We start from the raw sequence: 56,486 nt of genomic DNA, 5'->3' as shown, positions 1-56,486 counted from the left end.
CGAGGGCAATGGCCGGGCGCAGCGGATTTTGTTCGAACAGATCATCGTCAACGCGGGGTTTTCAGTGAACTGGTGGCTGGTGAAACACGCGGCATGGATACCGGCGAATATCGATGCGGTGGCGTGTGATTATCGGGGGTTGGTGGCGATTTTTGAGCGGTGTGTCAGCAGGCCTGCAGGGCAGTGATCGTTCCTCACGCTCTGCGTGGAAATGATCTTGATCAACGGCGAGGCGATGGACCAGAAAAAACACGGCGTCCTTGAGTTTTTCGCGAGCAATCTCGCTCCTACAAGCACTGCCAAGCCACAAATGCCGGAAACCGTTGTAGGAAACCTCCAAACACCGCGACATCCCCTTCCCAAACTGCTCCAAACACCCGCTTGACCCTCTACAGAAGTTACCCGTAGCTGAATGAAAATAGCGCGGTCTCAACTTTCTCGGCAGAAACCTGTGAACATCGAAAGGGCTCAACACATCGGCCACTATGGCGTCATCTTCACAGTGAATCGCTTCACTGTTGTGCCTGACAATCGGCATGCTTTGGCCAATCTATGCCTGCTTGAAGCAAAAACGGTGGCGCGGTCAACACTCTCAATGCATGTCTACTCGGACGAGTCTTAGTGACATGGCCCTTTATCTTCAATCCGCTTCCTTTCTCATTATCTATTTGGTGCTGCACTACCAAATCACAGACCCAATGCTCAGAAAGCACTTCGCAGTCACATTTCTTACAACAGGCCTTATTTTGACGGTCCTACTACCCTATGTAGCGGTGATCCTCAGAATGCCCCTCCTACCTGTCTTTGTATTCTTGATAGGCTTGGCGCTCTTCATCACTCGAAACAAATACCGCCTCCAACGCAACCAGCCCCTTCATCCACTCCTGCGTGCCCCCACCATGAACCTCGCCCCCAACTTCCCCGAAGACCCCGTGATGCAGCAACTCCTGCAACTGCTGCACGAAGAAATCGGCCTGCCGAAACACAAGACCATCCGCCTGCAAACTTCACTCAATTTCGACCTGGGCTGTGACGGCAGTGAAGCCAAGCAACTCATGGAAGCGCTGGAGCAGGAGTTCGCCCTCGACCTCGGCGACTACGACACTTATCGTTACTTCAACCCACCGGTCTTTGACGTGTTCCTCAAGCGTCGGGGCAAGGGGCATGGCGACAAGGTGCCGCTGACCATCGGCATGCTCTACCTGGCCATCAAGACCCACAGCTGGGACACCCAGACACTGGAAAACCTGAGCTGAACGAAGATCAGCTCCAGGCACACCGCAACTCAAAGGTGGAGGGGCAATGATTCTGCCTATCGTCGACTAACCCTTCGCGCACAAAAAAGCCGCCCACTAGGGGCGGCTTTTTAACAGCGACCGAGTCTTACAACTTCGGACCCGCAGCCTTGATCGCATCACTCACTTCAAACTTCTTGAAGTTCTCGATGAACAGACCAGCCAGCGCCTTCGCTGCTTCATCGTAAGCCGCCTTGTCTGCCCAGGTGTTACGTGGGTTCAACAGGCCGGTCTCAACGCCCGGTACGGCCAATGGCACGTCGAGGTTGATGGTGTCGAGGTGTTCGGTTTCAGCACCGATCAGAGCGCCGCTCTGGATCGCTGCGATCACGCCGCGCGTGGTCGGGATGTTGAAGCGCTTACCAACGCCGTAGCCGCCGCCGGTCCAGCCGGTGTTGACCAGGTAGACCTTGGAGCCGAAGCCGCGGATGCGCTTGATCAGCAGCTCTGCGTATTCGCCGGCCGGGCGTGGGAAGAAGGGTGCGCCGAAGCAGGTGGAGAAGGTCGACTTGATGCCGCTGCCGGAACCCATTTCGGTCGAGCCCACCAGTGCGGTGTAGCCGGACAGGAAGTGGTAGGCCGCTTGTTCTTCGCTGAGGATGGACACGGGCGGCAGTACGCCGGTCAGGTCGCAGGTCAGGAAGATCACCGCGTTTGGCTCGCCGCCCAGGTTCTTCTCGGAACGCTTGGCAACGTGCTCCAGCGGGTAGGCGGCGCGGCTGTTCTGGGTCAGGCTGACATCGGCGTAGTCGGCGTGCTTGGCCTCGTCGATGACGACGTTTTCCAGCACGGCGCCGTGCTTGATGGCTTTCCAGATAACCGGCTCGTTCTTCTCGGACAGGTCGATGCACTTGGCATAGCAACCGCCTTCGATGTTGAACACCACGCCTTCGCCCCAGCCGTGTTCGTCGTCACCGATCAGGTAACGGCTTTCGTCGGCGGACAGGGTAGTCTTGCCGGTGCCCGACAGACCGAAGAACAGGGTCACGTCGCCTGCTTCGCCAATGTTGGCGGCGCAGTGCATCGGGAGTACGTCGGAAGCCGGCAGCAGGTAGTTCTGCACCGAGAACATGGCTTTCTTCATTTCACCGGCGTAGCGCATGCCGGCGATCAGCACTTTTTTCTGGGCGAAGTTGAGGATCACGCAACCATCGGAGTTGGTGCCGTCACGCTCTGGCACGCACTCGAAGTTGGCCACGTTGAGCACTTGCCACTCGTCACGACCGGCCGGGTTGTACTGGGCCGGGTTGATGAACAGGCAACGACCGAACAGGTTCTGCCAGGCAGTCTGGGTGGTCATTTTCACGGCCAGGTAGTGGTCTTCGGCAGCCCCTACGTGAACGTGGGAAACGAAATGCTCTTGCGCGTTGTTGAACGCCTCGACGCGGGCCCACAGGGCATCGAACTTGTCGGCCGGGAACTTGCGGTTGATCGGGCCCCAGGCGATGGAATCCTGGGTGGAAGGCTCTTCAACGATGAAACGGTCGACTGGCGAACGGCCGGTACGGTGACCGGTTTCCACGACCAGCGCGCCGGTATCGGCAAGCACGCCTTCACCGCGCTGCAGGGCTTCTTTGACCAGATCGTCAACACTCAGATCGGTGTATACGGCGTTATTGGCTTGCGTCATGAGGTTCCCCGTCGGCCTGTGGCCGAGTGCTCCAAACGTTTTGTAGTAGAAAGTTGCGCACTACTACCGCGAAAAAAGTGGGCCGGATTATGCCAGAAAAGCCCAAAAAGAGTAGGGCCCTCCCGTCAGAACGCCTCTAATCCGGCATTTGACAGGTGATTTACCTGTGCTTAAACGTTTTAGTGGCGGGTGTCGGAAGGCGTGTCGATGCCTGCGCCCGCGAACAATTGCGCTACATCGGCAGCGTCGAACAGGTAGCGCTCGTTGCAGAACTGGCAGTCGATCTCGATATTGCCACCGTGTTCCACCACCAGGTTCTGCGCATCTTCCAGGCCCAGGCTGACCAGGGCGTTGCCCGAACGCTCGCGGGAGCAGCTGCAGTGGAAGTGCAGCGTCTGCGCGTCGAACAGGCGCACGGGGTCTTCGTGGTACAGGCGGTGCAGGATGGTTTCGTTGTCCAGACCCAGCAGTTCTTCGGCTTTCAGGGTATCGGCCAAGGCAATGCAGTGCCGCCAGCTTTCAGCGCGATCTTCGTCGTCCTTGATACGGTCGGCCGGCAGTTGTTGCAGCAACATGCCACGGGCGCGCTTGCCGTCGGCGTTAAGCCAGAACTTGGTGCCCACTTGCTGGGACATCACGAAATAGTTGGTGAAGCATTCCGACAGCGTCTTGCCGTCGAGGTCGACGATGCCCTGGTAACGCTGGCCTGAGGTCGGGTCGACGGTGAGCGCCAGGACGCCGTTGGGCATCAGCTCGGCGAGGCTGGCGTCCGGGGCAATCTGGTCGGCTTCATAACGGGCCAGGCCTCGGATTTCGCGCTCGCTGGAGCATTCGATCATCAACAGCGGAATCGGCCCTTCGGAACGGGCTTGCAGGATCAGCAAACCGTCGAACTTCATGGTGCCCACCAGCAACGCAGCAGCGGCCATCAGCTCACCGAGCAGTTGTGCGACCGGCTCCGGATAGGGGTGCTTGGCGAGGACTTCGGCGTAGCTGCGCCCCAACGAAACCATTTCGCCGCGGGCGTCGCTCTCGTCGAAGATGAAGCGTTGGGTGAAGTCGGTATCCGGTAGATCAGTCATAGGTCTGGGTATCTGAATTGATGACAAATTGGTTACAAGGTTTATAAAATTAAACGCTTTAGCACCATCTTGGTGCGGCTTTCTCCTGGAAACAGAGAGCTTATTTAGAGCGAAGAGGGACAGTTTATGAACAATCCGGGTTTGTTCCAAGCCAAGTGGAACCTCCGGCGATGGGCTCTGTGCAATCTACTCGCTATCGGGCTGCTGTGTTTTTGGCTATGGCCCACGGGGCAGATGCTCTGTGTGATTTTCGACGAGTGGCTGTTTCACCTTCTCAACGACCCGCTGGCGAGCAACGCGACATGGCTGCACGTGTGGGCCGTGGCCAGTCTGCGGCCGTTTGATGCGGTGGTCGGGGTGATCCTGCTGATGCTGCTGATTCGCGGCGACTGGGTGTTCAAAGCCGCGCAGGTACGCCAGGCCCTGTTAGGTTTTGTCGGTATTTTGTTGCTCTTGCTGTTTATCCGCATGCTGTTTTCCAAACTCGCGGCGCAGATGGGCTGGCAACACAGCAGCCCGTCGATGGTCATCGCCGGGGCGATCCAGATGAGCGACTATTTCCCGGGGCTGGAGAAGACCTGGGAGCTGAAGGACCGCTCAAGCCAAAGCTTTCCGGGGGATCACGCCTCGGTGTTGCTGATCTGGGCAATGTTCATGAGCGTGTTCGCCAAGCGCATCGGCCAGGTGCTGGTGATCTGGGGCCTGGCGCTGTTGTTCATGATGCCGCGGCTGGTAGCGGGCGCGCATTGGGGGCAGGACGATTACATCGGCGGGGTGCTGCTGGCACTGTTGGCGTTGGGCTGGGGTTGTTACACGCCGTTTGCAGCGAAGGTGTCGGCCGCGTTGTTACACGTGACGACGCCGATCTTCAGGTTACTTGGCAAGCTGCCAGTGATCAGTGGATTGAGCGTCGTGCGCACCTCCCCTTAACGCTGCAAGCCCCCTCCCGCATTTGAATGGGCCGCTGCGCAATCAGTCATCATTGCCACTGCCGCGAAACTTGAACAGGTCGCGGCGCTGCTTCTTGCTCGGCTTGCCATCGGTGGTCATCCCCGTGGCGCCCGCCTTGCGCAGGGCCGCCGCATTTTCGCGCCTGGCAATGCTGGCTTCGGTTTCGGTGTACAGCGCCTGCGCTTCGGGGGCGCCACGGCGCACAATGGAAAGTGCCTGAACCACCACGGTCTTTTCGTCAAAACCTATCCGAATCTGCAGCTCATCACCGACACGTGGCTCTTTGCCCGGTTTACAGCGCTCGCCTCGGTGATGCACCTTGCCGCTCTCAATCGCGGCCTTGGCCAAGGCACGTGTCTTGAAGAAACGCGCTGCCCAAAGCCACTTGTCCAGACGGACCTTTTCTTCCTCTTCCTGCTTTTGAGCCACTTGAATTCCTCGCTCTGACAAATGTCGCAACTGTAACGTTGAAACCCTTCGACGCATAAACCTCAAGGCTCACCTAAGATACGCCAGGTAGCACCCTGTTTTCGCGAGGATACGCCGTGACCGACTTTCCCACTTCACTCACCTCGCCTGAACAGCGTTGCGCAGGCTGCCAGCAAAGCGAACCCCTGGGTTTCGAGTTTGCTTTCGCCTACCAGCCTATCGTAGACCTTCGGGACCATTCGTTTTTTGCCCACGAAGCCTTGGTGCGCGGTACACAGGGCGAAGGGGCGATGTCGGTACTGGAGAAGGTCAATGACAGCAACCGCTACCGCTTCGACCAGCGCTGCCGCACCCAGGCGATCGCCGGTGCTGCGGCCCTTGGGATGCAAACCCACCTTTCCATCAACTTCATGCCCAACGCCGTGTACCGTCCGGAGTTGTGCATCCGCAGCACCCTAGAGGCAGCTCGCGCGCACAACTTCCCGCTGAACCAACTGATTTTCGAAACACTGGAAAGCGAGCATGTAGATAACTATCGCCATTTGACGAATATTCTGCGTGAATACCGCGAGTTCGGCTTCAAGACCGCCATCGACGACTTCGGCGCGGGCTATTCGGGGCTGAATCTGCTGGCCGATTTCCAACCTGACTTGATCAAACTCGACATGGCGCTGATCCGCGATGTCGACCAGGATCGTGTCCGCCAGGTGATCGTCCAGGGGATTGTCACAATCTGTGAGCAGTTGAACGTTACTGTCATCGCCGAAGGCATCGAAAGTGCCGGCGAGCGCGACTTTCTGTCTGACTGCGGAATATTTCTGATGCAAGGCTACTGGTTCGCCAGGCCTGCATTCAAAGCCCTGGCCGAGGTTTCTCCTCAGGCGTGGGCGAATTGACCGGTTACCCATATTGAAGACATTTGACCATTTGACCGTTGTAGGTCTGCGTGAGTGGGTGGCACTTCCCGACTTGGGAGTGGCAGGCCTGCGTGCCAAGATCGACACCGGTGCCAGCACCTCCAGCCTGCATGCCACCGACATCGAGCCTTTTGAGCGCGACGGTGAGAAGTGGGTGCGCTTTACCGCGCACCTGGGCAGCGTTGTGCAACTGCGTCACCGCCGCTGCGAAGCGCCCCTGGTGACCATGAAAACCATCAAGAGCTCCAATGGCCATGCGCAGGTGCGCTACGTGATCAGCACCACCCTGGCACTGGGTGATCGGGTATGGCGGGTGGAGTTCACCCTGGCCTGCCGCAAAGCCATGCGTTACCGCCTGTTGCTGGGTTCCAAGGCGCTGATTGACGGCCACCTGGTGGTCAATCCCGGCGTCAAGTACGTTCAAGACAAGCCGGTGTTCCCGGTCTCTACTATTTCTGCCCCAGGTGCTGCATGAAGATTGCTGTGCTGTCGCGAAACCCGCGTCTGTATTCCACCCGCCGCCTGGTCGAGGCCGGCACCGAACGTGGCCACGAAATGGTGGTGATCGACACGCTGCGTGCCTATATGAACATTGCCAGCCACAAGCCGCAGATCCATTACCGCGGTAAACCTCTGGAGGGGTTTGATGCGGTGATCCCGCGGATTGGCGCCTCGGTGACGTTCTATGGCTGCGCCGTGTTGCGCCAGTTCGAAATGATGGGGGTCTTCCCCCTCAATGAATCCGTGGCCATTGCACGCTCGCGGGACAAATTACGCTCGTTGCAACTGCTCTCGCGGCGGGGCATCGGCCTGCCGGTCACCGGCTTTGCCCACTCCCCCGACGACATCCCCGACCTGATCGAAATGGTCAACGGCGCGCCGCTGGTGATCAAGGTGCTGGAAGGCACCCAGGGCATCGGTGTGGTGCTGTGTGAAACCGCGACTGCAGCGGAATCCGTGATCGAGGCATTCATGGGCCTCAAGCAGAACATCATGGTCCAGGAGTACATCAAGGAAGCCGGCGGTGCGGATATTCGCTGCTTCGTGGTGGGCGACAAGGTGATCGCAGCCATGAAGCGCCAGGCCAAGCCCGGAGAGTTCCGCTCCAACCTGCACCGTGGCGGCAGCGCCAGCCTGATCAAGATCACCCCGGAAGAACGCATGACCGCGCTGCGGGCGGCCAAGGTCATGGGGTTGGCAGTGGCGGGTGTGGATATCCTGCGCTCCAACCATGGGCCACTGGTGATGGAGGTGAACTCGTCGCCGGGCCTGGAAGGGATAGAGACCACCACTGGGAAGGATGTGGCGGGGATCATCATCCAACATCTGGAGAAGAATGGTGGACCGAATATGACCAGGACCAAGGGCAAGGGTTAGAGACGGGAGCTGTCAGCTTCAAGCTATAAGCTGCAAGAAAGGGCAAAAGCTGTGCGCCTTTCTCTTGCGGCTTCAAGCTTGAAACTTGCAGCTGTTTCTAGACCGCATCCCTTGGCAGCATAAGCCCAAGCGGCAAGCGTACCCGCGCCTCAAGGCCACCGCCGTCGCGGTTACGCAACTCGACATTGCCGCCGTGCATCGACGCAATCCGCCGCACGATCGCCAGCCCCAAGCCGGTCCCCTTGCCACCCCGGGCACGGTCGCCACGGGTGAAGGGGTTGAAGATACCCTCCAGCTCGTCCGGATCGATGCCCGCCCCCCGGTCCATCACACTCAGCACCACGTACGGCGCAGCACTGTCGCCAGACACATACGCAGCCACTTCAACATCCGAACCGGCGTGGTGCAAAGCGTTGCCGATCAGGTTGTTCAGCAGGCGCTTCATCGACACCCGACGCAACGCAAACGGCTGGATCGGCTCAAGGCGCATGCGCACTTGCTCGCCATTCTGGTTGTAGGGCGCGACAACCTCACGCACCAGGTCCGTGAGATCGACTTCCTCCACCACCTCGTCACGACCATCGCGAATAAACGCCAGGAACTGGTCGAGAATCGCGTCCATGTCTTCGATGTCGCGAACCATGTCGTCGGTGAGGTCGCTATGGTTGCCCATCAGCTCCAGGGACAGGCGCAATCGCGTCAAGGGCGTGCGCAAGTCATGGGACACCCCCGCCAGCATCAGCTCGCGCTCGCGCCCGGCCTGTTCGACATCCTCCGCCATCTGGTTGAAGGCGCCATACACCTCGGTCATTTCACTGGGCGTATCGCTGACCGGCAGGCGCACGCTGCGCCCCTGGCCCAATTGGCGGGCGGCAAACACCAGGCGTTTAAGCGGTTGGTTGAGCTGGCGAACGAAAATCCACGCCGACGCGGTGGAAAGCAAGCCGATGGCCAGGAACCAGCCCAACACGTTCCAGATCTTCTGCCCCCGCAAAGGGTGCGGATACAGCGGAACCTTGATCCAGGCATCGCCAAGGCTCGGCGCCCTTACCCACAGCGCAGGTGAAACATGCATGCGCAAGCGCACCTCGGTGTCCTCGCCCAGTTCGGCCTGCATCTGGCGCTGGTAGATCTCGCTGTAGGGCCAATGCTGCTCACCCTCGGGTACACCAGCCCCGTCAACGCGGGTCAACGTCGAGGCCTTGGCGACCTTTTCGCGGTTCTCAGGGTCTACGGCCCAGTAACCACGCAGCGTCAGGGCGACACCGTGGCTGTACTGCCGGTCCACCAGCACGTCTTCGTTCATCAGCAGATAAACCAGTGTCAGCGCCTTGGAAAACAGCACGACGATCAGCACCAGCCAAAGGGTGCGGGAGAAGAAACTTTGCGGGAACCACAGAGGGGTTTTCATAGAAGACAGCTGGACACCTTGCTGGAACGAGCGGCGCTCGCAGAATTGCAGACGCCGGGCATCCCGTCGACCCTCATGGAGTCAAGCGCCAGGATGCCCGCCCTGCAAATCATCGGTCACTTGGTTGCGGTGCCATCCGGCACAAACACATAGCCCACACCCCATACCGTCTGGATATACCGAGGTTTGGACGGGTCCGGCTCGATCATCCGGCGCAGACGGGAAATCTGCACGTCGATGGAGCGCTCCAGGGCGTCCCATTCGCGACCGCGTGCCAGGTTCATCAGTTTGTCGCGGGTCAGCGGCTGACGCGCGTTCATCACCAGGGCCTTGAGCACGGCGAATTCACCGGTGGTGAGCATGTGCACTTCGTCGCCACGCTTGAGCTCGCGGGTTGCCAGCGACAGTTCGTAGTCGCCAAAGGTAACGCTTTCGTCTTCGCTGCCCGGCGCGCCCGGTACCGGCGGTGCCTGACGACGCAACACGGCTTTGACCCGCGCCATCAACTCGTCGGGGTTGAAGGGTTTGGCCAGGTAGTCATCAGCGCCCAGCTCGAGGCCCTTGATGCGGCTCAGCTCATCGCCCTTGGCGGTCAGCATGATGATTGGAATCTGGTTGTTCGCGCCACGCAGGCGCTTGCAGGCGGTGAGGCCGTCTTCGCCGGGCAGCATCAGGTCGAGTACGACCAGGTTGAATACCTCACGCCCCAGGAGACGGTCCATCTGCTCGGTGTTCGGCACCGCGCGGGCACGGTAGCCCTTGGAGTTGAAGAAACGCTCCAGCAGGCTGCTAAGCCCCGGATCATCATCAACGATGAGAATTTTTTCGCCTTCAGCAGTTTGTGCAGTGCTGCTCATTGGATGCTCCTCTTATCTCGGCGCGCATTATGGCGTAGCTGCCGTTATACGCACCGTGTGCATTGTTAGCAGATTTTTCCTCTACTGCCAGCGAACCCTCGCCTTCCAACCACTGGCGCAGTACCCCCCAAGGGCAGAACGCTGGTTATAATGCGGCGCCTTCGTGCAGGGCAACGTCAGATCGTTGCCGTTTACTGCCGGGCTTTTTTTCCCCGCTTGTCGTGATTTTTTCGATTTCGAGGGTCAATAGGCTGCCTCTTGACCCAGGTAGCGGCGCCGGTCGGGCCGCTCAACCAGCCGCGCAAGGCCTTGTTTTCCGGGCCTGCGGGCTGCTTTTCAGAATTTCAGGTGGTTTTATGGACAGCATCAACAGCCGCATCGCCGAAGAACTCGGCGTACGCCCACAACAGGTCGAAGCGGCCGTCGCTCTACTGGATGAAGGCTCCACGGTGCCCTTCATCGCCCGTTACCGGAAAGAAGTGACCGGCAGCCTCGACGACATCCAGCTGCGGCACCTTGAAGAACGCCTGCGCTACCTGCGAGAACTCGACGAACGGCGTATCAGCATCCTCGCCAGCATCGAGGAACAGGGCAAGCTGACGCCTCAGCTTGAACGCGACATCAAGCTCGCCGACACCAAGACCCGCCTCGAAGACCTTTACCTGCCGTACAAACAGAAGCGCCGCACCAAGGGCCAGATTGCCCTGGAAGCCGGCCTGGGCGAACTGGCCGACGGCCTGTTCAACGACCCGTCGCTGACCCCGGAGACCGAAGCCGCGCGCTTCATCAACACCGAAAAAGGCGTTGCCGACGTCAAGGCCGCCCTCGAAGGCGCCAAGTACATCCTGATGGAGCGCTTCGCCGAAGACGCCAACCTGCTGGAAAAACTGCGCAACTACCTGAAACAGGAAGCCACCCTCAGCGCCCGCGTCATCGCCGGCAAAGAGGAAGAAGGGGCCAAGTTCCGCGACTACTTCGAACACGACGAACCGCTGAAAAGCATGCCGTCCCACCGTGCGCTGGCGATTTTCCGTGGCCGCAACGAAGGCATTCTCAGCTCTGCGCTGAAAGTCGGCGACGAACTGCCGGGCACCATGCACCCGTGTGAAGGCATGATCGGCCAACAATTCGGCATCCAGAATCAGAATCGTCCTGCGGACAAGTGGCTCGGTGAAGTCGTGCGCTGGACCTGGAAGGTCAAGCTCTACACCCACCTGGAAACCGACCTGCTCGGCGAATTGCGCGACGGCGCCGAAACCGAGGCGATCAACGTATTCGCCCACAACCTGCACGACCTGCTGCTGGCCGCCCCGGCCGGCCCGCGCGCCACCCTGGGCCTCGACCCGGGCCTGCGTACCGGCTGCAAGGTCGCCGTGGTCGATGCCACCGGCAAGCTGCTGGACCACGCCACCGTGTACCCACACGTTCCGCACAACAAGTGGGACCAGACCCTCGCCATCCTGGCCGCCCTGTGCGCCAAGCATGCGGTGGACCTGATCGCCATCGGCAACGGCACTGCCAGCCGTGAAACCGACAAGCTGGCCGCCGAACTGATCAAGAAGTACCCAGCCATGAAGATGACCAAGGTGATGGTCTCCGAAGCCGGTGCTTCGGTGTACTCGGCGTCGGAACTGGCCTCCAAGGAATTCCCGGACCTCGACGTGTCGATCCGTGGCGCGGTGTCCATTGCCCGTCGCCTGCAGGATCCGCTGGCAGAGCTGGTGAAAATCGATCCTAAATCCATCGGTGTCGGCCAGTACCAGCACGACGTGTCACAGCTGAAACTGGCACGCGGCCTGGATGCGGTGGTGGAAGACTGCGTAAACGCGGTGGGCGTGGACGTGAACACCGCCTCCGTGGCGCTGCTGGCGCGTATCTCCGGCCTCAATGCCACCCTGGCGCAGAACATCGTCACTCACCGCGACGAAAACGGTGCGTTCAAAACCCGCGCCGCGCTGAAAAAAGTCGCCCGCCTGGGTGAAAAAACCTTCGAGCAAGCCGCCGGCTTCCTGCGCGTGATGAACGGCGACAACCCGCTGGATTCGTCAGCCGTTCACCCGGAAGCCTATCCGTTGGTGCAACGTATCGCCGCCGAGACCGACCGCGATATCCGCTCGCTGATCGGCGACGCCGCATTCCTCAAGCGCCTGGATCCAAAGAAGTACACTGACGAAACCTTCGGCGTTCCGACGATCACCGACATCCTGCAAGAGCTGGAAAAACCTGGCCGCGACCCGCGTCCCGAGTTCAAGACCGCCGAGTTCCAGGACGGCGTCGAAGACCTCAAGGACCTGCAACTGGGCATGATCCTCGAAGGCGTGGTCACCAACGTGACCAACTTCGGCGCGTTTGTGGACATCGGCGTGCATCAGGACGGTTTGGTACACATTTCCGCGCTTTCGGAGAAGTTCATCAAGGATCCGCGCGAAGCGGTGAAAGCCGGTGATGTGGTCAAGGTCAAGGTCATGGAAGTCGACATCCCGCGCAAACGCGTTGGCCTGTCGATGCGCATGGGCGACACCCCCGGCGAAAAAATCGACGGCGCCCGTGGTGCACGTCCTGGCTCGGCACCGCGCCAGTCGCAGAACCGCTCTGAAAACAGTCAACCGCGCAAGGAAACCGCCACCGCAGCGCCAAGCAACAACGCCATGGCCTCGCTGTTCGCCAACGCCAAGCAGTTGAAGAAACGCTGATGGAAATCCCCGCCGGTTTGACCCAGAGCGCGTTCAGCGAACTGATCGGCTGCCGCCTGCAACGCCTCGAAGAAGGCGTTGCCGAGGTGGCCCTGACCCTGGAGCCGCACCTGCGCAACCGCGCGGGCAAGCTCCATGGCGGGGCGATTTTCAGTCTGGTGGACATCACCATGGGGCTGGCCTGCTCCAGCGCCCATGGGTTTGACCAGCAGAGCGCGACCATCGAATGCAAGATCAACTACATCCGCGCCGTGGAAGACGGCGATGTGCTGTGCACCAGCCGCGTGATTCACGCCGGCCGGCGCACGCTGGTGGTCGAGGCCGATGTGTATCAGGACGAAAGACTTGTCGCAAAAGCACAGGGCACGTTCGCTGTCCTATAGCTCCCCGCCCCCGATTTGAGTTAATTTCGGCGCTGCGATAACAGCGTCGGAATTTTCTTGCTGCGCTATAGCCCAATTCATGGAGTGAAGTAGGCTTTTTTAACGCGGGTCAAATCGACTCAAAACCAGGCGATCACGCCAGTTTTAACTTCACCCTTGTAGACCGTCCTGCCCACCCCCATATTGGGGCGACTGACGCGTGAAGGAATCCAACTTGAGCGAACTTCTCAACCGCCGCCTGGCCCTGCTCGGCAAGCGCGAACACCTCTCCCTGCTAGAGCAGTGCTTGCACGGCATCGAGCGTGAATGCCTACGTGTCACCGGTGAGGGTCGCCTGGCGCAAACGCCGCACCCCGAAGCCCTGGGCGCCGCGTTGACCCATGAACAGATCACCACCGACTACTCGGAATCGCTGCTGGAGTTCATCACTCCGGCCCTGCCCAACCCGGCCGATACCTTGAGCAGCCTGGACAAGATCCATCGTTTTGCCTACACCAAGCTCGGCAGCGAATACCTGTGGAGCCCCTCGATGCCGTGCCCGTTGCCGGCCGAGGAAGACATTCCGATTGCCTACTACGGCACCTCCAATATCGGACAGCTCAAGTACGTGTACCGCAAGGGCCTGGCCCTGCGTTACGGCAAGACCATGCAGTGCATCGCGGGCATCCACTACAACTTTTCCCTGCCGGAACAGCTGTGGCCGCTGCTCAAGGAGACTGAAGGCTTCGTCGGCACCGACCGCGACTATCAGTCCACGGCCTATATCGCGCTGATCCGCAACTTCCGCCGCTACAGCTGGCTGCTGATGTACCTGTTCGGCGCATCGCCGGCCCTGGACGCGGGTTTCCTGAGGGGTCGCTCGCACCAATTGGAAGTGCTCGACGCCGACACCCTGTACCTGCCGTACGCCACCAGCCTGCGCATGAGCGACCTGGGTTACCAGAGCAACGCCCAGGCCGGCCTGACGCCGTGCTACAACGACCTGGCCAGCTACACCGACAGCCTGCGCGAAGCGGTGGCAACGCCCTATGCGCCCTATGTCGAAGTCGGCACCCACAAGGACGGTGAGTGGGTACAGCTCAACACCAACATCCTGCAGATCGAAAACGAGTACTACTCCAACATCCGCCCCAAGCGCGTGACCTACACCGGCGAGCGGCCGATCCAGGCGCTGATGGCCCGTGGCATCCAATACATCGAAGTGCGCTGCCTGGACATCAACCCGTTCCTGCCGATGGGCATCGACCTGCCGGAGTCGCGTTTCCTCGACGCCTTCCTGCTGTACTGCGCGCTGAACGACAGCCCGCTGTTCGCCGACAACGAGTGCGGCAACGCCACGTCCAACTTCCTCAGCGTGGTCAAGGAAGGCCGGCGCCCGGGCCTGCAATTGCAGCGCAAGGGCCAGGCCGTGGACATGAAGGAATGGGCCACCGAGCTGCTGGAGAAGATTGCCCCGCTGGCTGCGCTGCTGGATGAAAGCCACGGCATCACCGAACACAGCCAGGCACTGGACGCCCAACTGGCCAAGGTCAAGGACCCGTCCCTGACCCCTTCGGCGCAGGTATTGGCGGCGATGGCCGAGCGCAAAGAGAGTTTCGCGCAGTTCTCCCTGCATCAGAGCGAGGTGCACGCCGAGTACTTCCGCCGCGAGCCGTTGCCGGCTGAAGAGCAGGCACGCTTTGAAGAGCTGGCGCGCACGTCGCTGGCGCAGCAGGCGGAACTGGAGCAGAACGAAGTGGGCGACTTTGATGTGTTTGTCGGCTCGTACCAGGCGAGCATTCTGGCCATCAGCAACTAACTGAAGCCGAACCCGGCTCAAAATGTGAGAGGGGGCTTGCCCCCTCCCACATTTGCCCTCATCAAGCTCAAGATTCGCTTCAACCTTTCGCCCATAAGCTAATTCGAAAATGTTATTTATTTTCGGATTCTTAGATCATTTAGTCTCCTCACACGCCGACCCTCGGCCGCCTGATTGAGGAGCTTCCCCTTGAAACTGTTAACCCCTCTGCGCCTCCTGGCCGCGTTGTCCCTGGCCGGTGCCAGCCTGTTTGCCCAGGCGGCGGATGTAACCATCGCTTACCAGACCACCGTAGACCCGGCCAAAGTCGCCCAGGCCGACGGCGCATATGAAAAAGCCACCAACGCCAAGATCGACTGGCGCAAATTCGACAATGGTGCCGACATCATCGCCGCCATCGCCTCCGGCGACGTGCAGATCGGCTACCTCGGTTCCAGCCCACTGACCGCTGCGATCACCCGCAAGGTGCCGGTGGAAACCTTCCTGGTTGCCACCCAGATCGGCGGTGCCGAAGCCCTGGTGGCGCGCAATGGTTCCGGAATCAACAGTCCCCAGGACCTGATCGGCAAGAAAGTCGCCGTACCCTTCGTTTCCACCGGCCACTACAGCCTGCTGGCCGCGCTGAAGCACTGGAACATCGACCCATCGAAAGTCACCATCCTCAACCTCGCACCGCCAGCGATCATCGCGGCCTGGAAGCGCGGTGACATCGACGCTACCTACGTATGGGACCCGGCCCTGGGCGTGGCCAAGGAAAACGGCAAGGTGCTGATCACCTCCGGCGAGCTGGCCAAGTTCGGCGCGCCGACCTTCGATGCCTGGATCGTGCGCAAGGACTTCGCGCAGAAGCACCCGGAAATCGTCACCGCCTTCGCCAAAGTCACCCTGGATGCCTACGCCGCCTACCGCAAAGACCCACAAGCCTGGCTCGCCGACACAGGCAACGTCGACAAACTGGTGAAACTCTCCGGCGCCAAGGCCAGCGACATCCCGCTGCTGCTGCAAGGCAACATCTACCCGCTGGCCGCTGACCAGGTGACCCTGCTGGGCGCACCGACCACCAAGGCCGTGACCGATACCGCTGCGTTCCTCAAGGAACAAGGCAAGGTCGACGCCGTGCTGCCGGACTATGCCCCTTACGTCAGCGCCAAGTTCATCACTAACTGATTCAAGGAGTTCATCGCGATGGCCTTGCTACAACTGGAGCGCATCAGCGCACAGTACCCAGGCGCCACAGAACCGGTACTGTCCGACATTTCACTCGACCTGGGGCCCCAGCAATTGCTGGTGGCCCTCGGCCCGTCCGGCAGTGGCAAGACTTCGCTGTTGAACCTGATTGCCGGCTTTGTCGAACCGTCCGCCGGGCGCATCACCCTCGATGGCGTGCCGGTCAAAGGCCCCAGTGCCGAACGCGGCGTGGTGTTCCAGGACGACGCCCTGCTGCCCTGGCAGGACGTGCTGGCCAATGTCGGTTTCGGCCTGGAACTGGCCGGCGTGCCCAAGGCGCAGCGCGAAGTGCGCGCCCGGGAAATGCTCGCGCTGGTGGACCTCGCCGGCTTCGACAATCGCCGCATCTGGCAACTCTCCGGCGGCCAGAAGCAACGCGTCGGCCTGGCCCGCGCCCTGGCCGCCGACCCGCGCGTGCTGCTGATGGACGAACCCTTCGGCGCCCTCGATGCCTTCACCCGTGAGCAGATGCAGGAACTGTTGCTGCAAGTCTGGCGGCGCACGGCCAAGCCGGTGTTCCTGATTACCCATGACATCGAAGAAGCGGTGTTCCTCGCCACCGACCTGATCCTGCTGGCGCCCAACCCGGGCCAGATCGTCGAACGCCTGCACCTGGACTTCGGCCAACGCTACGCGGCCGGTGAGTCGGCGCGGGCGATCAAGTCCGACCCGCGCTTTATCGAAACCCGCGAACACGTGCTGGGCAAAGTGTTCTCGCAACGGCAGGTGTCCGCATGAGCAGCTACGAACTCCCCGCCACCGCTGCCAAGCCGCTGGCCCACACCGTTATCCCGGTGCGGCGCAGCCTGAGCACACGCTGGATCAGCCTGTTGACCCTGGTCGCCTTGCTGGCCCTCTGGTGGGCCGTCACCGCCACCGGCCTGATCGAACCGTTGTTCCTGCCACCGCCCTCGGCCGTGCTGCAAAAAGGCTGGCTGCTGGCGACCACGGGCTATATGGATTCCACCTTGTGGCAGCACCTGGGCGCGAGCCTCAGCCGGATCGGCCTGGGCCTGGGCTTCGCGGTGCTGACCGCCGTGCCGGTAGGCATTGCCATCGGCGCCAACCGCATCGCCCGCGGCATTCTCGACCCGCTGATCGAGTTCTACCGGCCGATTCCGCCCCTGGCTTACCTGCCGTTGATTGTGATCTGGTGCGGTATCGGCGAGCTGTCCAAGGTGCTGCTGATTTACCTGGCGATCTTTGCGCCGATCGCCATCGCCACCGCGACCGGCGTACGCACCGTCGACCCGGCCAAGCTGCGGGCGGCGCAGTCGTTGGGCGCCACCCGTGCGCAGCTGATTCGCCATGTGATCCTGCCGAGCGCCCTGCCCGACATCCTCACCGGGGTGCGCATCGGCCTGGGTGTGGGCTGGTCGACCCTGGTCGCCGCCGAACTGATCGCGGCCACCAGCGGCCTGGGTTTCATGGTGCAGTCGGCGGCGCAGTTCCTGGTGACCGATGTGGTGGTGCTGGGGATCCTGGTGATCGCCCTGATCGCCTTCGCCATGGAAATGGGCCTGCGCGCCCTGCAGCGTAAGTTAGTGCCTTGGCATGGCCAGGCACATTGAGTGAGAACAGCATGAGCAGCCTGACCGTTACCCCCTTGAGTACCGCCCTGGGCGCCCAGATCAGTGGCGTCGATATTACCCGGCCGCTGAGCGCCGAACACCGCGATGCCATCGAACAGGCGTTGCTCAGCCATTCGGTGCTGTTCTTCCGTGGCCAGCCGATCACCCCGCAGCAACAGGCGCGGTTCGCGGCGAACTTCGGTGACCTGCACATCCATCCGATCTACCCCAACGTGCCGGAACAGCCCGAAGTGCTGATCCTCGACACCGCCGTCACCGACGTGCGCGACAACGCCGTATGGCACACCGATGTGACCTTCCTGCCCACCCCGGCCCTCGGCGCGGTGCTGAGTGCCAAGCTGCTGCCGGCGTACGGCGGCGATACGCTGTGGGCCAGTGGCATCGCGGCGTACGAGGCGCTGTCCGAGCCGTTGAAGCGGTTGCTCGATGGGCTGACGGCTACCCACGACTTCACCAAATCCTTTCCGCTGGAACGCTTTGGCAACAGCGCCGAAGACCTGGCGCGCTGGGAAGAAACCCGCAGGAAAAACCCACCGCTGTCGCACCCGGTCGTGCGCACGCATCCGGTGAGCGGGCGTAAGTCGCTGTTTGTCAGTGATGGGTTTACCACCAGGATCAATGAACTGGAACCGGCGGAAAGCGAGGCGATCCTCAAGCTGCTGTTCGCCCACGCGACACGCCCGGAATTCACCCTCCGCTGGCGCTGGCAGGAGAACGACGTGGCGTTCTGGGATAACCGCGTGACCCAGCATTACGCGGTGGATGACTACCGGCCGCAACGGCGGGTGATGCATCGAGCGACGATTCTTGGGGATGTGCCGTTCTAAGCCACACTGCAAATCAAATGTGGGAGGGGGCTTGCCCCGATAGCTCTGGGTCAGTCAACTAATCAAGTGACTGACACACCGCCATCGGGGGCAAGCCCCCTCCCACATTGACCCAGTGGGGTCAGGTTATTCAGCGCTGGATGGCTTTTCCCACAAGTTAATTCCGCCTTCCTGCGCAAACCGATCGATCTCCGCCAGTTCTTCCGCGCTGAAGCTCAAGTTCTTCAACGCGCCGACGTTCTCGATGATCTGCTCCGGCCGGCTGGCGCCGATCAGCGCGCTGGTCACCCGTGGATCGCGCAGGGTCCAGGCCAGCGCCAATTGCGCCAGGCTTTGGCCACGGCGCTGGGCGATTTCATTCAACGCACGCACGTGGGCGATGTTGGTTTCAGACAGGTGCTTGGCCTGCAACGAACCACCACCCGGACGGTTGACCCGTGCGTCGGCCGGCACGCCATTGAGGTACTTGTCGGTGAGCAAACCCTGGGCCAGCGGCGTGAAGGCAATCACCCCGGCGCCGAGTTCTTCGGTGGTGTCCAGCAGGTCTTTTTCCACCCAGCGGTTAAGCAGGTTGTAGGCCGGTTGGTGGATCAGCAGCGGGACTTTCCACTCTTTGAGCAGCGCGGCGATTTCGCGGGTTTTCACCCCGGAGTAAGACGAGATACCGATGTACAACGCCTTGCCCTGTTGCACGGCGGTGGCGAGGGCGCTGGCGGTTTCTTCCAGGGGCGTGTCGGCATCAAAACGGTGGGAGTAGAAAATATCCACGTAGTCGACGCCCAGGCGTTGCAGGCTCTGGTCCAGGCTGGCCAGCACGTATTTGCGCGAGCCGCCGCCCTGGCCGTAGGGGCCAGGCCACATGTCCCAGCCGGCCTTGCTGGAGATGATCAATTCGTCGCGGTAGTGCTTGAAGTCTTCGCGCAGCAAACGACCGAAGTTGATCTCGGCGCTGCCGTAGGGTGGGCCGTAGTTGTTGGCCAGGTCGAAGTGGTTGATGCCCAGGTCGAACGCGGTGCGCAGCAGGGCGCGCTGGGTGTCGATCGGCGTGCTGTCGCCAAAGTTGTGCCACAGCCCCAGGGACAGTGCCGGCAGCACCAGTCCACTGCGGCCTACGCGGCGATACGGGATAGATTCATAGCGGTTTTCGGCAGCAATGTAAGTCATCGAATCCTCTCTTGGACGTAGGCAAATAAGGCCTGGGAATAACGATATTCCCAGGCCTTTTAACCAGCTGAATCGCTTAAGTCTGCCCTTCCGTTTTACAGCAATTTCCTACCAGAGTGGAACGACATAGCTGACATAGAAGCGGTTTTCATCCTGCACGGTGGCACCGGTGATGTCCGGACTGGCATGGGCGTTTTTCCACGTGACGCCAAGGCCTTTGAGGGTACCGGTCGGCACTTGATACGCCACCGCCACGTTTCGCTCCCATTCACTGGTGGTGCCCTGGGCAGTGCGGATGTCATCGCCGTGGGCGTAGGCGGCGGAGAAGGTCAGGCCGTTGAGGCCGAGTTTGCCGAAGTCATATTTGTACTGCGCCAGCCAGGTGCGTTCGCCGGCATGCTGGAATTTGTTCAGCTGCATGTTGGTCAGCGCCGGGGTGTCGGCACCCGAGCCTGGGCCTTGGCGCGCGTCACCGCTGTTTAGGCCGGAGTCGAGGTACGGGAAGTCGCTGTCGCCGCTGTTTTTCTGGATGCCCAGGCCGACGGTATGGCCGTCCAGGCTGTAGCTTTCCAGCAGGCTGACGGTGGACTGGTTGATGCGGCCCTTGCTCACGCCATCGCCATACAGGCCCGCTGCGGCAAAGTCCTTGTCGCCGTCGGCGTTGCCGCCCACACCCAGGCTGCGGAACACACGCACGTCGGTATCGATCGCACCGACCGACAAGGCGTCATGGCGCTTGGCACCGAGGAAGAACTGCTGGTAGTAATCCTCAAGGTTGGAGTACCACAGGCTGACAGTGGTGTTCTGTATGCCGGTGTAGTCCGCACCACCGAACAGGAAGCGGTCGCTCTCTTTGGTCCCGCCCGCGGTGATCATGCCCTGGTCGCCGGTTTCGTTGCGGATCTTGGTCTTGAAGATATCGCCGCCGGTGAAGGTGAAGTCGCTGAGGTCCTTGGACACCAGTTGCACACCGGTATTGGTCTGCTGGTACAGGCGCCCGTCGGTGTTGGCGAGTATCGGGTTGTTGCCGTACAGCGTACCGACGCGCAACTCATCCTTGGCAAAGCGCATCTTGAACGTCGGGCTGAGCACGCCGAACTGGTCGGCGGACTTGCCATTGTCCAGTGGGAACATGCTGCCGGGGTAGCGGCCCTGGTGATCCTTGTCGTTGAGGTCGCCGCCGGAGTCGAGCTTCAGGCCGTAGAACGCCTGCAGATCGAGGCCGAAGCCCACCGGCCCCTCGGTGTAGCCGGACTTGAAGTTGAATTCGAAACCCTGGCCCCAATCCCGAATGCTATGGGCCTTGGCATTGCTGCCCACCACGTCGCGCCCCTGCTGGTTGAGATAGCGGTTGAGCAGGGTCACGTCGGCGTGGCTGTCATCGATAAAATCGGCGTGGGCGGACAGCATAAAGCTCGCCATGGCGGCTCCCACCACAGGGCTTAAAAACGTCTTCATGGGTACCGGTCTCCGTCACTGTTCTGAAATGAAAGCGTCAAACGCTTCACACAATTACGCAGTGGCCAGATGACAGTTACGCGTCAAAACAGCGTCTTGACGGATGAAATTAAGTTTAAGAAAGCCCCGTAGAACGGGGCTTTGCGGGGAGTTGAGCGTCAGCGCACCAAGTGCAGGAACTGCAGGTGGCGCTCGTACTGGTCGAGGATGTCGTTGATGATCTGCTCCTTGGTGTAGCCCACCAGGTCGTAGTCCTGGCTGCCCTCGCTCAAGTGCACTTCCGCCCGGTAGTAGCGACGATTGTTGAGCTGCTTGGACCCCATGCCGCCGCGTGCAAATGAGGGCGTGAAATAGCCGCGCATCTGCACCTGGTACACGAACGGATGCTCTTCGCCGTGGCCGATTTCCAGGCTGACGCTGTCGTTGGACGGGTCGGGCTGGGTGACGACGTTGAGGCCTTTTTCGACAAACACCGCCGTCACTTCTTCGATCGCCGGACGCACCGTGGTCTCAAGGAACCGGTACACCTCGTCCCGCGACGGGAAATGCACGGCCTGGCTCAAACGCTGGCGCCAACCGCCGGTGCCCTTGCGGGAGCCCGACACCGGTGCCAGCGAATGCAACTGCGCAATCTGCTTTTGCGACTCGAGGTAGAAGGCCTTGTGCAGCCCCCACATCATCAGCAGCAGGATCAGCGAGAACGGCAACGAGGTCAGCACCACCGCCGATTTCAGCGAATCGATGCTGCCGGCAAACAGCAACGCACTGGTGACCAGCGCGGTCATCGCACCCCAGAACACCCGCAGCCATTTCGGCCCGTCTTCGTCGGCGTTGCCGCCCTTGGACGACAGGGTCGAGAGCACCACGGTGCCGGAGTCGGCCGACGTGACAAAGAACACGAAGCTGATAAACACCGTGACCGCGATGACGGTTTTGCTCCACGGGTAGGTTTCCAGCAGCAGGTAGAGGCTCATCGACGGATCATCGATGGCCGACTGGCCGAGTGCGGTCATGCCGTGGTTGAGCACCTGGTCGATGGCGCTGTTGCCGAAGATCGACATCCACGCCAGGGTGAAGCCCAGCGGGATCAGCAGCACGCCGAACACGAATTCGCGGATGGTCCGGCCACGGGAAATGCGCGCGATAAACAGGCCTACGAATGGCGACCATGCAATCCACCAGGCCCAGTAGAACACCGTCCAGCCGCCTAGCCAGTCGCTCGGTTTGTCGTAGGCGTACACATCGAAACTCTTGGTCGGCAACGCGCCCAGGTAGTCACCGATGTTCTGGATCAGGGTGTTGAGCAAGTGCTGGGTCGGCCCGGCGAACAACACGAACAGCAGCAGCGCGCAGGCCAGCAGCATGTTGATGTCGGACATCACCCGCACGCCCTTGTCGACGCCGGCCACGGCGACCAGGATCGCCGCGCCCATCATCAGAGTGATCAAGCCGACCTGGATCCACTGGGTGTGGGCAACGCCGAACAGGTAGTCGAGGCCGGAATTGAGGTGCAGCACGCCAAAGCCCATGTCGGCCCCCAGGCCGAACACCGTGGCAATGATGCCGAAGCCATCCACCGCATAGCCGATAGGGCCATTGATGCGCTTGCCGATCAGCGGGTACAGCGCCGAGCGCAACGCCAGCGGCAGGTTATGCCGGTAGGCGAAATACGCCAGCGCCATGCCGACAAACGCAAACACGCCCCAGCCGTGCAGGCCCCAGTGCAGGAACAGCACCTGCATGGCCTGGCGCGCGGCGTCGGCATTCATGGCCTCGCCCTGGGGCGGTTGCACCAGGTGCGTCAGCGGCTCGGACACGCAGAAGAAGAACAACGTGATGCTGATCCCGGCGGCGAACAGCATGCCGGCCCAGGACAGGTAACTGAATTCGGGCTCGTCGTGGTCGGCACCGAGTTTTATCTTGCCGTAGCCCGATAGCGCGGTGACCACCACGAAGACCAGATACAGGGTCATCGCCAGCATGTAGTACCAGCCGACCGTGTTGGCCGCCCAGTTTTGCGCCGCCAGCAACCAGGCACCGGCCTGTTGCGGGATAGCGATGACAGTGATGCCGAACAGCAAGATGAAGGTGGCGGCAAAGTAGAAGACCGGCGCATTCATGCGCACCAGGCCGCTGGATGGGGTGGACGATGCACTCATGAACGATGCACCCCGAGGGTGAGGGATGTGGCTGTATAAAACGGACTCAGCAAAGGTAAGCCTCCTGTTGTGAGCGGGCAGCGAACCACCGGGTTTAACTTGAACGAACGTTCAAGTTAAACATGAATCGGCGGTTTGGGGCTAATCGCAGGGCTGAGTGGTATGACGGGTGAGCAAAGGAAATCGTTCAGCGACTGCTGACTGAAATACGGGCTCCATGTGGAATGCCGTCAAAATGTGGGAGGGGGCTTGCCCCCGATGGCGGTGGGTCAGCCAATTCATTTTTGACTGACACTCCGCTATCGGGGTGCAAGCCCCCACACAGGGTTTTGTGTGATTTTTAAGACCGGCGCTATTTTTGCGCCCCATCATCATGCTGCAGATTCGCCTGCGTAATATTCGCCCCCGCCGGCACACTGCGGGTCAGCCACACATTGCCGCCAATGGTCGAGCCCTTGCCGATGGTGATGCGCCCGAGGATCGTCGCCCCGGCATAGATCACCACATCATCCTCGACAATCGGGTGGCGCGCATGGCCCTTCTGCAACTGCCCATCTTCGTCCGCCGGGAAGCGCTTGGCCCCCAAGGTGACGGCCTGATAGATGCGCACCCGCTCGCCGATGATCGCGGTTTCGCCGATCACCACGCCCGTGCCGTGGTCGATGAAGAAGCTCGGGCCGATCTGTGCGCCGGGGTGGATATCGATGCCGGTGGCCGAGTGGGCGATTTCCGCGCTGATCCGTGCCAGCAGCGGCAAGCCGGCGCGGTACAGGTGGTGGGCCAGGCGATGGTGAATCACCGCGAGGATCCCCGGGTAGCACAGCAGCACCTCATCCACGCTGCGCGCGGCCGGGTCGCCGTGGTAGGCGGCGAGTACATCGGTGTCCAACAGGCTGCGCAAGGACGGCAAGGCCAGGGCGAAATCCTGGATCAGCCGGATGGCATGGGCGTCGATCTGGCTGTCATCCTCGCCGCCCTGGCGCGCGGCATAGCGCAACTCCAGGCGCGCCTGGGCCAGCAAGGCATTCAGCGCAACGTCGAGGGTATGGCCGACGTAGAAATCTTCACTTTCTTCACGCAAGTCCGCCGGCCCCAGGCGCATCGGAAACAACGCACCGCAGAGGGACTCGAGAATCTGTGCAACGGCTTCACGGGACGGCAATTCGCGGCCGCCATGCTCGCCGCTCAAGCGGCCATTGCGTGTTCGCCACTGGTCACGGGCGCTGCGCAGTTGGCTGACGATGGTCTGTAATTGCCAATGGCTGGAACGCTCACTCACGGTATTCACTCCTGACGTAATGGCCATCACTTTACGGTATCCACCCTGGCCGCCCTTAAGAACCAATGGTGTGATGCTAAGAACCATCAGGCATAAGCGATTGACGGTTGCCCGATGAAAAGTGCCTGCCTATAGTCGCTCCATCCCTTAGCCACCGTGCGTAGCCATGATCAAGCAACAGCTCGACCGTTTTAACCGCCTGGAACTGCTCGGCGGCGCCACCGCCCTGGAAAAACTCGAACGGCTGTCGACCTGGTTGGGACGCGACATCTACGTCAAGCGCGACGACACCACGCCACTGGCCATGGGCGGCAACAAGCTGCGCAAACTCGAATACCTGGCAGCCGATGCCATCGCCCAGGGCGCCGACACCCTGGTGACCGCCGGCGCGATCCAATCCAACCACGTACGCCAGACCGCCGCCCTCGCCGCCAGGCTCGGCCTGGGCTGCGTCGCCCTGCTGGAAAACCCCACCGGCACCGAAGACCCCAACTACCTGGGCAACGGCAACCGCCTGCTGCTGGAGCTGTTCGACGCCAAGGTAGAGTTGGTGGAAAACCTCGACAACGTCGACGACCAACTCAATGCCCTTGCCGATCGCCTGCGCAGCAACGGCAAGAAGCCGTACCTTGTGCCTATCGGCGGTTCCAATGCCCTCGGCGCCCTCGGTTATGTGCGCGCCGGCCTGGAGCTGGCCGCACAGATCGAAGACAGCGGTATCGAATTCGCCGCCGTGGTGCTGGCCTCCGGCAGCGCCGGTACCCACAGCGGCCTGGCCCTGGCCTTGAGTGAAGTGCTGCCGCAGTTGCCCGTGATCGGCATCACCGTATCGCGCACGGAAGAAGCGCAGTTCCCGAAAGTCCAGGGCCTGGCCGAACGCACGGCCGAGTTGCTCGGCGTGGACATCCCCGACGCGTTCAAGGTGATCCTGTGGGACGAATATTTCGGCCCCCGTTATGGTGAACCGAACGCCGGCACCCTGTCGGCGGTCAAGCTATTGGCGAGCCAGGAAGGCCTGCTGCTGGACCCGGTCTACACTGGCAAGGCCATGGCCGGCTTGCTGGACGGTATCGGCCGCCAGCGCTTCGAAGATGGCCCGATTATTTTCCTGCATACCGGTGGGGCACCGGCGTTGTTTGCCTATGACTCGGTTTTCAACTGAATAAATGCGGGCTAAATGTGGGAGGGGGCCTGCCCCTCCCATATTAGACTCGCCAAATATTCCTAAATAGAATATCAAATAAGATTTATATTATTTTCAAGTCTTAAAACCCGGCTTTATCATCGCGCCGCAGGCGAAGACGCGCTACGCGCTTTAAGGCAGGATACGACTACCGCGTCACCTGCTTCGCTCAACATAAAAACACAGGGGCTCTTCATGACTATTTCTGTATTGCGTCGCACGTTGCTGGTGGGCACTTTGGGTATGGCGCTCGGCGCCGGTTGGCTGGGCCAGGCGGTTGCCGGCGAGCAACTGGGCAACATCAAAAAGGCCGGCGAGATCAAAATCGGCCTGGAAGGCACCTACCCGCCGTTCAGCTTCGTCGATGAAAGCGGCAAGCTCAGCGGCTTCGAAGTCGAGCTGTCCGAGGCCCTGGCCAAAGAGCTGGGCGTGAAGGTCAAGCTGCAAGCCACGCCATGGGACGGTATCCTCGCCGCCCTGGAATCCAAGCGCCTGGATGCGGTGGTCAACCAAGTCACCATCTCCGAAGAGCGCAAGAAGAAGTACGACTTCTCCACGCCTTACACCGTGTCCGGTATCCAGGCGCTGGTGCTGAAAAAGAACGTCGACACCATCAAGACCGCCGACGACCTGGCCGGCAAGAAAGTCGGGGTAGGCCTGGGCACCAACTACGAACAATGGCTCAAGGACAACCAACCCAAAGCCATTATCAAGACCTATAACGATGACCCGACCAAGTTCCAGGACCTGCGCATCGGCCGTATCGACGCCATCCTGATCGACCGCCTGGCCGCCCTGGAATACGCCAAGAAAGCCCCGGACACCGCCGCTGCCGGCGACGCCTTCTCCCGCCAGGAAGCCGGTATCGCCCTGCGCAAAGGCGAGCCCGAGCTGCTTGAAGCGGTGAACAAGGCCCTCGACAAGCTGCGCGCCGACGGCACCTTGAAGAAGCTGTCCGAGAAGTACTTCAACGCTGACGTCACTCAATAATGGAAGCAGGTTTCCAACTCGCGCTGGACTCCGCGCCCTTTCTGCTCAAGGGCGCGTATTACACGGTGCTTCTCAGCCTTGGCGGGATGTTTTTCGGCTTGCTGCTGGGCTTCGGCCTGGCCTTGATGCGGCTGTCGCGCTTCAAGCTGCTGAGCTGGACAGCCCGCGTCTACGTGTCGTTCTTTCGCGGCACGCCCTTGCTGGTACAGCTGTTTTTGATCTACTACGGCTTGCCGCAAGTGGGCATCGAGCTGGATCCGATCCCGGCCGCCATGATCGGCTTCTCGCTGAACATGGCCGCCTACGCCTGTGAAATCCTGCGGGCCGCCATTGCCTCCATCGAGCGTGGCCAATGGGAAGCCGCCGCCAGTATCGGCATGACCCGTGCGCAAACCCTGCGCCGGGCCATCCTGCCGCAGGCAATGCGCACCGCCCTGCCACCGTTGGGCAACAGCTTTATTTCGCTGGTCAAGGACACCGCGCTGGCCGCCACCATCCAGGTGCCAGAACTGTTCCGCCAGGCTCAACTGGTGTCTGCGCGCACCTTCGAAATTTTCACCATGTACCTGTCCGCCGCCCTGATCTACTGGGTGCTGGCCAGCATCCTGGCGCATTTCCAAAACCGCCTGGAAGACCGGGTCAACCGGCATGACCTGGAGTCTTGAAGCATGATCGTGGTTGAAAAACTGACCAAACAATTCAACGGTCAGGTGGTACTCAACGGCATCGACCTGGAGGTCAAGGAAGGCGAAGTCGTCGCCATCATCGGCCCCAGCGGTTCCGGCAAGACCACCTTCCTGCGCTGCCTGAATTTCCTCGAAGAACCCACCAGCGGCCGGATCAAGGTGGGCGACATCCAGATCGACGGCAGCAAACCGCTCAACCAGCAACAAGGCCTGGTACGGCGCCTGCGCCAGCACGTGGGTTTTGTGTTCCAGAACTTCAACCTGTTCCCCCACCGCACAGCGCTGGAAAACGTCATCGAAGGGCCGACCGTGGTCAAGAAGATGCCGCGGGAAGCCGCTGTTGCCCTTGGGCGCAAGCTGCTGGCGAGGGTCGGCCTGGCGGGCAAGGAAGACGCCTACCCACGGCGCTTGTCGGGCGGCCAGCAACAGCGCGTGGCGATTGCCCGCGCGCTGGCCATGGAACCGGAGGTGATCCTGTTCGACGAACCCACCTCGGCGCTGGACCCGGAGCTGGTGGGCGAAGTGCTGGCGACCATCCGCAGCCTCGCCGAAGAAAACCGCACCATGGTCATCGTCACCCACGAAATGAGCTTTGCCCGCGATGTGGCCAACCGGGTGATCTTCTTCGACAAGGGCGTGATCGTGGAGCAAGGCGAAGCCAAGGCGTTGTTCGCCAACCCCAAGGAAGAACGCACCCGGCAGTTCCTGAGCAAGTTCCTCGCCCACTGATGTGGCGAGGGAGCTTGCTCCCTCACCACACAATCTGCTCCTACAGAAAACCCTCGCCATCCACGCGTAAACCCGCCGTCTCCCTGATCCAAAAATCCCCCGCCCAGTCAGACCCTTCTGAATCTGCTCCAACCTGCCGTTTAGCCTTTTGCCGCCATTGACGCTCCTTGGTCAACCCTCTTATCTAGCGTCCAGAGGATTGGATCCTATCCCGGCTACTCACTGAATCGTTCCTTTCAGCCCACCTGCGCACCCGCGCCACGGGCTGGAACGATTGCTGCTGGCTGCATCAAGGAGATTACTTATGACGCGCACTGCAACCCCGGCCCTGCTCACGGCCCCCACCTTGCCCCAGGCTAACCGGCACGGCATCAACGCACTGGCGGCCAGTCAACTGCAGGTGGACATCGCGCCTTACCCCGGCATGGATGAGGGCGACCTGATCGAACTGTTCTGGAACAACTGCTTTGCCGCCTCACGCAGGGTGAGCGCGTGCAAGGTCGGCTCGACGACCCATCTGCGGGTGCCGGAAAGTTTTGTGCTGGACGGCCTGGCCCAGGTGCATTACCAGGTCATGCAAGTCGGGCGTGCACCTGCCCGCTCGGCCGTGAAAGGTGTGTGTGTAAAGACCCGATACCCCGGCGGCCAGCCCTCCCCCCTGTACAGCGACGAAAACCACAACCTCGCCCCCGTCGGTTTGCCCGAGTCCATCCGTCGCTACGGCGTCAACGGTCGCCAGGTGCGACGGGGCATTCCGCTGACCATCGCGCCTTACCTGAACATGGCCACGGGCGATGCCATCACCCTGCGCTGGGGAGACGTACGCATGGACCTGCCCAGGATCCAGGCCAAAGCCGTCGGGGTGGTCGTGCAGGTGTGGGTGCCTTCGACGGTGATTGTCGAGGCCGGTGACGACAGCCGCCTGGAGGTGACGTACTGCATTCTCGATCGTGTCGGCAACAATTCGCGCTGGGCGCCCACACGTACGTTGCGCATTGCCGCCTGCGCGCCGAGCCAGCCGGCCGGGACCGCGCGGGTCTACCAACCACGGCCCCTCGGCTCACCCTGTGAACCGGGGTGACAGACCTTCTATGCATATTCCCAAAAGTTAGTTTATTTAAATATTTAACACGCTTAGGGTATATGCACCGGACCACCGGACATCTCTGATTTTTCTGTTTTTATTTCATTGAATGCGAGGTCGGTATGGTCAGAATTACCCCGGTGCATAACGCCAGGGCATTACGTGCAGCCAAGGAGCGGCGCTGATGTCTAACTTGGCTCTAACACCCCCCCAGAGTGATCTGGACGTTGCTCCCCTGCTGTTGCCGGCCACCGTGCTGCGCAACGATGCAGAGGCGCTGAAGGCTGCCCATGAGCTGGCCCAGGCCGCGCGCCTGCAAGCCGCCCAGCGTGACCAGCAACGCAAGCTGCCGTGGGCGCAGATCGAACAATTCACCCGCAGTGGGCTGGGCAGTATTTCCATCCCCCGCGAATACGGCGGCCCACAGGTGTCGTTCACCACCCTGGCGGAGGTGTTCGCGATCATCAGCGCGGCAGACCCGGCCCTCGGGCAGATCCCGCAGAACCATTTCGGCATTCTGCAGGTGTTGCAGGGCGCCGCCACCGAGCGTCAGAAAGAGCACCTGTTCCAGAGCGTGCTCGACGGCTGGCGCATCGGCAATGGCGGACCTGAACGCGGCACCAAAAACACCCTGGAGCTCAAGGCGCGCATCACCGCCCAGGGCGATGGTTACGTGATCAGCGGCCAGAAGTTCTACTCCACCGGCGCGCTGTTTGCCCATTGGGTGGCCGTGAAGGCGCTGAACGACGACGGCAAGCAGGTCATGGCGTTTGTACGCCGTGGCACCGCAGGGCTGCGCATCGTGGATGACTGGTCGGGCTTCGGCCAACGCACCACCGCCAGCGGCACCGTGCTGCTGGACCGCGTGCCCGTGGACGCCGAACTGGTCGTAGACAACTGGCGCATCGGCGAAAGCCCGACTATCCAGGGCGCCGTTTCCCAACTGATCCAGGCCGCCATCGACGCCGGCATCGCCCGTGGCGCGCTGGATGACACCATCGCCTTTGTGCGGGAGCGTTCGCGCCCGTGGATCGACGCCAAGGTCGAGCGCGCCAGCGATGACCTCTACGTGATCGCCGATATCGGCAAGCTGAAGATCGAACTGCACGCCGCCGAGGCGCTGTTGCGCAAGGCCGGGCAAGTGCTGGACCAGGTCAGCGCCGCGCCGATCACCGCACAGTCCGCCGCGCGTGCGTCGATTGCCGTGGCCGAAGCGAAGGTGCTCACCACTGAAGTGTCGTTGCTGGTCAGCGAAAAGCTCTTCGAACTGGCCGGCAGCCGCGCCACCCTCGCCGAATTCAACCTCGACCGTCACTGGCGCAACGCCCGGGTGCACACCCTGCACGACCCGGTGCGCTGGAAGTATCACGCCGTCGGCGCCTATCGCTTGAACGGCACGTTGCCGGCTCGCCATTCCTGGATTTAACCGACCAGACCTCTGGAGAAACTCATGACCTTTTCTCACCGTGTCGCGGTTATCACCAGCGACGAACAGGCCCTTATTGTCGCCAGCGACCTGGCCGAAGACTTGCGCCGCGACAGCGCCCAGCGCGACCGCGAACGCCGCCTGCCGCTGCCCGAGCTGGACGTGTTCTCGCGCTCCGGCCTGTGGGGCATCAGCGTGCCCAAGGCATTTGGCGGCGGCGGCGTGTCCAACGTCACCCTGGCCAAGGTCATTGCCCTGATCGCCCAGGCGGACGCCTCCCTGGGCCAGATTCCGCAAAACCATTTCTATGCCCTCGAAGTGCTGCGCGTGAATGGCAACCCTGAACAGCAACAACGCCTGTACGCCGAAGTACTCGCCGGCCAGCGTTTCGGCAACGCCCTGGCGGAACTGGGCACAAGGACCGCCCATGATCGCGTCACCAAGATCACCCGCGACGGCGACGGCTTCCGCATCACCGGTCGCAAGTTCTACGCCACCGGCGCGATCTATGCCCAGCGCATTCCTACCTCGGTGGTGGATGAGCACGGCATCCAGCAACTGGCCTTTGTCCCCCGTGACAGCGAAGGCCTGACGGTCATTGACGACTGGAGCGGCTTCGGCCAGCGCACCACCGGCAGCGGCTCGGTGGTGTTCGATAACGTGTGGGTCGCTGCCCACGACGTGATCCCGTTCCAGAGCGCTTTCGAGCGCCCGACCACGGTCGGCCCGCTGGCGCAGATTCTTCACGCCGCCATCGACACCGGCATCGCCCGCGCCGCCTTTGAAGATGCACTGCACTTTGTGCGCACCAAGACCCGCCCATGGATCGACTCCGGCAACGACAAGGCCACCGAAGACCCGCTGACCCTGAAGAGCTTCGGCCACCTGAGCATTCGCCTGCACGCCGCTGAAGCCTTGCTGGAACGTGCCGGTGTTTACCTCGATCGCGCCCAGGCCGACAGCAATGCAGAGACCGTGGCGGCTGCGTCGATTGCCGTGGCCGAAGTACGCGCCTTGAGCACGGAGATTTCCCTGGCCGCCGGCAGCACCCTGTTCGAGCTGGCCGGCAGCCAGGCCACCCTCGCCGAGCACGGCCTCGACCGCCACTGGCGCAATGCCCGCGTGCACACCCTGCACGACCCGGTGCGCTGGAAGTACCACGCTGTGGGCAATTACTACCTCAACGCTGAAAACCCGCCACTGCGGGGGACCATTTGATGGCAAAGAAAAAGATCCTGCTCAATGCCTTCAACATGAACTGCATCGGGCATATCAACCACGGCATGTGGACCCATCCACGGGACACGTCCACCCAGTACAAAAGCATCGAATACTGGACCGACCTCGCGCAAACCCTGGAGCGCGGACTGTTCGACGGTTTGTTCATCGCCGATATCGTCGGCGTGTATGACGTGTACCAGAACTCCATCGATGTACCGCTCAAGGAGTCGATCCAGCTGCCGGTCAATGACCCGCTGCTGCTGGTTTCGGCGATGGCCGCCGTGACCAAAAACCTCGGCTTCGGCCTCACCGCCAACCTCACCTATGAGCCGCCGTACCTGTTCGCCCGGCGCATGTCCACGCTCGACCACCTGAGCCGCGGCCGGGTCGGCTGGAACATCGTCACCGGCTACCTCGACAGCGCCGCCAAGGCCATGGGCCTCACCGAACAGGTCGAGCATGACCGGCGCTACGACCAGGCCGATGAATACCTGGAAGTGCTCTACAAACTCTGGGAAGGCAGCTGGGAAGACGACGCGGTGCTCAACGATCCGCAGGCGCGGGTCTATGCGCAGCCGGGCAAGGTGCACAAGGTCGAGCACCATGGCGAGTTCTACCAGGTGGAGGGTTATCACCTGTGCGAACCGTCGCCGCAGCGTACGCCGGTGCTGTTCCAGGCCGGCAGTTCAGACCGTGGCCTGTTGTTCGCCGGGCGCCATGCCGAGTGCGTATTCATCAGCGGGCAGAACAAGGCCGCGACCAAGGTGCAGGTGGACAAGGTGCGCGCCAGCGCGGTCGAGGCCGGGCGCAACCCGGATGACATCAAGGTGTTCATGGGGCTGAACGTGATCGTCGGCGCCACCGAAGAACTGGCCTGGGCCAAGCATGCCGAGTACCTGAGCTATGCCAGCGCGGAGGCCGGCGTCGCGCATTTCTCGGCGTCCACCGCGATTGATTTTGCCCAGTACGAACTGGACGAGCCGATCCAGTACGTGAAGAGCAACGCGATCCAGTCGGCCACCAAGAATCTGCAGAACAACGACTGGACCCGACGCAAGTTGCTCGAACAGCATGCCCTCGGCGGGCGCTATATCACCCTGGTCGGCTCCCCCGAACAGGTCGCTGACGAGCTGGAATCCTGGATCAGCGAAACCGGGCTGGATGGCTTCAACCTCACGCGCATTGTCACGCCGGAAAGCTATGTGGACTTTATCGATCTGGTAGTGCCGGAGTTGCAACGACGGGGCTCGTACAAGACCGCTTATGAGACCGGCACGCTGCGCGAAAAAGTCTTCCACGCCAGTGCTCGCTTACCCGAACAACACACCGGCTCGACCTACCGCCACTGATTGGAAAATGTGGGAGAGGGGTTGCTCCCGATAGCGGTGTATCAGTCACCGGATTGGTTTGCTGACACTCCGCTATCGGGAGCAAGCCCCCTCCCACAGTGGATCTCCATTGTTTGTACAAATACCTTATGACTGGAAATCGACCATGAAAAAAACACTGCTCTCCCACCCAGTCAAAGCACTGGCCCTGGCCTTCGGGTTGTTCAGCTCGGCGGTGTTCGCCGCCGATGCACCGTTGAAAATCGGCACCACCGCCGCCTTCGCGATTCCCCTGGAGGCCGCCGTCGCCGAAGCCGGCAAGCAAGGCTTGAAGGTCGAGCTGGTGGAGTTCACCGACTGGATCGCGCCCAACGTCAGCCTGGCCGCCGGCGATATTGACGTGAACTACTTCCAGCACATCCCGTTCCTGGAAAACGCCAAGGCCGCCGCCGGCTTTGACCTGGTGCCGTACGCGCCGGGCATCATCAACAACGTCGGGCTGTATTCGAAAAAGTACAAGAGCATCAACGACCTGCCCCAGGGCGCCAGCGTGGCGATTGCCAACGACCCGATCAACAGCGGTCGCGGCCTGCAACTGCTGGCCAAGGCCGGCTTGATCACCCTCAAGCCGGGCGTGGGCTACAAGGCCACCGAAGAAGACATCGTCAGCAACCCGAAGAAGATCAAGATCCTGCAAGTCGAGGCCGTGCAACTGGTGCGCGCCTATGACGACGCGGACCTGGTGCAGGGCTACCCGGCCTACATCCGCCTGTCCAAGACCTTCGATGCCGAGTCGGCGCTGCTGTTCGACGGCCTCGACCACCCGGAATACGTGATCCAGTTCGTGATCCAGCCAAAAAGCAAAACCGACCCGCGCGTGATCAAGTTCGTCGACATCTACCAGCACTCGCCGGTGGTGCGTGCCGCCCTGGATAAATCCCTCGGCAAGCTCTACCAAGTCGGTTGGGAAGATAAAAAATGACCGCCGCCCACGCTCGACTGCGCGACCTGGGCTCACCGCCCAGGGACGCCGAACAGACAGAACTGCATCCGGACCTGAACCGCGCGCACGTGCGCTTTATCAACCTGGGCAAGACCTACGACGGCGGCGTGCATGCCTTGCAAGGCATCGACCTGGCGATCCAGCGCGGTGAAGTGTTCGGCATTATCGGCCGCAGCGGCGCCGGCAAGTCCTCGCTGATCCGCACCATCAACCGCCTGGAACAACCCAGCAGCGGGCGCGTGCTGATCGATCAGGTGGACATCGGCGACTTCGACGAAGACCACCTGGTGGCGCTGCGCCGACGTATCGGCATGATCTTCCAGCACTTCAACCTGATGTCGGCCAAGACCGTGTGGCAGAACGTCGAATTGCCGCTGAAAGTCGCCGGCGTGCCCAAGCCCCAGCGTGAGCAAAAGGTGCGTGAGCTGCTGGAATTGGTCGGATTGCAGGACAAGCACAAGGCCTACCCGGCGCAGCTGTCCGGCGGGCAGAAACAGCGCGTGGGCATCGCCCGTTCACTGGTGCACGACCCGCAGATCCTGCTGTGCGACGAAGCCACTTCGGCCCTCGACCCGGAGACCACCCAGTCGATCCTCGGCCTGTTGCGCGAGATCAACCGGCGCCTGGGCCTGACCATCGTCTTGATCACCCATGAGATGGCGGTGATCCGCGACATCTGCGACCGCGTGGTGGTGCTGGAACACGGGCGCATCGTCGAGCAAGGCCCGGTGTGGCAAGTGTTCGGCAACCCGCAACATGAGGTCAGCCAGACCCTGCTGGCGCCGCTGCAACATGGGCTGCCGGAAGAACTGCAAAGCCGTTTGCACCCCCAGCCTGAATCGCCGGACGCCGCCGTGGTGCTGCGCTTGCAGTTCACCGGCAGTGCCAGCGATGAACCGGACCTGGCCGCGCTGTTCAGCGCCCTCGGCGGGCGCGTGCGCTTACTGCAGGGCGGTGTCGAACGGATCCAGGGGCATGCCTTGGGGCAACTGCTGCTGGCGGTGAATGGCTCACCCCACGGCACTGAAGAACTGCGCAACCGCGCCGCGAACTGGGCACAACAGGTGGAGGTGCTGGGCTATGTGGTTTGATCGTTTGGTGCAAGGCGCCATCGACACTTTGTTGATGGTCGGCGTGTCGTCGTTGATCGCCTTGCTGGTGGGGATTCCGCTGGCGGTGTTTCTGGTGACCAGTGACAAGGGCGGCATCTACCAGGCGCCGACGCTGAACCGGGTGCTGGGGGCGTTCGTCAATCTGTTCCGCTCGATTCCGTTTTTGATCCTGATGGTGGCGCTGATCCCGCTCACGCGGCTGATCGTCGGCACCACCTATGGCGTGTGGGCGGCGGTCGTACCGCTGACCATCGCCGCCACGCCGTTTTTTGCGCGGATCGCCGAAGTGAGTCTGCGCGAGGTCGACCACGGCCTGATCGAAGCCGCCCAGGCCATGGGTTGCCGGCGCTGGCACATCATCTGGCATGTACTGCTGCCCGAAGCGCTGCCGGGGATCGTCGGCGGGTTCACCATCACCCTGGTGACCATGATCAACTCGTCGGCCATGGCCGGGGCGATCGGGGCCGGTGGCTTGGGCGACATTGCCTATCGCTATGGCTACCAGCGCTTTGATACGCAGATCATGCTTACGGTGATTGTGCTGCTGGTGATCCTGGTGGCGGTGATTCAACTCGGCGGCGATCGCCTGGCGCGAGTGCTGAACAAGAGGTGAGGTATAGTCGGGCCATCTCAGTGCCCGGTATTCATCACCATGCCCCTCAAGCCCGACGACCTCGACCAGATCACGTCCACCACCCTCGGCCACTACAACAGCGTGGCCGAGAGCTTTCGTGAAGGCACCCGCGATCACGATGTGAGCCAGAACATCGACGCGCTGCTGCGGCATATCCAGGGCTCGGCGCCCTTTACCGTGCTGGATTTCGGCTGCGGGCCGGGGCGGGACTTGCAGACCTTTACGCGCCTGGGGCATATCGCCGTCGGCCTGGATGGCTCCGAGCGGTTTGCGCAGATGGCGCGCGAAGACAGCGGCTGTGAGGTGTTGCAGCAGGACTTCCTCAAGCTGGATCTGCCCGCCGAACGCTTTGACGGGATCTTTGCCAATGCGGTGCTGTTTCATATCCCCAAGCAGGAATTGCCCCGTGTGCTCAAGCAACTGCATGGGGCGTTGAAGCCCGGCGGTGTGCTGTTCAGTTCCAATCCACGGGGTGAGAACCAGGAAGGCTGGAACGGGCCGCGCTATGGTTCCTATCACGACCTCGAGGCCTGGCAGGCACTGCTCACCGCCGCCGGCTTCGTGGAACTGGAGCATTACTACCGACCCGCCGGGTTGCCTCGACCCCAGCAGCCCTGGTTGGCCAGCGTTTGGCGCAAGGCTTGAGTCCGGGCAAGCCCATTCCCACATTTGAAATGCATTCCCCTGTGGGAGGGGGCTTGCCCCCGATGACGGACTGATGGACACCCCTACTGCACCTGATACACCACCGATGTCCCATCCACCACCGCTGTCACACTCCTCGCCGCAACCCCCTCTCTCGACCCCGTGGAAAAATTCGCTACCAACCGCGTGCCATCGGCAAACGTGGTTTCCTGCACCTGCCGATCCGCCGTCAGCCAGCGAAACCCGGTCATCGCCTGGGTGGCCAGGCGCTCATGCAGCGGTCGGAAAAATCGATCCTGGCGCTGGATCAGCGGCAGCCGCGCCTTGAGCGTCGCAGCACTCAGGTGATAAAGCGGCGGCACGTTGTAGAGCAGTTGGGTCAGCTCATTTTCAGCCCGCACATTGCTCAGCTTGAGGCTGTCGAACAGCCAGTGATGGGTGGTGATCACCGAGCCATGGAACACCGCCTGATACAGCGGCAGGCGCAGCGTCGGGTCGAAGTAGAGGGTGCGAAACGGCTCGTTCAGCGGCACCGACTTGAAGAACACCGCCGGTTGTTCCGGCGGGTACCAGTTGCCCACGTAGTAGGGCGACTGTTTGTCCTGGGTCATGTCGCGATCCCCCCAGCCCAGCACCGGGGTTTGCATGCCATGGGCGAACAGGATGCCCCGGGCGGTAATGGCGTTGCCGTCTTCGGAGCCGGTCGGCAATTGCAGCGTGGTGTTCAGCCAGCGGGACGCATCGATATTGCCTTCGGCGTTTTGCGCCTGGGTCATCGGTGCGTTGGTGCGGTAGCTGTCGAACAGCATGCTGGTGGCGTACGCATCGAGAAACCAGGCGTTGAAGCCGGCCACGGCCTGCACGGCTTTCACCCGCGCCTCCAGCAGAGGCCGCACGCAGCGCGGGTCGGTGTAGTGGCCGGACTGCTGGAAGCCGATCTTGAGCGTGCCGTCCTTCAATACGATGGCGCAGTCGCGGTAAGCCTGGCTACCCAGGTGGGCGGTGGTCCAGTCGGGGTTTTCGGTGGCGGACAACGCGGTTTGGTAGGAATCGTAGGGCGCCATCAGGTAGCCGGCGTCGACACCGGCGCGGATGGTCTCTGGGTGCCAGAGGCCGCCTTCCCAGCCTTCGCCCAGGGTCAGCATCAAGCGTGGCAGCCCGGCGTCGCGCAGCGTCTGTACCACCTGGCTGCCCCAGGTGCCGGGGCTATCGCGCAGGGCGCCGGCAAAGTCCACGGCCAATTCGCGACGCAACTCGCCATAGCGCGCGGCAAGACGGGTCATATCGGGCTCGTCCACCTGCCAACTCTGCCGGGCCTTCCTGTTGATCGCGGCGTTGAGGCCGCGCAACAGCACCCTTTGCTCGTAGCGATTCAAGGCGCGGGGCTGCACCAGCACCGCTGCGGAGTCCTTGTCCAACAGGCCTCTGAGTTCATGAGCGCGCAAGCGCTGGAGCAACAACAGCCAATCACGCACACCCTCCGGCGCCAGCAGGTCATTGCCCCACAGGTAGACATGGCTGGCGCCCAGCAGCTTTTCAGCCCCAGGGGTTTGCCGCAGCTTGTCTGCCAGGGGCTCATAGCGACCCTGCGCGACCAACCATCGGCGATAGCGCTTGGCCCCGGCCAGCGGATCGCTTTCGCCCAGGTGCAACAGCAGGGTCATGGGGGCGGCAGGCCCGAGCGAAGTGAACTCATGGGCCAGCGACAGCGCCTGGCCCCGCCAGCGCAGGCGGTTGTTATAGGGATTGGTCAGCAGCCAGTTGAGGGTGAAAGCGCCGTGATCGACGCCCCACAGCGGCAGGCTGAGGTCCTGGGTGGTGTTGATGTCACCCTGCGCCACCAGGAAAGCGTTCCACATGGCATGGCCGGCCGGCACGTAATGCCCTTCGGCCAACGGCCATATCAACCCTCGGCCCATGGCGCTCGGCGGTTGTAGAAGAATCGGCAGCTCACCGGCTTCCCGCGCCGTGATCGACAGCAGCAGGTCGCGCTGCTCAAGGCTGGCAGTCACGCGATAGGCACCGTCATCCCATTGCCAACTGGCCTGTTGCGCGTTTTGTGCGAGTTGGCTGACGGCACGCGCCGCTACGCCGTTGGAGGCCTGCACCTGGGGCTGGCCACTGGGTGTCACACGGATGGCGAGGGTGGCCGGGTCGAGTTCGACTCGCCACAACGGGTTTTCCAATACGGTGCCGGCAAAGGCCAGGGGCGACAGGAACAAGCAGCAGATCAGTAAGGTATGACGCATACTGTTCATGGCAGGCGATCGTTGAGAGGTGGGGGTCGAAGGGTAAAGCGCTCAACGGTTGGCCAGGGCAACAAGTGTCGCTTTCGGAAGTTTCCCACGGATCAAATGCCCAGCTGAGATCAATTGTGGGAGGGGCGGTGCGACGATTCGACTTGCTCCCTCCCACATTTTTAACCGTGTTGTTCCTGTTGTTCCTGCTTTGGTTCGCGGATCTTGTACCAGGCCACATACAGCGCCGGCAAAAACAACAACGTCAGCAAGGTGGCGATGATGATCCCGCCGATCATCGCGTAGGCCATCGGCCCCCAGAACACTTCGCGGGCAATCGGGATCATGCCCAGGCTCGCCGCCGCCGCCGTGAGCAGGATCGGCCGGCGCCGATGCTCGGTGGCTTCCACCACCGCGTCCCACGGCGTGTAGCCGGCCACTTCATATTCGTGGATCTGCGTCACCAGGATCACCGAGTTGCGGATGATGATGCCGATCAGCGCCAGGATGCCGAGGATCGCCACAAAGCCCATGGGCGTGCCCGTGGGGATCAACGCCAGCACCACGCCAATCAGCCCCAGCGGCGCGACACTGGCCACCAGGAACATCTTCTGCACGCTGTGCAGCTGGATCATCAGGAACGTCGCCATCAGGAACAGCATCAACGGCACCACGCTGGCAATCGGGCCTTGGGCCTTGCCGCTTTCTTCCACGGTGCCGCCGGTGGCGACCTTGTAGCCCACCGGCAGGCCGGCGCTGAATCTGTCGATCTCCGGCTTGAGCTGCTTGACCAGGTCGGTCGGCTGCATCTCATCGCGCACCGAGGCCTTGATGGTGATGGTCGGCTTGCGGTCGCGACGCCACACCAGCGGCTGCTCCAGCTCATAGCGCACCGTGGCGAAGGCCAGCAGCGGGATCGAGGTGCCGTTGGGCGTGACGATCTGCAGGTTCTGCAAGGTTTCCGGCGTGCCACGTTCGGCGTCTTCGGCACGGCCGACCACGCTGATCAGGTAGATATCGTCGTGCACCTGGGTCACCGAGGCGCCGCTGACCACGCTGTTCATCAGTTGCGCCACGTCCTCGGAGGACAGCCCGAGCTGGCGCGCCTTGTCCTGGGCAATGTCGATGCGCAGCACTTTGCCCGGCTCGTTCCAGTCGTAGATGATCTCGCCCAGGTGGGTGTTTTTATCCAGCAGGGTCGCCAGTTCGATGGCGTGTTTACGCACTTGGTCGGTGTCTTTGCCGGACACGCGATACTGGATCGGACGCCCCACCGGCGGGCCCATTTCCAGCGGCTGCACAAAACTGCCGATGCCCACGAAGTCGTCGCGCAGGCGCTTTTGCAGGCGCGCAATCAGGGCACCGCGCTCCTCCAGGCCTTTGCTGACGATCACCAGTTGCGCGTAGTAGGGGTTTTCCAGTTGCTGGTCGAGGGGCAGGTAGAAACGGATCGCGCCCTGGCCGATATACGTGCTCCAGCGTGCAATGTCCGGGTCGTCCTTGATGATCGCTTCGAGGCGGTCGACGGCCTTGCGCGTCTCGTTGATCGAGGCGTTTTGCGGCAGGTTGAGGTCGACGAGGATTTCCGGGCGGTCCGACGACGGGAAGAACTGGTTCTGCACAAACTGCATGGAGAACACCGACGCCACGAACAGGCCCACGGTGATGCCGATGGCCCACCAACGGTTGCGCATGGCCCACAGCATGCCGCCATTGAATGCGCGGCCGATGCGCCCCGGCTCGGCGCTGTGGGGTTTCACCTTGGCGCTGAGGATATGCACGCCGATCACCGGCGCAAACAGCACCGCCACCACCCACGACACCAGCATCGCCACGGCAATCACCGCGAACAGGGTAAAGGTGTACTCGCCCGCCGAACTGGCGTTGAGGCCAATCGGCACGAAGCCGGCCACGGTCACCAAGGTACCGGTGAGCATCGGGAATGCCGTGGAGGTGTAGGCGTAGGTCGCCGCCTGCTCCTTGGTTTCGCCTTTTTCCAGGCGCGTGATCATCATCTCCACGGTGATCATCGCATCGTCCACCAACAGGCCGAGGGCGATGATCAACGCACCCAGCGACACACGCTGCATGGTGATACCGCTGTATTCCATGAACACGAATACCAGCGCCAGCACCAGTGGAATCGAGCACGCTACCACCAGCCCGGCGCGCATGCCCAGGCTGATAAAGCTCACCACCAGCACGATGATCACCGCTTCGAACAGCGCGCTGGTAAAGCCGCCGACGGCCTCTTCCACCACTTCGGCCTGGTCGGAGACCTTATGCACACCGACGCCCACCGGCAGGTCGGCGGTCAGTTCGTCCATGCGCGTGTGCAGCGCCTTGCCAAACGACTGGATATTGCCGCCCTTCTGCATGGCGATGGCCAGGCCAATCGCCGGCTTGCCGTTGAAACGGAACATCGGCCGCGCCGGGTCGACGTAGCCACGGCTGATCTCGGCGATATCCGCCAGGCGATAGAAGCGGTCATTGAGGCGCAGGTTGACGTTGGCCAGGTCTTTCTCCGAGGCGAACTGCCCCGAGGTACGCACCGAGATGCGCTCCGGCCCGGCCTCGATCACCCCGGCGGGGGTCACCGCGTTCTGCGATTGCAGGCTTTGCACCACCTGGCGCTGATCGATGCCCAGGGCCGCCAGTTTGCGCGTGGAGAAGTTCAGGTAAATCACTTCGTCCTGCTGGCCGATCATCTCGACCTTACCCAGCCCCTGCACCGAACGGATTTCGGCGCGCACCTGCTCCACGTAGTCGCGCAGCTGGCGCATCGACAGGCCGTCGCCGGTAAAGGCGTACACCGAGCCGAACACATCGCCGAATTCGTCGTTGAACGACGGCCCCTGCAAGCCCTGGGGGAAGGTGCCACGAATGTCGTCGATCTTCTTGCGGACCTGGTACCAGATCTCCGGAATCGCCTTGGCGCTGGTGGTGTCCTTGAGGAACACGAACACCGTGGATTCACCCGGTCGCGTGTAGCTTTTCACATAGTCGAGGGCGTCGAGTTCCTCGAGCTTTTTCTCGATGCGGTCGGTGACCTGCTTGAGGGTTTCTTCCTGGGTCGCGCCCGGCCAGCGGGTCTGGATCACCATGGTCTTGATGGTGAACGAGGGGTCTTCCTCGCGGCCCAGGTTCATGTAGGAGAACACGCCCATCAGCAGCGCGACGAACATCAGGTACCAGACGAAGGACTGATGCTTGAGGGCCCAGTCGGATAAGTTGAAGCTGCCTTTCATCGCGGGCTGTCCTCGTCGATTTTGACTTTCTGCCCGGGCTTCAGGCTGTTCACGCCGGCGGTAACGATACGCTCGCCGGGTTTGACGCCGCCGTTGAGCAAGGCGCTGTCAGCGTCACGGCTAAGCACCGTGATATCGCGCGGTTGCACGGTCTGGCTTTGGGTATCGAGGATCCAGATGCGGGTCTTGCCGTCGACTTCCTGCAAGGCGCTCAGGGGCAATTCGATGCGTGGGGCGATGGCCGAACTCAAGGTCACGCTGATCGCCGTACCAAGGCGGAACGCGGGCGGCGTTTCGGCCAGGGTCAGGCGCGCGCGACGGGTGCGCGTGGCGCTTTGGGCCTGGGGTTCGATCTCGCGCACGGTGGCGGTGGTGTGGACGCTGGGGTCGAGTTGCCCGGCGACGAGGAATACCACATCCGCCGGCAGGCGCTCGGCGAGGCCGGCGGGCAGGTCGATGACCGCCTCCTTGATGTCCGGGCGCGCCAGGGTCACCACTTGCTGACCGGCGCTGACCACCTGGCCGGCCTCGGCATTCCAGGCGGTGACGATGCCGGCGTGGTCGGTGCGCAGCTCGGCGTAGTTGAGCTGGTCCCTGGCCTGGTTGACCGAAGCCTGAGCCTGGTCGAGGGAGGCCTGGGTGGTCTTCAGGTCGGTCTGGGCCACGTCCAGTTGGGCCTGGGCGCCGACGCCACGGTTGAACAGCTCCTGCTGGCGACGGGCATTGGCCTGGGCGTTGATGAACTGGGCCTGCACCCGTGCCAAATCGCCCTGGGCGGCGCGCAACTGGTTCTGTTGGTCGGTAGGGTCAAGCACCGCGAGCAAGGCGCCCTTGTCCACTTCGGCGCCCACATCCACGGCACGCCGGGCGATGCGACCGGGGACCCGGAAGCCCAGATTGCTTTCATAGCGCGCCTGGATGGTGCCGGCGAAACGGCCGAGGGTTTCCTGGTCCTCGGATTTCACCTCCATGGACAGCACCGGGCGCACGGGCTCGGGCGCCGGTTCTTCTTTGGAGCAGGCCATCAGCAACAGGCTGGCGGCGAGTACAACCGTCAGGCGCTTCATGGCTGGGCTCCTGGCTGGGCAATCTCGACCAGCATGCCGGGGTGCAGCAATTGCCCACCGGCCACCACGACTTTTTCGCCGCCCTTGAGGCCGTCGCCAATAATCACTTTGCCGGTGAGGTAACGCGCCACCGTGACCTTGTGCAGTTGCGCCTTGCCCTCGCCGTCCACCAGCCATACGGCGGGCTCGCTGAGGTCTTTGGTCAACGCCGACCAGGGCAGCTCGATACTCGCCTTGGCCGGGCCATTGGCGGTGGCACTGACCACCGAACCAAGCCGCATGCCTTCGGGTAACGATTGCAGGGCGATCTTCACTTGCACCGTGCCGGTATTGGCGGCTACGGCAGGCGTGACTTCACGCACTTTACCCACGGCCTTGATGCTCGGGTTATCCAGCAGGCTGACGGTGATCGGCGCATCCGGCGGCGGCTCAACCAGCAGTGACTCATAGACGTTGAACACCGCATCGCGCTCGCCATCGCTGGCCAGGCTGAAAATCGGCACGGTGGCCTGCACCACCTGACCGACTTCGGCCTGGCGCGCGGTGATCACCCCCGGCGCATCCGCGATCAGCGCGGTATAGCCGAGTTGTTCACGGGCGTTGGCCAACTGTGCCTGCGCGGCGGCCAGGGCACTTTGGCTGCTGCGCAGCGCGGCCTGGGCGGAATCGTATTCGCTGCGGCTGGTGTAGCCCTTGGGCAGGAGCTTTTCCTGGCGCACAAACGCGGCGGCGGTTTGCTTGACCCGCGCCTGCTCGGCCACGACCTGGGCCTGGGCGGAGTCGACGTTGGTCTGTAGATCCTTGGGGTCGAGCCTGGCCAGCACCTGCCTGGCTTTAACGCGATCGCCCACATCCACCATGCGCTGGATGATCTTGCCGCCGACCCGGAAGGACAAATCGGTTTGCACGCGGGCCTGGATATCTCCGGTCAGCGTGACGGCCGCGGCGAAATCGGCGGGTTGTACGGTTTGAACAAAAACCCGCGAATGGGCCTTGGGCTCAGCTTTTTCCTGGCCACACGCGCTCAGCAACACCACTAAACCCAGACCGACGATACAGATGGAAATACGACCGCCCATGCAGACTCCTTGTGCGCGATGCGATGTGCCAGTGTGTATGCGACTGTGAGCTTAGTTCAGGGTTCCTTATCTGCATGGGGAAGGCGTATTGAGGTGAGTTCATCGGCCTCATCGGGGGCAAGTCCTCTCGCACATGTGACGTGTGAATACATTCAAATGTGGGAGGGAGCTTGCTCCCGATAGCGGCATAACAGTCAGCGCAGAACTAGCCCTGCCACTTCCCGCCTTCAACGATCACACTCTCAGGCTTGGTGTCATCGCTCAGCTCCTTGCGCACATATTGGTCGTAGAGCTTGAGCAGAAATTTCTCCTCACCCAGCTTCGCCAACTCGGCATTCACCCAGTCACGCAGTTCGATATTGCCCTTCTTCACCGCCGGGGCGATGGGCGCTTCGTCACCGAGTTTCTCTTCCAGCACGCGGTAGCCCGGGTTCTGCTTGGCCCAGCTGAACAGCACCAGGTTGTCTTGCGCGTAGGCATCGCCACGCCCGGCCGACAGCGCTTGCAGCGATTCGGAGTTTTTCTCGAACTTCAGCAGTTTCCAGTCCGGGTGGTTCTTGGTCAGCCAGATATCGGCAGTGGTACCGGTGGTGACGATGGTGGTGCGGGTGGCCAGGTCATCCAGGCTTTTGACCGCGCTGTCCTGGGGCACCAGGGCCTGCACCGCGACTTTCAGGTTGGGGTTGGTGAAGTCCACTGCTTCCTTGCGCTCGGGCGTCACGGTCATGTTGGCGAGGATCAGGTCGACCTTGTCGCTTTGCAGGAACGGAATACGGCTGGCCGGCTCGACGGCGACGAATTCGACCTTGTTCTCATCGCCCAACAGGTCCTTGGCGAATTGGCGGCCGATGTCGGTATCGAAGCCGACATAGCGGCCCGCTTCGTTGACGAAGCCAAACGGTGGCTTGTCGGTAAACACGCCGACGATCAGCTTGTCCCGCGCCTTGATCTTGTCGAGGTAGCTCACGGCGGCAGCAGGTTTAGCAGGCTCTTCGGCCTTTTTATCGCAGCCGGCCAGTAAGGCGACAGCCAACAGTGGCAGCAGTAATTTTTTCATAGCAGCTCCAGTTCCTTGGTTTTCTTGGGCAGTGTTGAGACAAAGGAGAACTTCTCCAGGAACTGCTGCGCGCGTGCGGTTTGCGGGTTCGTAAAGAATTCTTCGGGGGTGTTGTGTTCGAGGATGCGACCGGCCTCCATAAACACCACGCGGTCGGCGACGGCGCGGGCGAAGGCCATTTCGTGGGTGACGATCAGCAGGGTCATGCCATCGCGGGCCAGGCCCTGGATCACCTCCAGCACTTCCTTGACCATCTCCGGGTCGAGGGCGGCAGTGACTTCGTCAAACAGCATGACCTGAGGGTTCATGCACAGCGAGCGGACGATGGCGATGCGTTGCTGCTGGCCGCCGGAGAGCTGGCGCGGGAAGGCGTCGCGCTTGTCCGCCAGGCCTACGCGGGCCAGCAGCTTCTCGGCCTGCGCGCGGGCTTCGCGCGGCTCGCGCTTTTGCACTTTCAGCGGGCCGAGCAGGATGTTGTCGAGCACGCTCATATGCGGGAACAGGTGGTAACTCTGGAACACCATGCCCACGTCCTGGCGCACCTGGCGCCAGTCGGTGGTTTTATCCAACAACTCCTTGCCGGCAAACCGCAGGCTGCCGCTATGGGCCACTTCCAGGCCGTTGAGGCAGCGCAGCAAGGTGCTTTTGCCGCAGCCGCTGGGGCCGAGGATCACCACCACTTCGCCGCTTTGCACACTCAGGTCGATGCCCTTGAGCACCTGCTGGTCGCCGAAGAATTTGTTGAAACCCTGGAACTCGATCAATGCGCTCATGCTTGGGCCCAGCGCCGTTCCAGCACCTTGGAGGCGGCCGACAACGGGTAGCAGATAAAGAAGAAAAACAGGAACAGCGCGCCGTAGATCAACACCGACTCATAGGTGCGCTCGATGATTTGCTGGCCGACCTTGATCACGTCCACCACGCCGATCAGCACCGCCAGGGAACTGGTCTTGATGATGCGCGTGTAGACGTTGATGGTCGGCGGCGTCATGCGCTTGAGGGCCTGGGGCAGCAACACGTAGCCGTACAACTGCGGGTCGGACAAGCCAATCGACAGGCCGGCTTCGCGCTGGCCGCGGGGCAGCGAATGCAACGCGCCGCGTACCACTTCGCCCACTTCGCTGGCGCCCCACAGCGACAACACCAGCACCGCGCACCAGAAGCTGGGGATGCTCAGGCCAAAGAAGATCGGCAGGCCAAAGAACAGCAGATACAACCACACCAGCACCGGAATCGCCCGGAACAGCTCCAGGTAAACCCGCAGCACCGCGTTGACCAGCCTGTTGTTCAAGGTGCGCAGCACGCCATACAACACGCCGCCGACCGTACTGAAGGCGATGCTCAACAACGAAATCGACAGGGTCTGCGCAGCGCCCTTGCCCAATTGCGGCAACGACACCCACAACAACTCAAGACCCGAACTGGCCATGCTGGAGCCTCCTTTCCAGGCGGCTGAGCAGCAGCGACAGCGGCAAGAACAGCAGCACGCAAATCAGCGTCAGCACGGCGAGCATTTCGTAGGTCTTGTAGTAGAGGGCGATGTAGCTCTTGGTGGTGTAGAGAATCTCCGGCACCGCCACGGCAGAGACCACGGTGGTCTCCTTGAGCAGGAAAATGAAATTGGCGAACAACGCCGGCAGGCTGAGGATGCCGGCCTGGGGCAGGATCACATGACGCAGCAGTTGCCAGTCCGACAGGCCGATGGACTTGCCCGACTCGATCTGCGCCAGGGGCACCGCTTCCACGCCGGCGCGCAGCACTTCGGTGAGGTAGGCACCGCCGAGGAACGTCATGGTGATGATCGCCGCCCAGAACCCGGAGATATTCAAACCCAGGGCCGGCAAGGCGAAGTACACGAAGAACAGCTGGATCAGCAGCGGTGTATTGCGCGCCAGTTCCACATAGAGCGCCACCAGGCGCGACAGGTACGGCGTGCGAAACACCAGCAGTGCAGCGTTGATCAGCGCCACCAGCAACGAGGTGGCAATGGCGATCAGGCCCACTTGCAGCGTGACGCCCACGGCGTTCAAAAACGCCGGCAGGGTGCTGAGGATAAAAGCGAAATCGAAGGTCATTGTGAGTCCATGACGCCGCAGGGGTAATGCGGCGAGCGCCGTCCGATCCGGCGTGGGTAACGCCGGGTAGCGCGAACTTTAAAGGTATAAAAAGTAAAATTTAAATACCGAAATAGCATATTGATATCACCCAAAAAGATAACCGACGGATTCGCAGGTTTTCCAGGTGACGACTATGGTTGGGGGGTCTGTGTTTCGAGGGAATGAACAATGAACAAAGCGAAACCGATTGATCCGCAGGAGCTGGTGAAATGGTTGGTGGCGTTGCGCAGGGCGATCAATAGCCGCGCGCTCTGACACGCTGAAAATCCACTGTGAGATGAAGATCAAATGTGGGAGGGGGCTTGCCCCCGATAGCGGTATGTCAGTCACAGATGCATTGACTGAACCACTGCTATCGGGGGCAAGCCCCCTCCCACATTTTGATTGCATTCCAGATTCCACACATAAAAAACGCCGACGCTATGTGAGCCGTCGGCGTTGAAACCTTGAAGGGGGTTTTGGCTTACATCAGAACGCGGGCACGACTGCGCCGTTGTACTTCTTCTCGATGAAGGCTTTGACTTCCGGGCTGGTCAGGGCCTTGGACAGCTTCTGGATAGCGTCGCTGTCCTTGTTGTCCGGGCGCGCCACCAGGAAGTTCACGTACGGCGACTTGGCATCTTCGATGATCAGCGCGTCCTTGGCTGGGTTCAAGCCAGCTTCCAGGGCGTAGTTGGTGTTGATCAAGTCCAGGTCAACCTGGTCCAGCACCCGTGGCAGCAGGGCCGATTCCAGCTCTTTGAACTTCAGGTTCTTCGGGTTGCTGGCGATGTCTTTCGGCGTGGCCAGGGCGTTGGTCGGGTCTTTCAGGGTGATCACACCGGCTTTCTGCAGCAGCAACAGGGCACGGCCGCTGTTGGAGCCTTCGTTCGGGATGGCCACGGTGGCGCCATCCTTGAGCTCGGAAATATTCTTGATCTTTTTCGAGTAACCGCCGAAGGGTTCAACGTGCACGCCAACCACGGTGACCAGGTTGGTGCCCTTGCCCTTGTTGAAGTTTTCCAGGTACGGCAGGGTCTGGAAGTAGTTGGCGTCCAGGCGCTTCTCGGCAACCTGTACGTTTGGCTGTACGTAGTCGGTGAAGACTTTGATTTCCAGGTCCACGCCTTCTTTGGCGAGGGTTGGCTTGACCAGCTCAAGGATCTCGGCGTGCGGGATCGGGGTGGCGGCCACCACCAGTTTCTCGTTGGCCTGGGCGAAGCTTGCAGTCAGGGCAGCCGCCAATGCGGTAAACAACAGAACCTTTTTCATGCAGTGTCCTTATCGGAAATCCGGGGCGTCTCTGACGACCGTTTTTTAGGTGGTGTGCCAGCGAAGTGCTATCGCGGCGTGGAATGGACAATACCTAGATTTTTTATTCCCGAACAATATCTTTTATTCACGCTGATATTCCATTTTGCTCATGTAGCGGCTTGTTCGCTTAGAAAGCTGCGCAAGGTTTCCCGCTCAGCCGGGCTGGCATTGGCGAAGATGCGCTGCACTTGCTCCAAGGGCGACCCCGCCACCGGCAGGTTCAGGTGTTCGGGCAGAATTTCGTCGCCGCTGCTCACCAGCAAGGCGAAGTGGATGACGTTCTCCAGCTCGCGGGTATTACCCGGCCAGCTGTGGTGTTCGAGGACGCGCTGGGCCGCATCGCTGATCAGCGGCACCGGCAGGTCCAGGCGCTGGCTGTAGATGCCGAGGAAGTACTCGGCCAACGACAGGATATCGCCCACCCGCTCACGCAATGCCGGCAAGTCCAGCTGGCCTTCGCTCAGGTAATGGAACAGCCTCTCATGAAACTTGCCGGCGGCCACGGCCTGGGCCAGGTCGATGCTGGTGGCGGCCACCAGGCGCACGTCCACCGGACTCGGCTGGTGGGCGCCCACGCGGGTGACTTCATGGTTTTCCAGGGCCGCCAGCAGTTTCACCTGGATCGGCAGCGGCAAGTCGCCGATCTCATCCAGATACAACGTGCCGCCATTGGCCGAGCCAAACCACCCGGCCCGGCTGCTGGCCGCGCCGCTGTGGGCGCCGGCGGCATAGCCAAACAACTCGGCGTCGGCGTAGGTTGGGCTGATGGCGCCGCAATTGACCGAGACAAACAAACCGGAGCGGTCGCTGCCCCGGTGAATATGCCGCGCCAGCAATTCTTTACCACTGCCGGTCTCGCCTCGAATCAATACGGGCAAGGCGCGCGGGGCCAGGTTTTCCAGGTCTTCGCGCAGCTTGCGCGAGCGCGGGTCGACAAACACCAGCGCCTTGGCGCGGATGCTCAGCGGGCTTTTTTCGGCGTCGGGGAAGGTCAGCAGCGGCTGACCGAAGGTTTCATGCAGACTCATGGCAGGCTCCCGCCCCAAATCCACTCAGGGACGGGGCGTTGAAAAAATATCAGGCGGTGCGCCGGGCGTGATGCTCCAGGCGGCTTTGCAGGCGATACAGGTAGGCAAACCCCTGCTCCCAGCGCTGGTGACCGGACTTCACATTGATATGCCCGGCCCCCGACAGGATGCCGGCTTCGGCGCCCCAATTACGCGCCAGCTCCAGGGCCCGGGGGGCGCTGACGGCGCTGTCGTTATCGGAACTGACCACCTGGCTGGGAAACGGCAGCAGGTCGGTCGGGATCGGCGCAAAGTTGCGCAGGGCCGGCGAGCAGGCTGGCCGTTCAACGTCCGCCGGAGCCACCAGCAAGGCACCGCGCACCTGCCGCAGGAACTGCACCGGGGCAGTGGCCGCCCAATGGGCCACGGTGATGCAGCCCAGGCTATGGGCGATCAGGATCACCGGCGTGCTGTCGGCGGCGATCGCCTCGGCCAGCGCGGCGACCCAATCTTCACGGCGCGGTGTGAGCCAATCGGCCTGCTCCACGCGTGCGCTGTTGGGCAGGCTGTTCTGCCAGTGACTTTGCCAATGATCTTCTGGCGATCCTTGCCAGCCCGGCACGATCAGATAACGAATCGACTCGCTGTGCATGGGTGTGCCCTCCTGCAGCGTTTAACGTTGTAGGACAGTATAGGGACGAGGGTTATATTCGTTAAGGAATAAGAAGCTATTTATTAATAACCAAAAACTCAAACCCGCATGAGATCAAAATGTGGGAGGGGCTTGCCCCCGATGGCGATGGGTCAGCCACCTATTTTTAGCTGACGGACCGCTATCGGGGGCAAGCCCCCTCCCACATTGACTCGATTTCACATTCAATTTGCAGTGGTTTTAGATGACGTGATTGGTACGAGGCATGCAGTCGATGGTGCGATCCACCACGGTCTTGGCCGTTTCCAGCAAATGCCACACCGCATGGACTTTCGCGCGGTCGTGCGGCTGCAGGTGCTCACAACAGTCCCATACGGTGGCCGATGCGCTGTGGATCAGGTGAGCGATATAAAGTTGGGCGTCTTCGAAACTGAGGTTTTCGTTGGCGACAAGGCAGTCAACGGGTGGGTCGGGAAGTGCTTTGGTCATGGTGTAACTCCTATTGAACACGGGAGCGACCACTAACGCGGCTAAACGATAGGTGGCAGCTGTACGCGGGTTAGCAGACTGGCCAATAGGAACACCAGCGCACCCGAGGGTGCCCCACGCACAGCCACCATAAACGCGGATGTGAACCGTGTGCCTATTGAACTCAGGCTGCTAAACCCGATCGCTGAAAACCAGCGACGGGCCGAAGACTAGCCATCCATTCAACAGTCACAAGGCGGCGGGGATTGTCTCGGAAACGTCCTGCAATTTAAAGGGATACGGCTTGCCGGCCCTTTACAAATCATGACGAAATGCCAGCATCGATCACCTGATGAACTTTCTTGTAGGAAATATCTTCCATGACGGTTTTTTATGGCTCCGCTGACGACTTTTCGCTTTTCCGGAGAGTGGTGAGGTTAGTTAAATATTGACTCCAACCAACCCCGTAAAGCTCGCAATGAATATAAATATAAGTACTTTCCACCACGAAATTTCTAAAGTCAGGCTTTCTAAAACCGCATTCAACGAACTACTGAGCGCAAAAGCCAGCTCCGAACCGGATGATCAAACTAATCGATTCGATGCAAAGCCTGCTTACATCGCCCCCCATCACTCGCAGACCCTCAGCGCAGAACTGCGCAATATACGAAAAATCGTTGATCACGAAAAACACGTCCTTATCCTAGATGGATTTAAAGTCGATGATCTTGCAGGCTTCAAATCTTTGATATGGACGTTCGGCTCTTTGCTGGGAGCGCCAATGGTGCAGAACCATCTTGGCCATAGGGTTATTGAGGTGTATGACCGGGGAGGTAAAAGCATTGAAGAAGGTACGAGATATCATCAGACCCGTCAGGGCGCATATGTCCATAACGATGGCGTAAGCGATCCGCTCCCTATCGATTATTTGATTCTGGCTTGTGGCCAGAAAGCCTTACTCGGCGGCGAAAGTATTCTGATAGACGCAAGCGCGGTATACGCTGAATTAATGGCATTCCCTGAGGTACTGGAAGAACTTAAGTGCGATTTCTATTTTGAAAATCGAGGTATGGCGGAGGAAGAACAATTATTCAAAGCGCCAATCTTGAGCTTTTCAAATGAGGGCATCCCTTTGATTAGGTACTTCCGCGTCTATATCGAATCGGCCCACATCAAAGCGGGAGCGCCATTAACCCTGGCGCAAATACATGCATTGGATTTTCTAGATACAGTCCTTGATCAATATTCAGTTCAACATCGAGTGCTGCTTGAACCAGGGCAGGTTCTTATTTCAGCTGACAACAAGTTTCTCCATACCCGAACTCATTTCATCGATAAGAGCGCTCCGCGCTTAGAGATTGATGACGCAGTCTCTTTGAAAGATCTCAATCGATACATGTTACGAATGTGGTTGCGCAAACGATGATCCCTCGCTGGCCATAAGGCACAACTTCATATTCCCATCACAAGCCGAGCCCCATGGACAACTCCAACATCGCGATCACCCTTGTTTTGATCTCCGCCTTCATGCACGCCACCTGGAACGCGGTCGTCCGGGCGGGGAGCAGTCGCTTCATGACCTTGGCCATGGTCGATGGTACGGCGTTGCTGATCTGCCTGGCGGCGCTGCCGCAGGTGAATACGCCAAGCCTGCAGGTGTGGGGCTACGTGCTGGTTTCCGTGGTGCTCAACACGGCCTATCGATTGTTTCTGATCAAAGCGTATGAAACCGGCGACTTTGGGCAGGTCTACCCGGTCATGCGCGGGGTGCCACCGGTTTTAGTCGCGCTGTTTTCCTATTTCCTGCTGCACGAGCAGCTATCGTTTCATGCCATGGCGGGGGTGTTGCTGATTTGCGTAGGCATTATCAGCCTGACATTCGTGCGCAGGATGTCCGCGCGTATGTTCAAACCAATTCTGATGGCGGTGTGCGCAGGTGCTTTCATCGCGTCCTACACAGTGGTGGATGCCAAAGGTGTCAGAGCCAGTGAGACGGTGCTGCAATACATCATCTATCTGACGGTATTCCAGAGCATTCCGATTCCGGCGCTGGCGTTTTTCAAGAAACGTCTGGAATTCGCAGAGGCCATTCGCAACCATTGGAAAGTCGGCGTAATGGGCGGCGTTTTTTACCTCACTTCCTACGGCCTGGTGCTGTTCGCGCTGTCGCTGGATGCGGTGGCCAAGGTCTCAGCGTTGCGGGAAACCAGTGTTATTATCGGCGCCATTATTGCCGCGCTGTTTTTTCACGAGCGGTTCGGCTGGCGGCGGATGCTTTCGGCGTTCGTCATTGTTTGCGGGATCATCCTGATCAAAGTGAGCACCTGATGGGCCAACGTCCGCCACCTACACCCATGCTGCAAGCCTTTGTCAGTGCTGCACGAACAGGCAGTTTCGCCCGCGCAGCATCAGAGTTGAGCCTCACCGCCAGTGCCATCAGTCATCAGATCGCAGGTCTGGAAGAGTGGTGGGGCGTTCAGTTGTTCGAGCGCCATTCGCGGGGCGTCAACCTCACAACCGCCGGGCAGGCTTTGTTGCCGGTGACCGATGATTTTTTCAAAACCCTTGAGACGGTGTTGCACTCGCTGAATCCGCGCAAATCTCAGCCCCTTTATCTTTCGTGCACTTCGTCCCTGTGTTCGACCTGGCTAATCCCCAGAATGCATGGTTCCCACACCGACGCTTCATTCAATCTCGACCTGGTATTGACCAGTGCGGATATGAATAGCGCCAATCTCGGTGCCCATCAATTCGATGTTGCGATTGTGATGGGGTACGGCGACTACCCGGATCATCATGCCGAGCTTCTGATGCGCGATGCCGTGTTCCCGGTTTGCTCACCGGAGTTTCAACGCATGAATGGCGATATTTCGCTGACGGATATCGCGCGGTATCCACTCATTCACCGTGTGGACGATCAAGTGTGTCCAGGGTGGGAAAGCTGGTTTGCGTTCCAGGGCCTGGCAGCTGCGCCTTATCACCATGGGCCGCGCTTTCCGGACTCAAGCCTGGCAATCAGTCTGGCAGTGAAGGGTGGCGGGATTGCGCTGGCCAGGACAGCGTTGGTGTATGACCAGTTGGAAGAAGGTGCATTAGTCACACTAGGCGGCCCGCTGATAATGTCGCCGGCGGCGTACTACGTTATTTGTAGGAATGGGCGGCAGTCGGAACCTGATATCGCTCGGTTGATTGACTGGCTCAAAGAGAGCGCTAGAAAGTTTCAGCAAGAAGTTGAAATCCGGTATCCGCAAATCGCTGGGGTTGGCGCACTTTGATCGTGTGATGTTACTGAAACGGAGGCAAAAAAAAGGCCGCACCCTGCCAAGGAAACGGCCAAAAAATTGTCGAGGCTTTTGAAACTAACGTGCGGTAATCACCGACAGTTTGGTAATCCCCGCGCGCTCGATAGACGCCATGGCTCGCGCCACTTCGCCGTAGTTCACACCATCGTCAGCCTGCAGTTGCACCCGCACATCGGGGTCCTTGGCCTTGGCCGCCTGCAGGTTGAATTCCAGCAGGTCCGGCTGGATTTCGTCCTTGTTGATAAACAGTTTGCCGGCGCCGTCGATGCTCACCACCAGCGGGTCCTTCTGCTCCACCGGGGCTACGGCCTCGGTCTTGGGCAGGTTGATCGGGATCGCATTGGTCAACAGCGGCGCGGTGACGATAAACACCACCAGCAGCACCAGCATCACGTCCACCAGCGGCGTGACGTTGATCTCGCTCAGTACCTCATCACTGTCTTGCGTGGAGAAGGCCATTTCAGGACGCCTCCTTCACTTTTTGCGGGTTGCCCGGCGCATGTTTAGTCAGGGCCGGGTGCAGCAGCACACGGAAGGAGTTCTTCTGCGCCAGGCTGTAGAAGTCGTGGGCAAAGTCATCCAGGTCCGCCGCCGTGAGCTTGAGGCGACGCAGGAAGTAGTTGTAGACCAGCACCGCCGGCACCGCGACGGCGATCCCCACGCCAGTGGCAACCAGGGCGGCACCGATGGGGCCGGCCACGGTTTCAAGGCTGGCGGAGCCGGCGGCGCTGATGCCCTTGAGCGCTTCCATGATCCCCCACACCGTGCCGAACAGGCCGATAAACGGCGAGGTGCTGCCGATACTGGCGACCACGGCCAGGCCGGTTTCCAGGGAGCGGCGCTCACGTACGATCTGTTGGCGCAGGGCACGCTCGAGGCGGTCCTGGTGGTTGATCGCCTGGCTCAGGTCGGCCGCATGCGGCGCTTCCCCGACCTGGATCGCGGCGTAACCGGCCTGGGCCACACGGGCAGCGGCGCCGGGCTGGGTTTCGGCCAACTCGGCGGCCGAGTCGAGGCTCGACGCCGCCCAGAACTGTTTGTGGAACTTGCGATCCTGCGCTTTAAGGCGACCGAACTGCACGCCCTTGAGCAGGGCCAGGCCCCAGGTGGCGACCGAAAAGACCACCAGCAGCCAGATCACCGCGCTTTCGATGGATTCAAGTGGAGATGCTAATGCCATGATGTTTTCCCTCTGTACAAGTCGCGGCGTGTGCTGCACACCGCAGCGCAATAGTTAGTGAATCTTGAAGTCGATCGGTACGCTGACCCAGCCGTCCTGGGCCACATCGCCCTGCTTGGCCGGCACGAAGCTCCACCGCTTCACGGCGGTCAGTGCGGCGTCGTCGAGTTGCTGGCGACCGCTGCTTTTCTGGACCTGGATCTCGCCCGGCTTGCCGCTGGCCAATACATGCACCCGCAACAACACCGTGCCTTCCCAACCGCGACGCTGCGCCAGGGACGGGTACTCCGGCGCCGGGTTCTTGAGGTACGCGGCGTTGGCCGAAGCCGGTGTCACCGGGGCTGGCGCGGGCGGAGCGGGCGCAGGGGCCGGTGGCGCCGGTTGCGGTGGCGTGGGCGCCTGCTCGACCGGTTTCGGTGCGGGCTTGGGCTCAGGCTTTAGCACCGGCTTGGGCTTGGGTTTTGGAATCGGCTTGGGCGGCGCCGGCTTGGCGGCCAACTCATCCACCACCGGCGGCGGTGGCTCGACAACAGGCGGTGGCGGTGGTGGCGGCACAGGCGGTGGCGGTTCCACCACGGGCGGTGCCGGCTGGGAAAATTCGATGGTCATCGGCGGAATCTCCGGCGGCACAATCGGCAGCACCGGGGTGGGTTTCTGGCTGACCCAATAAATCACTGCACCGTGCAGGGCCAGTACCAACAAACCGAGCAGGATCCCCTCGCGGCGGCTGGAGAATCGCTTCGGGGTTTGCTGCGTTCGCAATTGCCCCAACGGCGCGCGGTGCGGCCGGCCAAGGTCGACCAACTCACCACTCGGTGCCTGGCGCCATTGCGCCTCGGGTGCACTGGCGGCGGTCTGGACATTGCCCATTGATTGACTCCCTACGGTTTCGAAACAAAAAAACCGACGGGCCTGCGTGGAAGGCCGTCGAGGGCTGAATCATCGGGGCCAGACGCTTATCTCTTAAAGTAATCTTTGAAGTTATAGATAGATCAAATTTGAATAAACGAATGCTCTGCAAACACCAAAGCCCCGGCCCACGTGGCCTGGCGCCGAGGTGGTTTTTTTTGATGCTTTTCAGGCATACAAAATATTCAGTTAAGGCATGGCTCAACAGGGCTGTTTGCGCACAAATCGAACAGTTCGGCCTGTAAGCACTGCCCCGCAGCACTCAGGCCATGACGGGCATACAACGCCAGGCGCACGCCT

The 56,486-nt window shown here is 61.2% G+C and carries 53 protein-coding genes (2 of these 53 running past the window's edge); 28 read left to right on the top strand and 25 right to left on the bottom strand.

Annotation, left to right across the window (positions count from 1 at the left end):
* A protein-coding gene (locus J1N02_RS14870; RefSeq protein WP_027605144.1) for a putative adenosine monophosphate-protein transferase Fic crosses the window boundary here: on the top strand, positions 1–187 show its 3' end. It extends 413 nt beyond the left edge of the window; the window shows 187 of its 600 coding nt (coding positions 414–600); the start codon falls outside the window, past its left edge; its stop codon occupies positions 185–187.
* A 712-nt stretch (positions 188–899) separates the two neighbouring features.
* On the top strand, positions 900–1,256 hold the full coding sequence (locus J1N02_RS14865; protein WP_027605145.1) for a DUF1493 family protein: 357 nt from the start codon (positions 900–902) through the stop codon (positions 1,254–1,256).
* A 127-nt stretch (positions 1,257–1,383) separates the two neighbouring features.
* Here the strand turns inward: J1N02_RS14865 and J1N02_RS14860 are convergent, their stop codons facing one another.
* Entirely contained in the window at positions 1,384–2,925 is a 1,542-nt protein-coding gene (locus J1N02_RS14860; protein ID WP_027605146.1) for a phosphoenolpyruvate carboxykinase, read from the bottom strand.
* Positions 2,926–3,104: 179 nt separating this feature from the next.
* A complete protein-coding gene (hslO, locus tag J1N02_RS14855; protein ID WP_421147450.1) occupies positions 3,105–4,007 on the bottom strand; it encodes an Hsp33 family molecular chaperone HslO in 903 nt (300 codons plus the stop codon).
* 126 nt (positions 4,008–4,133) lie between these two features.
* Between hslO and J1N02_RS14850 the strand changes: the two genes are divergently transcribed.
* Positions 4,134–4,937: a phosphatase PAP2 family protein gene (locus tag J1N02_RS14850; protein WP_027605148.1), complete on the top strand. Its 804-nt coding sequence runs from the start codon at positions 4,134–4,136 to the stop codon at positions 4,935–4,937.
* 42 nt (positions 4,938–4,979) lie between these two features.
* On the opposite strand, the gene J1N02_RS14845 is transcribed toward J1N02_RS14850, so the two are convergent.
* A complete protein-coding gene (locus tag J1N02_RS14845) occupies positions 4,980–5,387 on the bottom strand; it encodes an RNA-binding S4 domain-containing protein (protein WP_027605149.1) in 408 nt (135 codons plus the stop codon).
* A gap of 116 nt (positions 5,388–5,503) precedes the next feature.
* On the opposite strand from J1N02_RS14845, the gene J1N02_RS14840 reads away from it, so the two are divergent.
* The 3 genes from J1N02_RS14840 to rimK are packed head-to-tail and all read left to right on the top strand — an operon-like array spanning position 5,504 to position 7,681.
* Positions 5,504–6,283, top strand: a complete 780-nt coding sequence (locus tag J1N02_RS14840; protein ID WP_421147449.1) for an EAL domain-containing protein — start codon at positions 5,504–5,506, stop codon at positions 6,281–6,283.
* Between the two features lie 31 nt (positions 6,284–6,314).
* Positions 6,315–6,779, top strand: coding sequence for an ATP-dependent zinc protease (locus tag J1N02_RS14835; protein WP_174245656.1), 465 nt, complete (start codon positions 6,315–6,317; stop codon positions 6,777–6,779).
* On the top strand, positions 6,776–7,681 hold the full coding sequence (rimK, locus tag J1N02_RS14830; protein ID WP_003171022.1) for a 30S ribosomal protein S6--L-glutamate ligase: 906 nt from the start codon (positions 6,776–6,778) through the stop codon (positions 7,679–7,681). Before J1N02_RS14835 ends, rimK begins: the two co-directional genes overlap by 4 nt.
* A 97-nt stretch (positions 7,682–7,778) precedes the next feature.
* On the opposite strand, the gene J1N02_RS14825 is transcribed toward rimK, so the two are convergent.
* Both J1N02_RS14825 and ompR read right to left on the bottom strand, forming a co-directional pair.
* Entirely contained in the window at positions 7,779–9,092 is a 1,314-nt protein-coding gene (locus tag J1N02_RS14825) for an ATP-binding protein (RefSeq protein WP_027605151.1), read from the bottom strand.
* 116 nt (positions 9,093–9,208) lie between these two features.
* On the bottom strand, positions 9,209–9,949 hold the full coding sequence (gene ompR / locus J1N02_RS14820; RefSeq protein ID WP_015373500.1) for a two-component system response regulator OmpR: 741 nt from the start codon (positions 9,947–9,949) through the stop codon (positions 9,209–9,211).
* A gap of 356 nt (positions 9,950–10,305) precedes the next feature.
* Between ompR and J1N02_RS14815 the strand changes: the two genes are divergently transcribed.
* From J1N02_RS14815 to tauD, 7 genes are all read left to right on the top strand, one after another.
* Positions 10,306–12,642 (top strand): Tex family protein, encoded by a 2,337-nt coding sequence (locus tag J1N02_RS14815; RefSeq protein WP_027605152.1) that lies wholly within the window; start codon positions 10,306–10,308, stop codon positions 12,640–12,642.
* Positions 12,642–13,025, top strand: coding sequence for a PaaI family thioesterase (locus J1N02_RS14810; RefSeq protein ID WP_065925818.1), 384 nt, complete (start codon positions 12,642–12,644; stop codon positions 13,023–13,025). The genes J1N02_RS14815 and J1N02_RS14810 overlap by 1 nt, the downstream gene beginning before the upstream one ends.
* A 214-nt stretch (positions 13,026–13,239) precedes the next feature.
* Complete coding sequence (gshA, locus tag J1N02_RS14805; protein ID WP_027605153.1) at positions 13,240–14,823, top strand: glutamate--cysteine ligase; 1,584 nt, start codon at positions 13,240–13,242, stop codon at positions 14,821–14,823.
* 189 nt (positions 14,824–15,012) lie between these two features.
* A complete protein-coding gene (gene tauA, locus J1N02_RS14800) occupies positions 15,013–15,990 on the top strand; it encodes a taurine ABC transporter substrate-binding protein (RefSeq protein ID WP_421147448.1) in 978 nt (325 codons plus the stop codon).
* Positions 15,991–16,008: 18 nt separating this feature from the next.
* Positions 16,009–16,788: a taurine ABC transporter ATP-binding subunit gene (gene tauB / locus J1N02_RS14795; RefSeq protein WP_065948520.1), complete on the top strand. Its 780-nt coding sequence runs from the start codon at positions 16,009–16,011 to the stop codon at positions 16,786–16,788.
* Entirely contained in the window at positions 16,785–17,621 is an 837-nt protein-coding gene (tauC, locus tag J1N02_RS14790) for a taurine ABC transporter permease TauC (protein WP_368962655.1), read from the top strand. The genes tauB and tauC overlap by 4 nt, the downstream gene beginning before the upstream one ends.
* Positions 17,622–17,632: 11 nt before the next feature.
* A complete protein-coding gene (gene tauD, locus J1N02_RS14785; protein ID WP_146476789.1) occupies positions 17,633–18,469 on the top strand; it encodes a taurine dioxygenase in 837 nt (278 codons plus the stop codon).
* Positions 18,470–18,595: 126 nt separating this feature from the next.
* On the opposite strand, the gene mgrA is transcribed toward tauD, so the two are convergent.
* From mgrA to epsC, 4 genes are all read right to left on the bottom strand, one after another.
* Positions 18,596–19,633, bottom strand: coding sequence for an L-glyceraldehyde 3-phosphate reductase (mgrA, locus tag J1N02_RS14780; protein WP_027607827.1), 1,038 nt, complete (start codon positions 19,631–19,633; stop codon positions 18,596–18,598).
* A 108-nt stretch (positions 19,634–19,741) separates the two neighbouring features.
* Positions 19,742–21,091 carry an OprD family outer membrane porin gene (locus J1N02_RS14775; protein ID WP_043293797.1) on the bottom strand — a complete coding sequence of 450 codons (1,350 nt, stop codon included), beginning with the start codon at positions 21,089–21,091 and terminating at the stop codon, positions 19,742–19,744.
* Positions 21,092–21,249: 158 nt separating this feature from the next.
* Entirely contained in the window at positions 21,250–23,211 is a 1,962-nt protein-coding gene (gene betT / locus J1N02_RS14770) for a choline transporter BetT (protein ID WP_162844283.1), read from the bottom strand.
* Between the two features lie 391 nt (positions 23,212–23,602).
* A complete protein-coding gene (gene epsC / locus J1N02_RS14765; RefSeq protein ID WP_027607830.1) occupies positions 23,603–24,529 on the bottom strand; it encodes a serine O-acetyltransferase EpsC in 927 nt (308 codons plus the stop codon).
* Between the two features lie 166 nt (positions 24,530–24,695).
* On the opposite strand from epsC, the gene J1N02_RS14760 reads away from it, so the two are divergent.
* The 12 genes from J1N02_RS14760 (at position 24,696) to J1N02_RS14705 (ending at position 36,570) form a co-directional block, all read left to right on the top strand.
* Positions 24,696–25,691, top strand: a complete 996-nt coding sequence (locus J1N02_RS14760) for a D-cysteine desulfhydrase (protein WP_065948523.1) — start codon at positions 24,696–24,698, stop codon at positions 25,689–25,691.
* Positions 25,692–25,907: 216 nt separating this feature from the next.
* Positions 25,908–26,702 carry a cystine ABC transporter substrate-binding protein gene (gene tcyJ, locus J1N02_RS14755; protein WP_419480599.1) on the top strand — a complete coding sequence of 265 codons (795 nt, stop codon included), beginning with the start codon at positions 25,908–25,910 and terminating at the stop codon, positions 26,700–26,702.
* Positions 26,702–27,367 (top strand): cystine ABC transporter permease, encoded by a 666-nt coding sequence (gene tcyL, locus J1N02_RS14750; protein ID WP_027607833.1) that lies wholly within the window; start codon positions 26,702–26,704, stop codon positions 27,365–27,367. The genes tcyJ and tcyL overlap by 1 nt, the downstream gene beginning before the upstream one ends.
* Positions 27,368–27,370: 3 nt before the next feature.
* Positions 27,371–28,117: an L-cystine ABC transporter ATP-binding protein TcyN gene (gene tcyN / locus J1N02_RS14745; RefSeq protein ID WP_027607834.1), complete on the top strand. Its 747-nt coding sequence runs from the start codon at positions 27,371–27,373 to the stop codon at positions 28,115–28,117.
* Positions 28,118–28,421: 304 nt separating this feature from the next.
* The gene (locus tag J1N02_RS14740) at positions 28,422–29,198 is read left to right on the top strand and encodes a hypothetical protein (RefSeq protein WP_421147447.1); all 777 of its coding nucleotides are present in this window, start codon (positions 28,422–28,424) and stop codon (positions 29,196–29,198) included.
* A gap of 187 nt (positions 29,199–29,385) precedes the next feature.
* On the top strand, positions 29,386–30,627 hold the full coding sequence (locus J1N02_RS14735) for an SfnB family sulfur acquisition oxidoreductase (protein WP_027607836.1): 1,242 nt from the start codon (positions 29,386–29,388) through the stop codon (positions 30,625–30,627).
* A 24-nt stretch (positions 30,628–30,651) separates the two neighbouring features.
* The gene (locus J1N02_RS14730; protein WP_421147446.1) at positions 30,652–31,845 is read left to right on the top strand and encodes an SfnB family sulfur acquisition oxidoreductase; all 1,194 of its coding nucleotides are present in this window, start codon (positions 30,652–30,654) and stop codon (positions 31,843–31,845) included.
* The gene (locus tag J1N02_RS14725; RefSeq protein ID WP_421147445.1) at positions 31,845–33,197 is read left to right on the top strand and encodes an LLM class flavin-dependent oxidoreductase; all 1,353 of its coding nucleotides are present in this window, start codon (positions 31,845–31,847) and stop codon (positions 33,195–33,197) included. The genes J1N02_RS14730 and J1N02_RS14725 overlap by 1 nt, the downstream gene beginning before the upstream one ends.
* Positions 33,198–33,342: 145 nt before the next feature.
* A complete protein-coding gene (locus J1N02_RS14720; protein ID WP_065941082.1) occupies positions 33,343–34,158 on the top strand; it encodes a MetQ/NlpA family ABC transporter substrate-binding protein in 816 nt (271 codons plus the stop codon).
* Positions 34,155–35,270 (top strand): methionine ABC transporter ATP-binding protein, encoded by a 1,116-nt coding sequence (locus tag J1N02_RS14715; RefSeq protein ID WP_027607840.1) that lies wholly within the window; start codon positions 34,155–34,157, stop codon positions 35,268–35,270. Before J1N02_RS14720 ends, J1N02_RS14715 begins: the two co-directional genes overlap by 4 nt.
* Positions 35,260–35,904, top strand: coding sequence for a methionine ABC transporter permease (locus J1N02_RS14710; RefSeq protein ID WP_414887333.1), 645 nt, complete (start codon positions 35,260–35,262; stop codon positions 35,902–35,904). Before J1N02_RS14715 ends, J1N02_RS14710 begins: the two co-directional genes overlap by 11 nt.
* A gap of 39 nt (positions 35,905–35,943) precedes the next feature.
* On the top strand, positions 35,944–36,570 hold the full coding sequence (locus tag J1N02_RS14705; RefSeq protein WP_027607842.1) for a class I SAM-dependent methyltransferase: 627 nt from the start codon (positions 35,944–35,946) through the stop codon (positions 36,568–36,570).
* 83 nt (positions 36,571–36,653) lie between these two features.
* On the opposite strand, the gene J1N02_RS14700 is transcribed toward J1N02_RS14705, so the two are convergent.
* The 12 genes from J1N02_RS14700 to J1N02_RS14645 all read right to left on the bottom strand — a co-directional run bounded on the left by J1N02_RS14700 (position 36,654) and on the right by J1N02_RS14645 (position 50,816).
* Positions 36,654–38,828 carry a glycoside hydrolase gene (locus tag J1N02_RS14700; RefSeq protein WP_421147444.1) on the bottom strand — a complete coding sequence of 725 codons (2,175 nt, stop codon included), beginning with the start codon at positions 38,826–38,828 and terminating at the stop codon, positions 36,654–36,656.
* A gap of 161 nt (positions 38,829–38,989) precedes the next feature.
* Complete coding sequence (locus J1N02_RS14695) at positions 38,990–42,055, bottom strand: efflux RND transporter permease subunit (protein ID WP_421147443.1); 3,066 nt, start codon at positions 42,053–42,055, stop codon at positions 38,990–38,992.
* Positions 42,052–43,122, bottom strand: coding sequence for an efflux RND transporter periplasmic adaptor subunit (locus J1N02_RS14690; RefSeq protein WP_027607845.1), 1,071 nt, complete (start codon positions 43,120–43,122; stop codon positions 42,052–42,054). The genes J1N02_RS14695 and J1N02_RS14690 overlap by 4 nt, the downstream gene beginning before the upstream one ends.
* Entirely contained in the window at positions 43,119–44,201 is a 1,083-nt protein-coding gene (locus J1N02_RS14685; RefSeq protein WP_027607846.1) for an efflux RND transporter periplasmic adaptor subunit, read from the bottom strand. Before J1N02_RS14685 ends, J1N02_RS14690 begins: the two co-directional genes overlap by 4 nt.
* A gap of 205 nt (positions 44,202–44,406) precedes the next feature.
* Positions 44,407–45,258: a transporter substrate-binding domain-containing protein gene (locus tag J1N02_RS14680; RefSeq protein WP_065925839.1), complete on the bottom strand. Its 852-nt coding sequence runs from the start codon at positions 45,256–45,258 to the stop codon at positions 44,407–44,409.
* Entirely contained in the window at positions 45,255–46,031 is a 777-nt protein-coding gene (locus J1N02_RS14675) for an amino acid ABC transporter ATP-binding protein (protein ID WP_065941076.1), read from the bottom strand. The genes J1N02_RS14680 and J1N02_RS14675 overlap by 4 nt, the downstream gene beginning before the upstream one ends.
* Entirely contained in the window at positions 46,028–46,687 is a 660-nt protein-coding gene (locus J1N02_RS14670) for an amino acid ABC transporter permease (RefSeq protein ID WP_027607849.1), read from the bottom strand. The genes J1N02_RS14675 and J1N02_RS14670 overlap by 4 nt, the downstream gene beginning before the upstream one ends.
* On the bottom strand, positions 46,668–47,333 hold the full coding sequence (locus tag J1N02_RS14665; RefSeq protein WP_065941074.1) for an amino acid ABC transporter permease: 666 nt from the start codon (positions 47,331–47,333) through the stop codon (positions 46,668–46,670). The genes J1N02_RS14670 and J1N02_RS14665 overlap by 20 nt, the downstream gene beginning before the upstream one ends.
* Before the next feature lie 510 nt (positions 47,334–47,843).
* On the bottom strand, positions 47,844–48,626 hold the full coding sequence (locus J1N02_RS14660) for a MetQ/NlpA family ABC transporter substrate-binding protein (RefSeq protein ID WP_027607851.1): 783 nt from the start codon (positions 48,624–48,626) through the stop codon (positions 47,844–47,846).
* Between the two features lie 149 nt (positions 48,627–48,775).
* Positions 48,776–49,696: a sigma 54-interacting transcriptional regulator gene (locus J1N02_RS14655; protein ID WP_027607852.1), complete on the bottom strand. Its 921-nt coding sequence runs from the start codon at positions 49,694–49,696 to the stop codon at positions 48,776–48,778.
* 49 nt (positions 49,697–49,745) lie between these two features.
* Positions 49,746–50,327, bottom strand: coding sequence for an alpha/beta hydrolase (locus tag J1N02_RS14650; RefSeq protein WP_016975008.1), 582 nt, complete (start codon positions 50,325–50,327; stop codon positions 49,746–49,748).
* Between the two features lie 240 nt (positions 50,328–50,567).
* On the bottom strand, positions 50,568–50,816 hold the full coding sequence (locus tag J1N02_RS14645) for a hypothetical protein (protein ID WP_098480616.1): 249 nt from the start codon (positions 50,814–50,816) through the stop codon (positions 50,568–50,570).
* 457 nt (positions 50,817–51,273) lie between these two features.
* Here J1N02_RS14645 and J1N02_RS14640 point away from each other — a divergent pair, with 457 nt between their 5' ends.
* Genes J1N02_RS14640 through J1N02_RS14630 form a run of 3 tightly spaced genes read left to right on the top strand, consistent with a single transcriptional unit; the run spans position 51,274 to position 54,070 of the window.
* The gene (locus tag J1N02_RS14640; protein WP_421147442.1) at positions 51,274–52,221 is read left to right on the top strand and encodes a TauD/TfdA family dioxygenase; all 948 of its coding nucleotides are present in this window, start codon (positions 51,274–51,276) and stop codon (positions 52,219–52,221) included.
* Between the two features lie 53 nt (positions 52,222–52,274).
* On the top strand, positions 52,275–53,123 hold the full coding sequence (locus J1N02_RS14635; protein WP_027607853.1) for an EamA family transporter: 849 nt from the start codon (positions 52,275–52,277) through the stop codon (positions 53,121–53,123).
* On the top strand, positions 53,123–54,070 hold the full coding sequence (locus tag J1N02_RS14630) for a LysR substrate-binding domain-containing protein (RefSeq protein ID WP_421147441.1): 948 nt from the start codon (positions 53,123–53,125) through the stop codon (positions 54,068–54,070). The genes J1N02_RS14635 and J1N02_RS14630 overlap by 1 nt, the downstream gene beginning before the upstream one ends.
* Positions 54,071–54,154: 84 nt before the next feature.
* On the opposite strand, the gene J1N02_RS14625 is transcribed toward J1N02_RS14630, so the two are convergent.
* The 4 genes from J1N02_RS14625 to J1N02_RS14610 form a co-directional block, all read right to left on the bottom strand.
* On the bottom strand, positions 54,155–54,556 hold the full coding sequence (locus J1N02_RS14625) for an ExbD/TolR family protein (protein ID WP_010565408.1): 402 nt from the start codon (positions 54,554–54,556) through the stop codon (positions 54,155–54,157).
* Position 54,557: 1 nt separating this feature from the next.
* Complete coding sequence (locus tag J1N02_RS14620; protein ID WP_027607855.1) at positions 54,558–55,277, bottom strand: MotA/TolQ/ExbB proton channel family protein; 720 nt, start codon at positions 55,275–55,277, stop codon at positions 54,558–54,560.
* A gap of 54 nt (positions 55,278–55,331) precedes the next feature.
* Complete coding sequence (locus tag J1N02_RS14615) at positions 55,332–56,147, bottom strand: energy transducer TonB (RefSeq protein ID WP_421147440.1); 816 nt, start codon at positions 56,145–56,147, stop codon at positions 55,332–55,334.
* Between the two features lie 224 nt (positions 56,148–56,371).
* On the bottom strand, positions 56,372–56,486 hold the end of the coding sequence (locus J1N02_RS14610; protein ID WP_146476781.1) for a LysR family transcriptional regulator. The gene runs 752 nt beyond the window's last position; the window shows 115 of its 867 coding nt (coding positions 753–867); its start codon lies beyond the right edge, outside the window; the stop codon is at positions 56,372–56,374.

Source organism: Pseudomonas sp. NFX5, assembly GCF_049132125.1.
Classification (GTDB): domain Bacteria; phylum Pseudomonadota; class Gammaproteobacteria; order Pseudomonadales; family Pseudomonadaceae; genus Aquipseudomonas; species Aquipseudomonas marginalis.
This window is presented reverse-complemented; position numbering and strand designations above follow the sequence as displayed.

What these genes read in the sequence shown, in the direction of transcription:
- tauD (WP_146476789.1), top strand. Translation starts at nt 17,633, where the DNA reads ATGAGCAGCCTGACCGTTACCCCCTTGAGTACCGCCCTGGGCGCCCAG.
- tcyN (WP_027607834.1), top strand. Translation starts at nt 27,371, where the DNA reads ATGATCGTGGTTGAAAAACTGACCAAACAATTCAACGGTCAGGTGGTA.
- J1N02_RS14760 (WP_065948523.1), top strand. Translation starts at nt 24,696, where the DNA reads ATGATCAAGCAACAGCTCGACCGTTTTAACCGCCTGGAACTGCTCGGC.
- J1N02_RS14655 (WP_027607852.1), bottom strand. Translation starts at nt 49,696, where the DNA reads ATGAGTCTGCATGAAACCTTCGGTCAGCCGCTGCTGACCTTCCCCGAC.
- J1N02_RS14645 (WP_098480616.1), bottom strand. Translation starts at nt 50,816, where the DNA reads ATGACCAAAGCACTTCCCGACCCACCCGTTGACTGCCTTGTCGCCAAC.
- tcyL (WP_027607833.1), top strand. Translation starts at nt 26,702, where the DNA reads ATGGAAGCAGGTTTCCAACTCGCGCTGGACTCCGCGCCCTTTCTGCTC.
- J1N02_RS14630 (WP_421147441.1), top strand. Translation starts at nt 53,123, where the DNA reads ATGGGCCAACGTCCGCCACCTACACCCATGCTGCAAGCCTTTGTCAGT.
- J1N02_RS14710 (WP_414887333.1), top strand. Translation starts at nt 35,260, where the DNA reads ATGTGGTTTGATCGTTTGGTGCAAGGCGCCATCGACACTTTGTTGATG.
- J1N02_RS14705 (WP_027607842.1), top strand. Translation starts at nt 35,944, where the DNA reads ATGCCCCTCAAGCCCGACGACCTCGACCAGATCACGTCCACCACCCTC.
- J1N02_RS14810 (WP_065925818.1), top strand. Translation starts at nt 12,642, where the DNA reads ATGGAAATCCCCGCCGGTTTGACCCAGAGCGCGTTCAGCGAACTGATC.
- J1N02_RS14700 (WP_421147444.1), bottom strand. Translation starts at nt 38,828, where the DNA reads ATGAACAGTATGCGTCATACCTTACTGATCTGCTGCTTGTTCCTGTCG.
- J1N02_RS14615 (WP_421147440.1), bottom strand. Translation starts at nt 56,147, where the DNA reads ATGGGCAATGTCCAGACCGCCGCCAGTGCACCCGAGGCGCAATGGCGC.
- J1N02_RS14720 (WP_065941082.1), top strand. Translation starts at nt 33,343, where the DNA reads ATGAAAAAAACACTGCTCTCCCACCCAGTCAAAGCACTGGCCCTGGCC.
- J1N02_RS14650 (WP_016975008.1), bottom strand. Translation starts at nt 50,327, where the DNA reads ATGCACAGCGAGTCGATTCGTTATCTGATCGTGCCGGGCTGGCAAGGA.
- tauB (WP_065948520.1), top strand. Translation starts at nt 16,009, where the DNA reads ATGGCCTTGCTACAACTGGAGCGCATCAGCGCACAGTACCCAGGCGCC.
- J1N02_RS14625 (WP_010565408.1), bottom strand. Translation starts at nt 54,556, where the DNA reads ATGGCCTTCTCCACGCAAGACAGTGATGAGGTACTGAGCGAGATCAAC.
- rimK (WP_003171022.1), top strand. Translation starts at nt 6,776, where the DNA reads ATGAAGATTGCTGTGCTGTCGCGAAACCCGCGTCTGTATTCCACCCGC.
- J1N02_RS14665 (WP_065941074.1), bottom strand. Translation starts at nt 47,333, where the DNA reads ATGACCTTCGATTTCGCTTTTATCCTCAGCACCCTGCCGGCGTTTTTG.
- J1N02_RS14825 (WP_027605151.1), bottom strand. Translation starts at nt 9,092, where the DNA reads ATGAAAACCCCTCTGTGGTTCCCGCAAAGTTTCTTCTCCCGCACCCTT.
- J1N02_RS14660 (WP_027607851.1), bottom strand. Translation starts at nt 48,626, where the DNA reads ATGAAAAAGGTTCTGTTGTTTACCGCATTGGCGGCTGCCCTGACTGCA.
- betT (WP_162844283.1), bottom strand. Translation starts at nt 23,211, where the DNA reads ATGAATGCGCCGGTCTTCTACTTTGCCGCCACCTTCATCTTGCTGTTC.
- hslO (WP_421147450.1), bottom strand. Translation starts at nt 4,007, where the DNA reads ATGACTGATCTACCGGATACCGACTTCACCCAACGCTTCATCTTCGAC.
- J1N02_RS14730 (WP_421147446.1), top strand. Translation starts at nt 30,652, where the DNA reads ATGACCTTTTCTCACCGTGTCGCGGTTATCACCAGCGACGAACAGGCC.
- J1N02_RS14690 (WP_027607845.1), bottom strand. Translation starts at nt 43,122, where the DNA reads ATGAAGCGCCTGACGGTTGTACTCGCCGCCAGCCTGTTGCTGATGGCC.
- J1N02_RS14620 (WP_027607855.1), bottom strand. Translation starts at nt 55,277, where the DNA reads ATGGCATTAGCATCTCCACTTGAATCCATCGAAAGCGCGGTGATCTGG.
- J1N02_RS14775 (WP_043293797.1), bottom strand. Translation starts at nt 21,091, where the DNA reads ATGAAGACGTTTTTAAGCCCTGTGGTGGGAGCCGCCATGGCGAGCTTT.
- ompR (WP_015373500.1), bottom strand. Translation starts at nt 9,949, where the DNA reads ATGAGCAGCACTGCACAAACTGCTGAAGGCGAAAAAATTCTCATCGTT.
- J1N02_RS14695 (WP_421147443.1), bottom strand. Translation starts at nt 42,055, where the DNA reads ATGAAAGGCAGCTTCAACTTATCCGACTGGGCCCTCAAGCATCAGTCC.
- J1N02_RS14640 (WP_421147442.1), top strand. Translation starts at nt 51,274, where the DNA reads ATGAATATAAATATAAGTACTTTCCACCACGAAATTTCTAAAGTCAGG.
- J1N02_RS14815 (WP_027605152.1), top strand. Translation starts at nt 10,306, where the DNA reads ATGGACAGCATCAACAGCCGCATCGCCGAAGAACTCGGCGTACGCCCA.
- J1N02_RS14635 (WP_027607853.1), top strand. Translation starts at nt 52,275, where the DNA reads ATGGACAACTCCAACATCGCGATCACCCTTGTTTTGATCTCCGCCTTC.
- J1N02_RS14865 (WP_027605145.1), top strand. Translation starts at nt 900, where the DNA reads ATGAACCTCGCCCCCAACTTCCCCGAAGACCCCGTGATGCAGCAACTC.
- J1N02_RS14685 (WP_027607846.1), bottom strand. Translation starts at nt 44,201, where the DNA reads ATGGGCGGTCGTATTTCCATCTGTATCGTCGGTCTGGGTTTAGTGGTG.
- J1N02_RS14740 (WP_421147447.1), top strand. Translation starts at nt 28,422, where the DNA reads ATGACGCGCACTGCAACCCCGGCCCTGCTCACGGCCCCCACCTTGCCC.
- J1N02_RS14675 (WP_065941076.1), bottom strand. Translation starts at nt 46,031, where the DNA reads ATGAGCGCATTGATCGAGTTCCAGGGTTTCAACAAATTCTTCGGCGAC.
- tcyJ (WP_419480599.1), top strand. Translation starts at nt 25,908, where the DNA reads ATGACTATTTCTGTATTGCGTCGCACGTTGCTGGTGGGCACTTTGGGT.
- J1N02_RS14715 (WP_027607840.1), top strand. Translation starts at nt 34,155, where the DNA reads ATGACCGCCGCCCACGCTCGACTGCGCGACCTGGGCTCACCGCCCAGG.
- J1N02_RS14680 (WP_065925839.1), bottom strand. Translation starts at nt 45,258, where the DNA reads ATGAAAAAATTACTGCTGCCACTGTTGGCTGTCGCCTTACTGGCCGGC.
- J1N02_RS14860 (WP_027605146.1), bottom strand. Translation starts at nt 2,925, where the DNA reads ATGACGCAAGCCAATAACGCCGTATACACCGATCTGAGTGTTGACGAT.
- J1N02_RS14850 (WP_027605148.1), top strand. Translation starts at nt 4,134, where the DNA reads ATGAACAATCCGGGTTTGTTCCAAGCCAAGTGGAACCTCCGGCGATGG.
- J1N02_RS14735 (WP_027607836.1), top strand. Translation starts at nt 29,386, where the DNA reads ATGTCTAACTTGGCTCTAACACCCCCCCAGAGTGATCTGGACGTTGCT.
- tauC (WP_368962655.1), top strand. Translation starts at nt 16,785, where the DNA reads ATGAGCAGCTACGAACTCCCCGCCACCGCTGCCAAGCCGCTGGCCCAC.
- J1N02_RS14670 (WP_027607849.1), bottom strand. Translation starts at nt 46,687, where the DNA reads ATGGCCAGTTCGGGTCTTGAGTTGTTGTGGGTGTCGTTGCCGCAATTG.
- J1N02_RS14725 (WP_421147445.1), top strand. Translation starts at nt 31,845, where the DNA reads ATGGCAAAGAAAAAGATCCTGCTCAATGCCTTCAACATGAACTGCATC.
- mgrA (WP_027607827.1), bottom strand. Translation starts at nt 19,633, where the DNA reads ATGACTTACATTGCTGCCGAAAACCGCTATGAATCTATCCCGTATCGC.